This window comes from Citrobacter sp. Cpo142 (assembly GCF_030332425.1).
GTDB lineage: Bacteria > Pseudomonadota > Gammaproteobacteria > Enterobacterales > Enterobacteriaceae > Citrobacter > Citrobacter portucalensis.
Genome location: NZ_JAOWHW010000018.1, coordinates 1 through 54,120, shown reverse-complemented (window position 1 = coordinate 54,120; position 54,120 = coordinate 1). Strand labels below are relative to the sequence as shown.

Genomic DNA, 54,120 nt, shown 5'->3' with positions numbered 1-54,120 from the left:
GATGGTGCCAACACTGCGTATAACTCGATAAGCAGCACGCTGTCCGGGTTGGTGTAGCGCTGCGCAGTATAGAGTATAGTCAAATCAGGAGGTGCATTTTACTGACCTCCTGACGCAGGAAACCGCTTATACAGAGTAGAAATACCCACATCAAATATCATAGCCACGCGCTGCCGTGGCTCTCCAGCAGCGAGCAATCGACCGGCCTGCGCCCATTCTTCTGGTGTCAGTTTTGGTCGGCGACCACCAATGCGCCCCTGTTCTCGTGCTGCCGCTAACCCGGCGCGCGTCCGTTCTACAATCAATTCTCTTTCCATTTCGGCCAGTGCGCCCATGACGTGAAAGAAAAAACGCCCCATAGGGGTAGAGGTATCAATACTGTCTGTCAGGCTACGAAAATTAACACCACGCTGGCGCAATTCCTCGATCAGAATGACAAGATGGCGCATGCTCCTTCCCTGCCTGTCCAGCTTCCAGACTACCAGCGTGTCACCTTCCTGAAGCGTCTTTAGCAACCTCTTTAATCCCGGCCTTTCCGCTTTAGTACCGCTTATTTTATCTTCAAAAATTTGCTCGCATCCTGCGCTTTCCAGCGCATTTATTTGCAGCATAGTGTTCTGGTCATTTGTTGATACCCGTACATATCCAATCAGCATAGAAAATCACTCCACCTGTAAACGCATTAGCGGCCCGCATTGTATCGAGCAACGTCATTTCTGGCTGTACTGCAGAAAATGGCCAGCATAGTCAGAAGTGGTGGTGTGTTCCTGAAAACGTTCAATTGGGAGAAGCGGCGAAACGGAACGTGGGCACTGGCGCAAACCAGATCCCGGATATGTCAGCGTTTGAGGCTCAGTTAGCTCTCAGTGGCTATGCCAAAGAGCCTTCCGGTCTAATCCGGCAATGGGTTGGAGGGAATACTGGTGGGATGGGCGCGGGTGAAGCAAAAGTGATTGAACTTCCTTTCCCGTTCCCTTCCGGCATTCTTGCCGTCGTACCTTATACCGGCGCACTGGCTACCGGTTTTGGTGCTGTAGTGGGGGTTAAATGGACCGGAAAAAACCAGATCACGCTTTATAACTCATCAATGACACAGGCAATTGCTGATTATGGATTTATCGCATATGGGAGATAAAGTTATGGATAAAACATTTAATTACGTTTATAGCCCGACCAGTAATCTATTTTATCCTGTTGCGTTGCGGGCTGATTATGAAAAGGCGTCGTCATGGCCTGCCGATCCTGTCGGGGTAAGTGACGAAATATATTTTGAATATTCAGGAATACCGCCAGAAGGGAAAATAAGAAGTTCCGATGCTAACGGAATGCCCTGCTGGATTGATGCGCCATCGAAGAGCAAAGAGGAATTTATCGCCGAAGCGGAAAAAGTTAGGCAGGTGCTTATCGCTCAGGCCAATGACTACATAAACAGTAAGCAGTGGCCCGGCAAAGCGGCGATCGGCAGGCTGAAGGGCAATGAACTGGCACACTATAACTTGTGGTTGGATTATCTGGATGCACTGGAAGCAGTTGATACATCCGGTGCACCAGATATCGAATGGCCTAAGCAGCCGGTTTCTCAGGCCAAATAACATCAGGAGCCGTTGACGTATCAACGGCTTTCACTGCCTTGATGTACTTCATCCATTCCGTAAGTTTCGCTTTATCATCGTCGCTGATGATGCCTAGTGTCAGCTCTGTTCTCCAGTCTGCAGTGATTTTGTTCGCTTCATCGAGCAACGATTGACGTTTTGCTTCTGCCTGTTCGACTAGTTCATCATGTGTCGGTGCTGGAATATCAACCCAGGCTGGCAGACCGTCGTCACCAGCGACTCGCTTTTTTCCTGGTGATGAGGATGTAAACTCTTTAAAAATTGATTCATCTACATCAACCCCCGTCTCCGGCCACATCCCGACTGCCTCATATTCTGATTTTAGACTGTATGGGTAAAATGAATTTGTTACTGCATCATAATTATATTTTCTCATATCAATAACCCACAGCAATATATGTTTGCGGCACCAGAGTTGGTTTGTTCGCAGAGAAGCTAAAACCATTATTCTGATAACCGTTAGCAGTGATAATAATGCTATTGTCGCCAGCTGAGCCCAAAGCAATCGAAAAAACGATGTTTGGAAAAGGAATGGGAAAATTCACAAATATCCCACCTGCGGGGATGGTCTCTCGTCCCCATTGTATGATTAGTCCTCCGGGTAGCTTCTGATATCCCGAATGATTTAATTCTGTTGGAAAAGAGTTCATGTCGGGGATCTGGTTTATGCCAATCCCAATATCACGCTGGGCTGCTGATTTAAGCTCCAGGTAAGCACGAAGCTCGGATTTACTCTTACCAGAAAGGTCATCCAGTACTGCATCATGAAGTTGTAACGGGGCGTCTTTCTTCTGGCCAGAGTGACGTATATAGGGTTTTGTGATATCCCCAACTAAGAATCCAGCGACACTGCACCAGTCGCCATGAATCACATCTCCCATACCAAGGTTTTGGAGAAACTTCGCCACATCTGGAATATCCGCGCCGTTTTGGCTTTTCTGCATCGCGCCGGTGATACGTGCATCATCACCCGCCGCAACGGTATCGGCAGTTGTACCGGTGTTTTTCGTCGAACTGTTACCCAGTTGCAGATTCTGGCGGGCCAGTGCCGGATTAGGTAAATCGGCGAGATTGCGTTCTTTAGCCAGCCGTGCATTCGCGTTATCCATCGCAATTTTTACGGCTTTCGGGGTTGCTGCTTGTGTCTCGCTGTCATCCGTCACGCTGCTGTTAAGCTGCGTAAAACCTTTAGCAGTAGTGGTTGCATCGGGATGGTTGCGCGACTGTTCGTGGGTGCGCATGAGTCCGTCAGCGTAACTCTTCACCTCAATAATTTTATTATCAACATACTGGCGCGTTGCCAGTACGACAGCCGGATCAATCTTCAGTGTTACCGCTTCGGTACTGCTGACGATCAGGATCACACGGATGGCCTGAACGCGTCCGCTGCCTTCCTGCAACTGCGGTTTGTAGGTCTCCGCACAGTTGGCAACCGCAATCATATCGCCGTCTTTATCAAACAGACCGATTTCACGGATCCACCACCCGCCCACGTCTTCCGGTATGACCTGCTCCGCAATTATCTGACTGGCATTTGCCGGGTCGACGGTCAGCATATTCAGCGGTGCGCGACGAATTTCATGTATCAGCGTGGTCTGGGCCGGTTCAGGAGTAGGCAGTACGCCATTGCCATCGCCTACGGCCATCTGGGTGATCTCAACCTTCGTACCCAAAGCCGTAGCTTTTGCCAGTTTTGCGGCCCCGATATTGGTTAACAGGGCAAGATATTTAGTCGTCAAATGCTACCTCCACGGTATCAATCAAATGGACTGCCGCGCCGGTGTAGTCGCCACCGCTCACGGATATGGTTTCTGGAAAATAGGGATAAACGGTTAGCGTATCTCCCGTGTAGCAGCCAGCACCTGCTGTGATGATGCCCGGTGTCTGCAATGACAGGGTGAGACCTGTCAGGTGGCGGCTTCTTGGTTTTGCGTCATCAATCAGGCGCTCAAGTTCGCGGTAGGTTTCCTCTGTGATCCCCTGTTCCTGAATGCCGATTTCAAGCCTGAAGGTGCCCGGCTCTTCGTTGCTCTGCCACCACTCGATCACCCGCAGTAAAAATCCAAAAGGCTCAACGACGCGTCTCAGCGCCGAAATCGTGCCTTTGTGGCGGTGAACGAGCCAGGCGGCTTTAATCACCTGCCGTTTTGTCTGCTCTGACCAGCCTTTGTCCCAGCGGTCAACTGACAGCGCCCAGGCAAGATAAGGAAGCAGATCAACGGGGCATTCGTCCGGGTTCCACAGTTTGCGAAGGTCAACCGGAATACGGTCAAGCCGTGTGGTGACTTTCTCAACATCCCGCATGAAGCGGCTGGCGGAAGGCGGGAGCAGGCTGTTACTCATCTGTTCCCCCTACCGTGATAGTGAATGACTCGCACCGCGCAGCCTGCGTATCATCAATAACGATATCGCTGACAGGCTCCGGTAACTCCACGCGCTGAACACCCTGCACATGCAGCGCCGCCATAATGGCGGAGCGGGCAACGTCACGACCTATCTTGCCCTGCTGACTTATCCACGCACGTAACGCATCCTCTGCGGCGGTGCGGATGGGTTCAGACTCCGGCCCCGGATAGAGATACAGGACGGCGTTGATGTGATAATTCACGATTTCCGCCGCCTGAACCGTCAGACGATCGGCGACCGGCCTTTTGTCGTCAGCAGACAGCGCTTTATTAACGGTTGCCAGTAACGCCTGATCTGGCGTTCCGTCCCCCTCCGTGGAAAGCACAGAGACCACGACCACTGCAGGTGACGGGCTGGTTGCTTTGGCATCAGCCACCTTACCGCTGGCACTTTTGGCAAAATACTCATATGCGCCGGTTGGTCCCGCGACGCTCAGCCCTTCGAACGCACTCTGAATGCGCAGCCGGAATGCAGCGTCGCTTTCATAGACGGCTTCAGTGGTATCCGTGGCTTCCTGCGTGACCAGGCGCTGGGTGTTATTGTTGGCCCCCAGATTATCCAGGTCGCTGAAGGTGGAATGACTCAGCATGCACGCCGCCGCCCCGTCATTTACGCGCTGCATCAGCATCATTTCCCGGTAGGCGAATACCTGGGCAATGGCGTTCAGGGGTTCAGATTCCAGCTCAAGCGCAGCGGCAACAGCGGCCTGTTGCTCCGAAGGAAATGCTGCAATCATGCCCGCTTTGACCTCAACAAGGATCTCTTCGAAGTCCAGCACTTTAATGATCTGCGGCTTTGGTAGTTGCGATAAGTCAACGGTCGCCATGGCTGCTCTCCCGTAGCGTCATCGTGACGGTGGCCGGTTGCATACTCCTGGTGATAATGCCGGTGAGTTCTGCCACTGCCCGCCTATCCTTTGACCAGCGGATATCAATGGTGTTGAGCGCAATTCGGGTTTCCCAGCGTGCCAGCGCGATAACGGCGGCGCTCATGCACTGAAGGCGGGTGGCATCATTCTGCGGCTCATCAATCAGGTCAGGCACCAGACTGCCGTAATCTCTTCGCATCACCCGGCTGGCAAGTGGCGTGGTCAGTATGTCTTTCACTGAATTCCACAACTGATCGGCATCATTAAGGGTGCCGATGCCGTTGGGGTTCATCCCCGTGTAAGTCGCCGTCATTTTGTGCCCTCCGTCCAGCTACCGCCTCTTTGCACGCCACCGTGACCGTGGTCGTCGACCTGCACACCGTTAGAGGTCATTTTCCCGTCGCTGTGCTTAACATCACCGCGCATCTTGCCGCCTTTCGTAACTTCAAACGTGGCGGTTTTCAGATGTTTAGTGCACTCCACAACAGGGGTATCCAGCGTGACGCTAACAGTTGCCTCAAGTTTCGCGGTTTTCATGCCGGTGGCTTCCAGCGCACTGGTGTCGGCGTCGTAGCGTATAACTGCACCGTCAGGTGCCTTTATCACGATTTCTTTCAGGCTGTTGCCCGGTGCCGGGTAGTCATTGCTGTACAGGCTTCCCAGAATAATGGCGGTCTCCGGGTTGCCGCCGATACAGGCAATGGAGACCTGCTCCCCAACGGAAGGCGGGATCCAGATGTTGAATTCTCCCGCCCGTGGGGTGTTCCAGCGCAGCCATCCTGTTTCCAGATTTCCGCTACGCACGCGGACACGCCATTTTTTTTCATCAACGGCAAAAATTACGCCGGTGCGAATGATGTTTTCCAGCAGGCGTATCAGTTCGGCGTTCATCGTGCGGCACTTCCCAGGCTGTTAATGGTGGCGTTGTAAATCAGACGTTCATCCACCGCAGACAGGCCCAGCAGTTCACGAACAGGGTATTTAGTCACAACACCCGGCCCGACCTGATCGCGCTGTCCGTACTGGTGCACGCGGGCAATACGCGCAGCCACACCGTCATAACCCACGGTCACGCCCTGCGCATCAGGGTGCATCTTCATAAACCGCAGTGTGCGCAGACGCTCAAACATCGGCGCTTTACGTGCCGTGTCGCGGCGCAGCGAGCGCGTGTTAATCTCCAGATAACGATCAATATCGCTGCGGTAAAACGTGCGAATGTCATTACGTTCGGTGTCAAAGCCGGTGATAGTGCGTCCGTATTTCCCCCGCCCGCCGTGCCAGTTTTTCAGCGTCCTGACTTCGTTATTCCAGACAAATTTAATGCCCTGCTGGGAACGAATGATCCGGCGCTTGCGTTGTGGGTAAGCAGCTCCATCCGGGCCTTTTTGCGCCCGAATACGCTGCTGCTGGCTGCGGCGAACTTGTTGCCCGATGAGGCGTGCCGAGCGAGTCCGCCCGGACGCAGAGATACCTGCGAGGATATCGCTGAATACTTTATCCAGTTCACGAAAGCGATCGTCACTCATACGGCAGTCTCCCAGGTCACGTCTTCAAACACGGCCTGCCAGTCTCCGCCAGCTGAGGGAATACGGGGTTTTGGTTCTGGCAGGTGTTCTGCGTGGACGGTTCCGTCTTCATCGCGGCTGACTTTCACGCGCTCCCTGACCGGGATTTCATAAAGAATATCGGCGCTGTCGTCGTCATTGATGGCGACTGAAAACTTAACATCTTTGTTATTCTCAGGGTTAAGCAGCAGGTCTGGCTGGTTGTGCCAGAGCCAGGCCATCAACGGTAAGGTGAAATCGTCGATATCGCCGGGAAAATCCATGGCGAAAAACACCAGGTTATAGCGGTAGGCAAAAGAAGGTGTTTCGCCGGTTGTCTCAATGCCGCCGCTTTCCACAAATACCGTGAACTTCTCCGGGTTGGCTTTACACCAGCGGCTGGCGTTGACCATCGCTTCACGCAGTGAGTTAATTTTCAGCATGGTGGCACCTTTTTAACGTGCGAAGCGCTCAATCACGCCCGCAATGATCAGCAGATAAATAAGCGTCCAGAATGGATGCTCAGCAATAAAATCGAATAACGTCACTGTCCGGCTCCCGTGTTCTCATTCAGTCGTTTAAGGCGGCGAATATCGAGTTCACTAATCGCAGCCTTATCGGCATTGCAGCTATCCAGCGCATCGCGCAGGCGATCACTCCAGTTGGCTATTCCGCCCCAGGTGACGGGGCTTGCCAGTTCCGGCTGCGGCGTCGCGGCTGTCAGGCTTTCCGGCACCGGCTCGTGCACTATCGTTACCCGTGGTACTGGCGGTGCGCTTTTGCAGGCTGTTACTGACAGCAACAGGTACAACAGTGTTAGCGCACGTATCGTTTTTCGTTGCTTCGCGCATCTGCTCACGTCTGATTTCCCCTTGTGCATTTCGTTGCTGTTCATCTGCCTGCCGTTGTGCCAGTAAAGCAGTGACGTCTGCTTTTATTGCCCGCAGTTCACCCATGATTTCGCCGGTACTTTTCAGCTCACGGGAAAGCGCATCATTACGAACCGAATCTTTCCCGCGCTGGTTTGTCTGCCAGAGCAGGCCGCCCGTAACCAGCGCCAGCAGCAGGCAAAGTGTGATTGTCTGATTCATCGCTGTGCCTCAACATCACGCAGGCACCAGGCCTTAAAATCGGTGCGGCGGTTGAGTAATCCCTGCACACGCTTCCCGCTGCTGTTAACAAAATCGGTCAGCCGGTCGCACACAGGAGCCCACTGGTGCTCCTGTGCCAGTTGCCAGATGGTGGTGCGCTGGCGTGTTCCATTTCTGTCTTTGAACAACATCAGGCCAGAACAGCCCAGGTTATAGGCCGCGTCCGTCATGGACTCAAACACAGACTGTGGCATGTCCGCACCGTTAAAATTTTGGTTAATGCAGTTTTCTGCATGACGCAGGTCATTAACCCAGCGCTTCGCCACTTCGCTTTCGCTGTACAGTCGGTTCTGCACATTGCCAGTGGATCCACAGCCGACCGTTGCCACTCCCGCAATGTCACGGTATGGGGTGGCGCGACAGTCTTCCCATGTGGCAATTTTTACCTGCGCTTCTTCGGATGTACGCAGGGCTTCCGGAGCCAGCGAGATCCCCAGCGCAACAATGACGGCGACGGCGTAGCGCTTAACGGGCAGATTCATCGTCATGCCCGTCATGCTGTAACAGATTAAGCGCCCGGCGTTCCGCTTCGTGCAGGCTCCTGGCTTCAGACTGACTGAGGATCTGTGCAATCAGATCGTTACGGCGCTTTTGCGCCCGTTCCATCCTGCCACGGTGCAGCCAGGCGCGGGCCAGCGAAAGCGCCCCTAACAGCAGCCCCGCCATCGCGATCTTTTCGCTGATGGTCATTACGCCGATACCGGTGACCACCACTGACATAAAAAAAGTGATGTGGTCATGTATCCGCTGGAATATATTCAGCCCCATAGCTGTACCATCTCCCGTTGTTTCTTTTGCCCCTGATCCGGGAGTTCCACCTCCTGACCAGGATTAAGGAATAACTGCCCACTCAGCCCAGGATTGGCTGCGATCACTTTCTCCGTCATCCCCTGCGTGGTGCCGTAATGACGCCAGCACAGTAAATCCACGGTATCGCCCTGTAGTGCCTTCACTTTCATCAGCAAAGCTCCGCCCAGATACGCTGAGCACCGCGAATATCGGCAATAGCCCAGCGTACGTCGCGCCAGAGGTCTTCCGCCTGCGTGTCCAGCGCATCGGCTTTCCGGTCGCTCTTGTTGGTCGTGTCCACGTCGCGGGCGCTCTCAAGGATAAGTGCGCGCGTGGCGGCATAGACCGCACGGCGGTAGCGGTGCATATTGATGCTCTCGTCGTTGATTTTTCGCGGCGGTATTTCAGGTTCCCCATTTGGTTTAATGGTCGGGGCATCCGCCAGCGTGCTGTAACCTTCAGCCAGTTGTTGCTGCTGCCATTCCTGAAGCTCATCAGTAACATGCGCGACGGCTTCGGTGGTGACATACATCAGCCGTGAAGTGGTTGTCCTGCCCGGAATGCGGCTGGCAAGGCGCAGCTCCCGAAGCACAATGTCAGGCCAGAATGTTCCGGCAGTGACTTTCTCTTCACCGTCATCAATATCGGTGGTGTCGTTTTCTGCCGGTTCTACTCTGGGTTTTGCCACCATGCTCATAGGGTGCTCTCCGGAAAAATCAGGCGGTGGGCGACCGGTAAAAAGAACACGGAGAGGGTTCAGATCGCCGGTCGCGCCGCCTGTCGACGGGGGTCGAAGTCGTTAATTATTTTTTCGTGCTCTTGCGGGTGGCGCTGGCCTTCCCGGTGGTCGTTTTGCGCGGCGTTCTGCTGGCTTTAGTCTTCGCAGGCTCTTTCTTTTCTGCAGCAACGTCATTTTCGGCGGTAGCCGACACATCACCACCGACACCCTGAACCTTTTTAAGTACGCGGGTTAATGCGGCGATCTCACGCTTAACACCGGCGTTCGGGTTGAGGTGCATCGCCTGACGAAGCAGCTTCAGCGAAGCGCCCTGCGTCTCCGGGTCAGTGGACGCGCGACGAGCGAAGGCGCAGGCTTTACAAAGTTTGGCAAGCACCTCATCAGGCATGTCACGGTTCGCGACCATCTCCCACAGCGTATCCAGCGGGGCGATGAAGCCGGATAAATCCGCGTCCGGGTCGGTGCCTGCCAGCGTCATGATCGGATTGCAGATCTCTTCTGTCAGCACCGTCGCGGCATCACGCCCGAAATTGTCCGGCAGACTGAGGTTATGGCGTATTACGTACTCGCCGATACGCAGGGCAAGCGCCAGATCGCCACAGTCAACCGCCCATACCATCAGGGTGGTGATCACTTCGTCCTGGCGACCGCTGTCGCCTTCAAGCGTGCCGTCAATCCATCCGGCAAAATCGGGCAGAAGTTCTTTTTTAACGTCCGCTTTTGCCGCCCTGGACTGGATCCCGCTTAACCGTGACTGCGCGAGGCGAAGGCGGTACAGGATCTGCTCGTGTGCAGTACGCTCGCCCAGGGTTTCTTCACCGCTGTTGAGCCCTGTACGCTGCGCCATGACGTTCTGAAAATGTTTCTGTGCCGGTGTCAGCATCAGTTATGTCCTCCGTTATGACGGGCGCATTGCGTGCGCCCGTGCCGTCAGTTACGCACCGCCACCCTCAGCAGGGGCATCGGCAAACTTAATGCCCTGAATCAGTGCACTTTTGCCGTAGTCTTCCACCACGTAGGCATCGTTCATCGACTGGTAGGTTGCAATACGGTTGTATTCCGGCTCTTCCCTCATCAGGCGGCGCAGAGACCCCTTCTGGAAGTAGATCGACAGGTTGCTGAAGGAGGTGATCAGCATGGCGTCTTTCGGGAAGAATGGCGCAAGGTACACTGGCAGACCGCCGATAAAGCGCGAGGAGATAATCAACTGCCCGGCCATCAGTTCTGTATTCGGGTTGGTGGTGCTCATCGCGTTAATCAGCGGCAGGCGCAGGGTGTTGAACAAATCACGCCCCATCAGCACCACCAGATCCGGCGCGTCTTTGTGCCATTCATCCAGCAGAGAAGAACGGACGTCCTGCACCAGTGCATCCGGATTACCATACTGTCCCTTTGCGGTGACTTTGTTATCCATGTCGCGTGTGGAAATGGTCACATCTGACATGACACGGGCCGCTGCATGCTTACGAATTTGTTCCATCCAGCCGGTGTTCACATCCTGAAGCAGCGGGTTAGTGGCGAAATCGGAGATCAACGCATGCGAGGTGCCGTTAAAACCGATCATGATGCGGTCAAGCGCAATCTGTCGGGCAATTTGCTGGCTGACGCGGGCCTGAAAATCAGCGTGAGCGCTCCAGGCATCAAGCTGTGAATAGCTGATGAAAGTATCGTAGTTGACCTGCTCACAGCGGTAGCGACGTGCAGCCAGCTCGTGAGGACTCACCGGGTTACGGCGCTTCACTCCGTCGCTGCTGGAGTTGGTGCGGGCAATCGGCCCGGTGGTATCAACCAGGACTTTATCGCCTTCCTGATCGTCAACGCCGATGACGTTAATCTTTTGCGTCAGTTCGGTGCTTTCTTTGGCGGCATTTTCCAGCCGCTGCTGCACTGACGGATCCACCGAATAGCGTTTAGTCAGGTTGCTGACGGTCACGCCGCTCAGTTGCGCCTGACGCTGCATGTACAGCTCAAGCTGCGTGCGGGTATTCCCGGAAAGTACGATTGTCATTAGTCTGTCTCTCTTCGTTAAATCAGTAATCAACCAGCTGCGCGCCATTACCACCGGTGGCAGCAAAGCGGGACGCCTGGTTACTGTCCTGGGTCTGCAACTGTTCCCGCAGGGTGGTTAATTCACTGGTGAGTTTTTCAACCTTCTGGCTGGCTTCGCTGTTCTTCTGCTCCAGTGAATTGAAGCGATCGAGGAGGTCAGAGTGAGACTGCGCCACATTTTCAACGGCCTCACGCACCTGGCTGAACTGCTCGCTGTCGGATTTTCGGCCTTTGCCGATGAGGTCCATCACGCGACTGAGCCACTGCTTGCCTTCTTCAGTGCGCTGCTGCGTCAGTTCGATAACCTCCGCCTCCATCGCTTCGGTAAACATCGGTGGCTCGGTTTGCTGGTTATTGAACGCCATGACCTGTTCGCGTTGCTGAGCGGCAAATTTCAGGCGGTCGGTGCCAAGGCTTGCCGGGGTGTCCGTCATGGCGAGTCCGACAACATAGGCGTTGCCATTCAGCGCAAACTGCGGGTGCAGTTCAATGCTGGAATACACCTTTTTGCCTTCATCGGTGAGCTGCTTCATACGTGCCGAAGGCTCGATCTCCGCATAAAGTGCTGTGCGGCCTTTCAACGGGCCATCGGTAATATCTTCGGCGCTGAGTCCGGTAACGTCCCCCATTGCGCTGAAGTCGCTGTTCGGAAGCATTGACAGGTAGTGCTCCACGTTCACACGCGCAGCGTAAACGCTCGGGTCATAACTTTCCGCTGCCGCTTTCAGGTGTTCGCCGCTGATTTCGCGACCGTCAACGGTGGCGCCAGAAACGGCGACGCGAAACTTTTTGCGGGCTGGTTTTGCGGTGCTCGCCATGCTGATTGTCCTGTTACTGGTTGGTTTATGGTCATGATGACAGAGCGTAAGTTGCTGTCTCAACGTGCTTTTGTTGTCGCTGAAGGCACAGAACTGAAAGAGGGCGAAAGCGGGATCGCGCGCGCGGTAATCTTCCCGGCATACAAGGGGAGAAGAGATGATTCAGGACGCTTTTGTACGGCTACGCGCAAAACAACTCTACTGGCAGGGCTACCCGCCAGCTGAGATCTCGCGCCTGATGGGTATCAGCCAGAACACAATTTATTCGTGGAAGAAACGCGACGAATGGGACGAAACGCCCGCTATCCAGCGTGTCACGCAATCCATGGATGCTCGTCTTATCCAGCTGACGGACAAGAACGAGAAGACCGGGGGCGACTTCAAGGAGATTGACCTGCTGACCCGGCAACTGAAAAAGCTGAATGACGGCCAGCCAGCAGAAGCGGCTGTCGGCAAAAAAACGCGCAAACGCAAGCTGAAAAACCATTTTACCGATGAGCAGATCACGGCACTGCGGGAAAAAATCCTCGACTCCCTCTCCTGGCATCAGCGCGGATGGTATGAGCAGCGCCACCACCGTAACCGTATGATCCTGAAGTCGCGCCAGATTGGTGCCACCTGGTATTTTGCCCGCGAAGCGCTGCTTGATGCGCTGCGTGATGATGTGAAATACCCGTATCAGCGCAACCAGATATTTTTGTCGGCGTCCCGGCGTCAGGCGCACCAGTTCAGGGGATTTATCCAGAAGGTGGCGGAAGAAGTGGACGTTGAGCTGAAAGGGGGCGACAAGATTGTGTTGTCCAACGGCGCAGAGCTGCACTTTCTCGGTACATCAGCAGCAACCGCGCAGTCATACACAGGCAACCTGAAATTCGATGAATTCTTTTGGGTCAGCAATTTCACCAACCTGCGCAAAGTGGCGGGGGCGATGGCGACACTGAAAGGACTGACGCGAACCTACTTTTCCACACCATCAGGCGAAACGCACGAGGCTTACCCGTTCTGGACGGGCGATCGCTGGAACGAAAAGCGCGCCAAATCGAAGCGGCAGGCGTTTGATGTGACCTGGAAGACGCTCAACAGCGGCCTGCTGTGTCCGGATAAAACCTGGCGTCAGATTGTTACCCTGAAAGACGTTATAGAACATGGCTGGGAGTATACCGACCTTGAAGAGATACAGGATGAGAACAGCGACGATGAATTCCAGAACCTGTACATGTGCGAGTTCGTCCGGGATGGTGAGTCGGCGTTCAACCTTAACGCGCTGATCGGCTGCGGGGCTGACGGTTACGACGAATGGCCCGACTGGAAACCTTTCGCCAGCAGACCAATGGGACAACGCGCAGTCTGGATTGGCTATGACGCCAACGGCAGCAGTGGTAAGGGGGACAGCGGCGGGGTATCCGTCACAGTGCCACCACTGGTGCCCGGTGGTAAGTTCCGCACGATAGAAACTATCCAGGTACAGGGGCTGGAGTTCGAAGAGCAGGCGAAAGTTATCGAAAACCTGACGTTTAAATATAGCGTTCAGCACATTGGCATCGACGTGACCGGTGGTAACGGTGAAGCCGTCTACCAGATAGTGAGAAAGTTCTTCCCCATGGCGGTGCCATACACCTTTAACCTGGCTTCGAAGCGCGCCCTGGTGTTGAAGATGCTCCATATCATTCGCGCCGGTCGCTGGGAATACGATCGCAGTGAACGGGCACTTGTGACGGCGTTCAATGCCGTGCGAAAGGTTAAGACACCAGGCGGGTTTATCACTTATGACACTGACCGATCCCGCGGCATCAGCCACGGCGATCTTGCATGGGCGACGATGCTCGCCATTATCAACGAACCGCTGGGACAGGAAAGAGACGGCAGCGGTGGATTCGCGATGGAGTTCTGATGAGAAAAAGTAAAAAGAGTTACAGCCGCCAGCCAGCCACATCGCGCGACCTGTCTGACGCACTGAGAAGTGCGCCGTCGCTGAGTGCCTTCAGCTTTGACGGCCCTTACCGGGCGGAGAGCTATGATCTGCTGGATAACATGTACTGCGCCGATAATGGCCGGTACTTTGAAACGCCGGTTGACTGGTACGGGCTTGCGCGCGCATCGCGCAAAACGTCATGGCATCAGTCCGCGCTGTACTTTAAGCGCAATGTGTTGCTCGGCTGTTTTATCCCCCACAAATTGTTATCACGTCAGGCGTTCTCCGGGTTTGCCCTTGACTGGTTTGTTTTCGGTAACACCTATCTTGAGCTGCGCACTAACCGACTCGGCGGACCGCTGGAGCTGCGTCATGCACTGGCAAAATACACGCGCAGGGGTACAGACCTTGATACTTACTGGTATGTGCAGGAAGGGAAGGAAGAGTACACCTTCCGGCGCGGTGATGTGTGTCACATCATGAATCCTGATATCAATCAGGAAATCTACGGCATGCCGGAGTATATCGGTGGGCTGTTGTCTGCCAGCCTGGCGCACTCTGCCGATACTTTCCGCAAGCTGTACTATGACAACGGCTCTCATGCGGGTTGTATCATCTACATCAGTTCGGCGCAGGCCAACGACAAGAGTGTTGAGGTGGTAAAGAAAACGCTGTCAGAGTCCAGAGGTAAGGGCGCTTTCAAGAATATCCTGCTGCATGCACCTGGCGGCGGCAAAGATGGTGTGCAGATCCTGCCGTTTCAGCAGATCACCGCGAAAGATGAATTCATGAACGTCAAGTCATCTTCCCGCGACGATATCCTTGCCGCTCATCGGGTGCCACCGCAGCTGATGGGAGCGATGCCGGGTGAGAAGGGATCGTTTGGCGATGTGGAGAAAGCTGCACGTGTCTATGCGATTAACGAGCTTATGCCGGTGATGGAAGCCATGAAGCACGTCAACGACTGGCTGGGTGAAGAGGTGATCCGGTTTAACCCTTACGCACTGCTGGATCAGAACTAACCCGCAATGCCCCACCATAAACCACCGCCAGCGCTGACTGTTCCGGCCAGCGCATGGCGAACTGCCTGAAACATCATCAAATACTTTCAATATCCCTGTGTTTCTTTCCTTCTGGTTCAGCGCACTGACACCGGAAACCCTCTAAAAACATCGATCACATCAGAGCGCCTCAGCGCCACGCTGGCAGGCGCTTTCCCTGACCATCAAAACACAACAACGCATGACGAAACGACACGCCAAGAAGCAATTACGACGCTGATCAGCGTATCTGGAGGGGATCCCCCTCCTGCCCCTGTTGCGGGGGCTGTTCCCCCGTCACCTGCGCGCGACAAACGCCCCTTTTTTTGTGCAGGCACGGATCCCGGCTCAGACCGCGCCAGTACAGGCCGGAAAGGGCATAAACAGGTTCAAAAAAATTGTGCAAATTTGTGCACTATTGTGCGGGTAAAAAAGTGACCGTTTATTTGACTACACATTACCTTTCGGGTAATTTTGTCACAGAAAACCACAGAAAGTGGTGAGTATTGAATTAAAGGAGGTTGGTATGAGAAAAATGTTTGATGAGTTTGACGGCTTCTAAGTCGCATTGACCTCTATGAGGCGGGGAATTTAGCCCCGCCTTTTTTATGGATGAAAGAATATGGATCAGACAAGGCTACAAATCATCAGTAATGCTATCGTTCTGCTTGGTGTACTGGTCGCTATTGGAACGATTATCTATAACGTCCGTACGGCAAAGAAAACGCAAACAGCTAACTTTCTCTTCGAGAGCCGTCAGGATACGCAGTATATAGAATCGCTGCATGTTCTGAAGCAGGTGCACCGTTCAGGAAAGTCTTTCCGCGCTTACGTCTTTCCCTGCGAGGGCAAAACGATCACCGAAGAGGAAATGACAGAGCGTCGCAAATTTCAGTACATCCTGAATTTTTACGAAAGGGTTGCCGTGAGTATCCGCGAAGGTATCTATAACGAGCAGATGATCAAACGAACATCGTATACCACCGTTATAGAAACCTACGATATTGCGGAACCTCTGATCAAAGCCATCAGGGAACACATCAATTCAGAGACGACCTATCAAGAGTTTGAATGGTTGGTTAAGCGGTGGAAAGCTAAACCGCTCAAGAAGAATAAGTGATTACCAATAAAAAACCGCCAGAATTCTGTCGGTTTCTTATTTTCTTATCAGATGGTTGATGAACATAAATCCAACAATGATAGATGCTTAATCACCCGGTTGAGTAGGTACAGGTTCTTCTGCAATTGCCCAAATAATCTGGGCTAGTGGGGTATTACTTTCTGGGTTTTGCAGCTCTAAAGTTAAGCCCCGCCTCCCCGAATGAACATTACATACAAAGTTAGAGTTAGGATCTCGGTAAACAGTCTTGTATTGTTCCGCTGAACCAAAAATCCCCATTTCTTGAAAGCAGACAAGAATCTTTGTGGCATGAAGAGGTGTTATCGCTGTGGTACTCATAATAAATCCCTTGAATGTTGAAGCACTACGCCGGTGAGTTGATATCATCATAAAAAGAACATTGGCTTAAATTTATCATCCCCGCTGACATAGAATCAAATTTTCCATTCTTATCAACACTCTAATTCCGCCTCGAAAATGTACTCTCATCCTGTTCATGGTGCCGCTTTTCTTCTTCGCGCTATCATTTATGATGACCAGCTCGATTGCATTTATTCTTTTGAAGGGCGAAGATCCACCCCCGCTAGCATCTTTTGATACTCCCCGACCGGATCAAACCGCAGACGCGTAGCATCAATGCTGTGGTTATCCCGCAGGCGTAGCCATAATTTATTTACCGTCCTTGACTCGTCGGGCAATTGACGTGTTATCAACTGTCCGTCAGCTCTGGCCTGATAAACCTTGCCGCTTATCTCCAGACGGCTCCCCATTATCAGCGAAACGGCCTGAATCTCTGAAATCTCAACCGAATACAACGCCGCATCAGCCAGAAGGCTGGCAACCGCAGGGGCAAGCGCCGCCCGCCTGGCTTTTTCATCCGCCGATCTGGTTTCGGTTTTTTCCACGGCGGAACGCCAGGCGACATCCAATTCGCTCCCTGGCTCATAAGGCGATCCGCTTTGCTGCTTTTTGAATGGTGTTTCACGTAGTCGCCGCATCAATTTGCGCCGCGTTGGCTGGTCCATATTTTCAAAATCGACGATTTCTTCTTCTGACTCTTCTGTCATACCCTCCACATCAGGCGAAAAATTGGTGGTTTTTTCGTCTTCCGTAGAGTTATTGACAGAACTCCAAGCGTCGCCGGTTGGCGACGGCAAAAGGTCAACCCCCAAACCGTGGCCGTTTTTGGCCCCGGTGGTGGCTTTGGATTTGGCGCGGATTTTCCACTTAACCAGACGGGTGCAAATACGGGAGGCATCACCCAGACGCGGCGACCAGACCCCGAAAACCTTTTCGGGGATCTCACAATAAGCATTCATTTCATCAGCTGGCTGATAGGCCAGACGGACGACATAGTTTTCACGCGGGATCAAAACACCACCCTGGCGGATGATGTAGGTAGCAAAGCACCCGACATCGGCAGCGGCGCAAACCGCATCCATTGCAGGATCCACAAGCAACGGCGCACCGCGCTTGAAGGTATTGTCAATTTTCTGGCGGGTCGTGATCTGATTGCTCAGTTTGCGCAGCTCGCGGTAAACCGATATGGGCGGCTGTCCGATGGGCTGAAACTGGCGGATGCGGTGAAGTGATGCCCAGGCCATTGCATATTTGGCTGTTTCATTCAGCGGCTTGCCGCTTTCGTCGTCCAGTTCACCGGCCAGCGCATGGCCGTCGATATTCTTCGAAATGTATTTCGCGATATACGCCGTTGCTGACCCTTTCCGTGGGTCCATTTTTTTGGACTTGAAGCGAGCACCGGTGTTGCGTCCCAGCTCGTCGCGGTCTTCCGCAATGAAGTAGGCGCGAAGGATCGCAACCGTGGCTTTGACTTGCTCTTGTGGCATAAATAGCAACGCGTGCCAGTGTGGTGTCCCATCGTGATGCGGCTCGGCGACGCGGAAGCCATAAGGGCGCAAATCTTCGCGTTTCAGTTTGGCGGTTGCCCGGTTCCATACGCGGCATAAATAGCGCTGCGCCTGTGCAACCGTGTCATAGTTCCATTTTGCGTTATTGTGGCCGGACGCAATATTGCCGTGATATTTCGACGGGCAGGTGATGGTCAGGAAGATGCCAACATCGCCACGACTCTGGGCGACGAGCTCCACGCCAGCCATACGGGCCATAAGCTCATGACGACGAATTGCAGGGTTAGACGTGGATTTGTTAATCATGTCCTCAAGCGACGAAACGTTGCCGTCTTCGTCTACCAGTTCATGACTTTTGAAGAAATTACGGTTTTTACGTCGCTGTTCCTGCCATTCCATCAGGCTTGATGCGCTGATATACGGATGCGCTTTTTTATTTACCGCACCAACAGCACGCAGCTGGTTTTCGCGCCAGTCACAACGCAGGCGCCAGATTTTGCGCCCCCACCAGTCTGGCGAAGCCATACGCAAAATGGCCGTGCATATGCGCTCGCGTTCCCACGGCGCATACCATGCAGGCGGTACAATGCGAAGCGCCAGCATTTCGCGGCCCAGGTGGCAATAAAGCCAGTCCAGTTCTTCGACGTTCATGTCTGAAACATTCCGTCCCAGGGCTTCGCATTCCGTCCCCAGCATTTCAGCCATGCGGCTGGCAATCTCATTAGCGGCGCTTAGTGCTTCCCGCTTGGTGAAATCTGCCAGCCGTTGCCAGCGCCCGAACCAGTACGCGGCCAGTTCGCCGGTGAGATCAGGCGAAACACCTTGCCTTGTGCGCACAACATCAAGACGCAGCAATGATTGTTTCACGGTCCCCATAAGAAAATCATTGGTGTGTCTGGTTTCACGGTTGACCCGTAACCACTCAATTTTTTTACGCCAGACTTCACGAATGAAGAACGGCTCTGATAATAAACGCGCTTCGACACCTTCCGGCGTATTGGCCCAGGCTGCCGCCGTAGCTTTGGCGGCTTCCATTTCCTGCCGAATGATATTTTGTTGGGCGGCCAGTGGCAGGCCGCACGGTTCGTACCTGTCCAGCGCCTGGATCAGCGCGTTACGGTCGCGAACGTCGTCAGGGTTGTAACCGGCGCGTTTGAAGATGTGATTGATGTGTTTTTTTACGGCAGGATGATGCGCCACAGCCCCGGCAAGCGGGGCGATTTTTTTGGGTTCGTAGGTATACAGGCCAACAGCTGGGCGCGGCGCGTTCCATGGCCATGCAAAAGCGGCGTCAGACATTTGACGCCCCCATCATGTAAGCCTTTATGAACGCTGTTGCCGCTTCAACGTTGATAGCGTTTCCGTAGGCGCGAAGACGTCCCACTCTGGAGGTAGCGCCATTAGCCAGCGGGAATGTGCCGGACTCAACTGGCCGCCACTTTCCATCCCGGCAGAACAACCAGTCAGCACCTTCCCAGAATCCGTTAAGCGGATTGGCTCCGCCAGTTGCGCGGCCACATCCAGACGATCCGTTGATAGCTTTCCGTTGCGCACTCTGCCGCCCTGATACCCCCCCTTGTGATCTGACGCTGTTGGCGTCGGCCAGCCAGCCATTTTCACAAGTTGCGCCAGGCTGCTGCCGGACATGCCCTCTGTTATCCCCGATCCTCCCCTTCTGGAATCGCTCGCCGATGGAGTCGTCCAATCGGCAAAGGCTGCCGTCGATTGCAGATTCAACCCACCAAGCCGCCCCTGATTCCCCGGATGTTTCCAGGCGTTCGCTGTAGGCGTCGGCCACCCAGTAAGCTCTGTCGCGGATGTGCGGCGCACCGACGCTCGCAGACGGAAACGCACACGCCCCGAAGGCATATCCCAGACTTTCCATGTCAGTTTGTACAAGGTCGATCCAGTTGTTAGCGTCAGCACTTGCAGATTGTTCGCCAAAGACAGCGACAGGTCGGCACTGCCCGACCAACCAATGCATGGCGGGCCATAAGTGCCGCTCGTCAGCAAACCCTTTTCCTTTGCCTGCCGTGCTGAAAGGCTGGCATGGGCAGGAACCTGTCCAGACAGGGCGGGAGTCCGGCCAGCCCACACGGCGCAGGGCATATGACCAAACACCAATCCCGGCAAAGAAGTGAACTTGAGTGAATCCGCGCAGATCGGCGGGTGTGACATCTTCAATACTCCTTTCATCAACAAAGCCAGGGGCAATCAACCCCGCAGCCATAAGGTTGCGCAGCCACTGGGCTGCATATGGATCGATTTCGTTGTAATAGGCAGTCATTGCGAGCGCCTTTTATTCCAGGCTTCGGCGGCATCCTGCTTTGAGGCATACCAACCGCGCCCATATTTGTTAATGATCGGGCCGTCCATCAATTCGCATGAGCACTCCGTACAAGACGGAGCATAAACACGCGTTTCTGACTGGTAATCAAAAATAGAGTCAAAGAAAGCCGCTTCACCGCAAAAGGGGCATGGCAACAGATCAGATTTTTCGGACACTGGAAGCGATGGATGTTCATCAAGCAGTCGGCGTGCCATTTGGTGAATCACGCTACAGGGAGGCTCGCAGGCGACAAGCGCCGAAAGAAAACCAGTATCTTCCGCAGTTACAGCAGCCTCCACTGTAGTTGGCTTATGGAAAGGCCAGTTAGCGCCGCGCGTAACGAAAGAAGTGAAACTAAGCAGGACGTACCCCGGCATAAACGCCGATACATCAGCGACATGAGATATTATTACTACGTTATAGCTGCCCGAATATTTGCCGCTAGCGGGTAAAAACTCCCGCAAAAACAAAACGTCGCCCGCGCTATAGTCGCGATCATTTAGGCGCAATTCAGCGTATTTCACGCGGTCCATAACAGGTTGAAAAAACTCCGGCCAAATCTTTAATTCGTGTGTTTTTCTCATTGCAGATCCCTCGCTATTACCACGTTTCTGGGTTATCGGACGGCTCGCAAATATCGCAGTTGCCTCGACAATCAAACGACCATCCCTCCTCACATGCGGCGATACCTGGGCAACATTTCGCACAGTGACCACCTTCATAGCGCCCGCAGCCATCACAGACAGGCAGCACGCCGATCACTTCACTGGCGGCCCCTCTGGTAATGGCGTTCGCGCTGACAGAACGGTTAACGCTGATTTCCTGGAAGTTGAAAGCGCGATAAATCTCGCGGGTAGATGGGGTGTCGCTATTGGACAGGATCACCGGCGAACCAGTAAGGCGGTTAATATCCAGCAGGGCGGCAGCTAACTGGCGATGCTCTTTAATGCCAAACGGGGCGGTGTGGTATTGGGTGAAATTAGCGGTGTCGCTTGCTGGCAGGTATGGCGGATCGCAGTAGATAACCGCGTCACTACCAATCATGATTTTTAACGTGCTCTGGAAATCGCAGCACACGAAAATAGCTTTCGTGTCGTTAGCTTTTTCAGAGAATAAACGGATCTGTTCTTCCGGGAAGTAAGGCGGGGTTTTGTGTCTACCAAAGGGAACGTTATATCCGCCCTGTTGGTTGTAGCGCACTACGCCGTTATATCCGTGACGGTTCAGGTAAAGAAACTGTGCTGCACGAAGAATCTTGCCCGCGTCCGGTCCGTCCTCAAACATATTGCGCGATGACAGAAGGTCATGGGCGCGGGCGTTGAAATCGTCGCGGATCCACTTATAGCCATCTTTATCACCGTACACTTTAAACAGCGGGCGAGCAGCGTCGATCACCGCATCAGGCCAGCGGGTTATCTGGCGATACAGGTTAATTAAATCTGGGTTGATATCACCCAGGATATAACGGCGATATTCAGTATTGAGGAAAACAGAAGCACCGCCGACAAACGGTTCCACCAGGCAATCGGCTTTCGGCAGAATCGGCAGCAAATCAGGCATAACGCGGCCTTTACCACCGGGCCATTTAACGAGAGATCGAATCATTTTTACTTTCTCCAGGGTGCAAGAAGCCCGACGCGTTAGCGCCTGTTTCTTTTTTTGTGAGTAGTTAGTTGTTAATTGACTGCGTTATCTGGCATGGGTGGTTTATCGCGTATCGCCTGAATTTCAGCGCGTGGCGCGGCGTAGTCCTCAAATTCCCACGGCATTGATGCTGCAAATTCTGAAAGGCGCTTAATGCCCATCAAAAGGCACGTTTGCTCCTTTTCGGTTAGATTTTCGTAGGTGCGCTCCAGGTGCTGGGCTGTAAGTTTCGGCATTCCGTATATGTATCTGGCCGCATCGTTTGCCAGAATGAAAATCACCTTTTTGCGCGCCTCATCCAGTTGATTAAAGCGTCTGGCGGTATCATTGGTGCGAGACGCTGAAAGATTTGATTGTAAGCGGGCGCGCTGTTCCAGAAATTTCTGTCGTCCGGTTACTGGTTTTTCTTGTCCGATACTCATAATTCTGTCTCCCATCACAACCACTTATCAGGCGCGCCACTCGGAAGTAACGCCCCGGATAAGCACCGGTTTCCCGGTGCCTCTCTTATTCGTCGCCCTGCTGCTCTTTGGCTGGCTTAATCGCAGGCCATACCAGAACAACGAGCGCCCCCACAAAAAACAGATCGCCAACCGCTGAGAGCAGATAACTGGTGAAGTCCACCGCGACCACCATGAAAGCCAGCAACAGAACCAGCGCAGGCCGCAACATGCTCAGCATCTGGTTCATCAGATGTAGTCCTCAACGCGCAGGCCCAGACGACGCCCAACTTCTTCCAGTACCTTCTGCTCTTCCGGTTCGATCTCGCCGTCAGCCTCGGCAATGGTCAGCATGTTGACGAAGACCTCTTCAGCCTCTTTCGGGTCGTTTTTGATATCTTCGATTTCACGCAGGATGTTCATGCGACCAACGCGGAAACCAGCCTCAAGCTGTTCAGTGAAGCGGGTGATCAGCGCGGTGATTTCGTTGCCGTAATGGCTCAGGCGGGGATTAGAACGCAGCAATTGATCGAGCTTTGCTGTTTCTTCTTTCTCAATTTCACCATCAGCAGCAGCAACCAGCAGACAGCCGCCAACAATTGCCTCCATCAGATCGCGATTTTCGACTTTCTTTAATTCAACTTTTACAGCAGCGCTTTTTTTCTTGAACATGCCAAACATAATTAACCCCTTCTTTGGGTGAGTGAATGCGCCATCACCTAATAAAGCGACGACAGTTAGAAAAAGTTTTATCTGTTACTTAACTATTTAATCAGGCTTTTAAATAATCTCGCCAAGGTACTAAATAAACCTTTGTTTATCTTTTTCGTATAAACAAAAGGCTTACTCATACCTTTAATAAAACGCACCTTATTCGGTTCCGGTTTAAAGAAACGCCCGTCAGGGCATTCGATCCAGCCGCGTGTATTGCTGTAGTGCGTGACCTGGCAACCCTGCCTTAACAGGCTGGCAAGTGATGGAGCGTTATCGTTCATATCTTGTTCCTGCTACAGTTGTCTGCGGGACTTGCGTTCTACTTCCTCGCGTCTGGCTTTAAATTCAGAAAGCCGCTTCTCTTTTTGTTGTTTTGTTTTATTGCAATGCCGCCTTATCAGGAACTGAATCAGATTTAAAATCAGCATCGCAAAAATAAATATTCCTACGCCGATCACCATTTCCATCATCATTGCAGTCCTCATTTATAAGAAACTTCCGTTTTTTAACATGCGGTCAATCGTGGCGCAGGCTTCAGCAAGTGCGAAATCACGACCATAGTAATTATCCGTTTCGGCTTTATCGTCACGCTTGTTTATCAAATAAGTCTGACGAGCGTTAAAAATATTACGCGGTGTTTTGCGTATGGTGAAACCACGATAAGCGAAGGTGTTTTTACTGACCTGTATAGCACCGTGAATACTTCCGGCATATGCTCCATGTTTATAATATTCTTTTCTCATTTCCCCATCCTTTATCTGATTATGAAAACCACTACCGCAGTCACTGTTATTCCTGCTACTAAAGGTTTAAGCGCTTTTTCTAGCGCGACTTCATATTCATAGCGGAAAGATTTAAAGCTCTTACCGTGTTTTTTGTGTCCCTCCCACATAAAAAGCAGAAACAAACCTGCGTAAAACTCAGCAACCATTAGTACCGCATTGACTGCGTATCCTGCTAATGACTCCCACCCTAAAGACCAGGTCATATTAATTATTCCTTACGCCCGGCTCTGTAGGGTGGAGCGGCTATTACGTTTCAACACATTATGTTTGTTGCCAGTGGTGCGCCGATAGGTTCCTTTATCGCGCATCAGGCGATCGATGTAGTGCTTTTCTTCTGGGGTAATTAGTGCGCGGCAATGTGCTACAGCGTCCCAGTATTCTTGCAGCATGATGAAACGTTTTGGTCGCTTTGAACCCGGCATACCTTCGCGGTGTACTGGTAATTGAGCACGATCCATTAAGTTGCGAACTGACTTGAGAGTCCGCCCTGTCAGATAGGCGAATTCAACAGGTGTAACGAAAATCTGTTTTTGCAGTTCTTCGGTATTCATGTCCCTGATTCCGTCAGCCTGCGAAGTAGTCATTTTGCAGATGCGTGCGATACGAGCACCGTCTAACGGGAATTGCCGTAAATGTTGAGATCCTGCATTTAAATCGATATCTCGTGATTGTGTCATTTGTTAGACTCCCAAATTAGCCATTAAAGAGGCTTGTTAAGTCTTTTTCTGGTTAGGTCGCCACATGTGTTTAATGTGGAGTTTTCAACGATTATGTGGAGATGTGCAAAATATGTCAATGCCACAACAAGAGAAATTGTCTCTCATCCGTTTTTCAGAAAGACTCACCAAACAACAACTTGTTGATTTGGTTGGTATTAATTACGCGACATATCATGGTTATGAGAGTGGTAAATCTCGAATGACTTTAGATTCGGCAATCAAGATTTTTGGTCACCCAAGATTTCATAAGTATCAGGATTGGTTTATGTACGACCGTACAGACCCGAGCCGAGGCCAAATAGCACCGGCTCTCGCACACAATGGGCCAGACGAAATTCAGTCAGACCCCTCCGGGAAACAGATTGGTTAACTTTATATAAACATTACATTTTCACTATTTGTTACCAGGATAGTGATCTGACTATTGGAGGGTTTTCTTATGTCCGTTAAGAAACTCGAAGATGGTCGCTATGAAGTGGATGTAAGGCCGCGCGGGCGCGACGGAAAGCGCATACGGCGGAAGTTTGATAGGAAAGCAGACGCACATGCTTTTGAGCGCAGCATCATTGCAAAGTATCAAAATCATGATTACCTGAACAGACCGGCTGATAAACGAAAACTAAGCGAGTTCATTGCTCTTTGGTGGCAGTTAATAGGGCGGAATAAGAACTATGCAAACCGCAGGCTTAGTGCTGTTAACTGCATTTGCCAGGATATGGGGGATCCCATGATTTACCAGATTGATGCGCGATGCCTTATCGACTACCGCGCATACAGACTGGAGCAGGGGATTAAGGCTTCAACGATAAATCATGACCTGTTTGCTCTTAGTGGCGTGTTTAAAGCTATGGCTGAAATTGATGAGTTTCACGGTGAGAATCCGGTAACAGCAATTTCAGCACTGAAAGAGCCTAAAACGGAAATGTCGTATTTCACTGAGTCGGAAGTAAACCGGTTGTTATCCCTGTGCTCTGGTGATTACTACCGTATTGCCGTTCTGCTACTTGCCACTGGTGCTCGGTGGGGTGAAGCCTACCAGCTTAAGGCTGAAAACATTGTCGGTAACAGGGTGATGTTTACGATCACTAAAAATGGAGATCGGAGAGTGGTTCCCATATCTGACGACATTGCAAAAATAGTGAAACATCGGGAGTCAGGAAGGTTGTTCCGCGTGAGCTATAAAACCTTTCGTCTGCGCATGAAGGAAGCAAAGCCCAATCTTCCAGATGGGCAAGCTGCGCACGCGCTACGTCATACGTTCGCTACGCACTTCATGATCAAGGGCGGAAATATTATCGCGTTACAACGTATTCTTGGTCATTCCGACATATCACAGACAATGACTTACGCTCACTTCGCGCCGGACTATTTATTGGACGCTGTGAGCTACAATCCCCTCAGTGGAATGTCCACATTATGTCCACACTCTGGAGGCAATGCAGGGGTTTTGAGGGTTAGTTGAGTCTGTAATATACTGAATTAGCGCAGTGCCTTGCGGTGCTGCGCAGTTTGAAAACCTCCCATCTAGGGGAAGGTCAAGGGAGTTTTTTGAAAAGGTGCAAAAAGGGCGAAAAGGAAGAAAAACGGGAACGTCAGAACAGGACGCTCCCGGTCAATTATTGATTGAGAACAATAAGCGGCGTTCGATGCTCCGGTTCATTCATCACTGTGAGATCGGCGCCGTACAAGGCATTTAGCGATGATTGCTGTAGAACATCCTGCGGACGACCGTTATCAACTATCCTGCCACGTTCCATCAATACAACGCGGTCAGCATAGCGCGCCGCAAGGTTGAGATCGTGCAGGACGCAGCAGACGCTGAACTGTCGTTCACCTACCAGACGACGCAGCAGACGAAAAAGATGCTGTTGGTGGTGAATATCCAGGGCGGAGGTGGGTTCATCGAGAAACAACCATTTTGGCCTGGGTTCGGGCTCCCAAAGTTGAACCAGCAGGCGCGCCAGCTGTACCCGCTGTTGTTCTCCTCCCGACAGGTGCCGGTAATCGCACGCGGCCAGCGCCTGGCAGTCACACAACGTCATGATGTGCTCCGTTTCATCGCCCGTATTGCGCGTACGATACGGATGCCTGCCCATGCGGATGACCTCCTGCACGCTAAACGGGAAGGCCATATGACTGTTCTGGCGCATCACGGCGCGGGTTTTTGCCAGCTCGGTGATTGACCACTCGTTCAGCGGCTTGCCAAACAAGCTACAACGCCCGCTGTGGGGCTGCAGATAGCCCGTAAGCTGGCGAAGCAGCGTCGATTTTCCGGCCCCATTCGGACCAAGAATCGCGATGATTTCTCCATCAGGTAGCGTCAGAGAAACGTCATCGGTCAGTCGTCTGCCCTGAATGTGGTAGACCAGATTTTCAGCGACGATCATGACATCCTCCGGCTACGCAGTATTAACCACAGGAAATACGGTCCACCGATCAGGCTGGTTAACAGGCCAACGGGCATTTCGGCAGGCTGAACAAGTGTGCGGGCCAGCGTGTCGGCAATCAGCAGTAAACAGGCGCCGGCCAGCGTAGAGCAGGGAATCAACCAGCGATGATCGGCGCCGGTAGTCATTCTGATCAGATGCGGGATCACCAGGCCAATAAAGCCAATCACGCCGCTGACAGAAACGGCAGCACCGACAAGGAGCGAGCTGAGCAACAGTAGCTGCTGGCGCTTACGTTTGACGTTTACGCCGAGGTAATGCGCCTCTTCATCACCCAATTGCAGCAAATTAAGCGTTCCCGCCAGACAGACGGTGACAGCAATGGCTGGAAGAACAAACGTGCTGGCAACCAGCAGCGTTGGCCACTGGGCCTGGCCGAGATTCCCCATCATCCACAACGTAAGTTGGCGTAGCTGCTGTTCGTCGCCCACATAGCTCAGCACGCCAATAGCCGAACCGCACAGAGCATTGATAGCGATACCTGCTAACAGCAGTTGCATCATTCCACCGTGGTTATGACGCTGGCTTATCAGGAAAATAATCGTGCAGACCACCATGCTGCCCGCGACGGCAAAAATCATCTGCTCATACAGCACCAGCACCACGGGGAATGAAAAGGGGATAACTATCGCGATGCCAACCATCAGCGCGGAGCCGCTGCTGACGCCAAGCAGGCCGGGATCGGCCATCGGATTGCGAAAAAGTCCCTGCATAATGACCCCTGCCGTAGCCAGCGCAGCACCGACCAAAACGGCCAGCAGCACGCGGGGCAGGCGAATGTTCAACCAGATATCTCGGTATTCGTCGTTGAACAGGGCGCTGAAGCTAATGTTCAACGCCCCCTGGCTGGCACCGAACAGCATCAGAGCGACCAGCAAGAGAGAAAGGCCCGTCAGAATGCTGACGGAAGAAAGCGAGTCCTTAAGCACGCAACGCTCCATAACGTCTTTGCGGCGCGAAGTTTCCGCGCCGCGAGGGGTTTACGCGGGTTTCAGTCCCGGCTCAACCAAACTGTAAATCTGGTTATTGAGTGCCGGCACCGTGGCCAGTTCGTGAATGTGCCAGGCAACATCTGCGCGCATCACAAAGCCATGACACTCCTCGGCCTGTATGCGTTGCGCCAGGCCTGTGGCTTCACCATTCAGCAAACCGCCGGGGCGGAGAATGGCGTAGTCCAGTTGACTGGTTTGTAGCCAGCTTTCAGCCAACGATTTTTCCCGTACGGCCTGGCCAAATGCGGCCCTGGCGCGTGGGGACAAAAAGGGCCAACTGTCGCCACAGCCCAGAGAGGTAACCAGAATCATGCGTTTGATCTCAGCTTTTTCTGCTTCATCAATGACGGTTCTGTGCGCCAGATAATCCTGGGCACCGCCCATGGAGGAGATCACCGTGGCATGCTGACCCGCTGCGCGACAGGCGCAGGCGGTGACCTGGCTGTCGCAGGCGTCGCCAATAAAGACCTGCACACCTTTTTCCTGCAGCCCGGCAGCAACCTGGGGATTGCGAACGACAGCAATCACCGGACGATGCTCCGCCAGTGTGAGCTCCAGCGTTTTCGCGCCGACGCCGCTTCCACCCGCACCAAAAATAAGCCATGGAGCCATCAGGCATGTTCCTTTAAAGATGAAGACAACGCGTGAAAGGCGCTGACCTGTTCGGCCAGTAGCTGTCGATGCTCATCGCGACCGAGGAAAATTTTGAACATAGCGCTACCCGCCTGGTTGAAGAAGAGAATTGACGCGGTGTCCATTCCCATAAATTTGCGTTCAATCAGAGCAATATGCGTGCAGTTTTCTGCCTTGATATGCCCGGTCATGCCTTTTTTGCCGCGCAGGTTGAAGTAACCGTGGCGGTGGAATCCGGAAGGTAATTCACCGGTGAATTCCAGAATGACATCAGCAGTATGGACCAGGGTGGTGACTTTGCCCCATTCGCAGACGGTTTCCCAGACGGTATCAAATTGACTGCCGGAAACCAGCGTTGGGGAAGGGAGGTTTTTCACCACCTCCAGCAATGTAGTGTTGTACTGGGCTGCGATAGCTTCCAGCGTACCGTCCGGCTCAGTTTTCAAAAAATCCTGTAAAGAGACATGGCTCATAATTCACTCCTTTTATGGTTGCTCTACCGCAATGCGCGGCGCGTTAAGTGCCTGAATCAGTTCATCAAGAGACTGCAAAATATTGCTCGCCCAAAAACGCCCTTCATTGGTCAGGCGTACACAGGTGCTGGCATCTCGCGTCAGTCCTGCGTGATGCCATTGGGTCAGTAGCGGGGCCAGTTTTTGAGCATGAGGCGTCAGCTCATCCAGCGGGACGCGGGCCGTCTCAATACCGGCCTGGAGGGTGTGTCGCCACTGGAAACCACGCTCGGCGGTGCGCATTATCATCATTAGCGGTTTTTTTCCGGCGGCGATAGATTCATGCCATGTATTCAGGTTGCGCTCGACCATCCAGGAATAGCCATTGACTGACCCTCCTGCGCCAGAGCCGAATGCCAGACAGTCTGCACCCTGTTTAATCAGCAGGTTATACAGATTGCGTTCCCGTGTGGTACGCGCCCAGTGGCTGTTGCTGATGCAGCGCCAGCCCGCGCTGTCCATGAAATCGCAGCCCTGAAGGTAGAGATCGCGGCGTTCGGCGGGAGAGGGAACGGTTGTGCGCCCGGTTTCAACTGCTTTGCCAAGCGGTGTATTAGGGATCAGATTCAGCGCATAAAGATCTACGCCGTCGAGGCCAATGTCGCGGGCAATCGCCAGATCCTCGCCCCACAGTTTTGCGTCTTGTCCTGGCAGACCAAATAGCAGATCGCACACCACGGCGGCACGATCCCGTTTTACCAGTCCCTGCATAAAGGCCGTTGCGGTCGGGCCGTCCGAAGTACGCGCCATTTTCTTGCGGATCCGGCTGTTAAAAGACTGAATACCGATCGAAAATCGATTGGCGCCAGCGTCAAGGCAGGCATCGATTCGCGCATCGTCAAAATTGAGCACTCGCCCCTCAATGGTGATTTCGCAGTCCGGCGCCAGCGGTAGCTTGTCACGCAGCGCGGTGATGATTCTGGCCAGGTCCTGTGCAGACAACGCAGAAGGCGTACCGCCGCCAAAATAGACGGCGTGAATGGGGGCTGACTGGTGTAATGCGCTATCAGCTTCCATCTCTATTTCGCGCAACAGCGCGTTGGTGTAGCGGGCGCAGTTGTCTTCTTCAAAGCGGTTTTGATAAAAACCGCAGAAAGTACAATGTGTTGCACAAAACGGGATATGCAAGTACACCAGCCGTTTACGTGGCGGGGTTGGCTGGCTGATGACCTCCTGCCAGGTTTGTGACAAAAGCTCTTTGGCAACCGGGATCGCCCCACGCCAGGGCATCGTGGCGCGGCGATCCTTAAATGGCTGACTTCCCTCGAGCGCAAAATGCGCGGTGAGATCCAGCGAGTGTTCAGTTTTCATTCTTCTTAATAAATCCAATTAGTGAGGCCAGAATTGCTGGTGTAGGGCTTCAACTGCATCGGCGACGCGAGGTCCCATCCCCAGAATCAGCGCCTGGTCTACCGCCACAATGCGCTGATTTTTCCAGGCCGCAGTGTGGGTAATACCGGCAATCGCGCTCAGGCGAGCCAGACCGCCATCGACCATTTGCGACGTCACCACGATCACCTCCGGGTTGGCGGCGATCAGTGACTCCGCGCTGTAGCTTTTATACTGCGCATGGGTGGCGACATTTTGTGCGCCTGCGAGGGTCATAATGGCATCGGCAACGCTGCCTTTTCCGGCGATCTGAGGTGCGCTGCCGCCAGCAGAGAGAATGAACATCGCTTTGACCGGCGCGTTTTTCGCCGCCACGCTGCGCTTAATACGCTCCAGACGTTGCTGTAGGCGATTGACTAACGCCTCACCTTGGTCAGGAATGTGCAGTGTTGTAGCCAGTTCTCGAATGTTGGCGTACATCTGTTCTACGGTGGCCGGTACGCGCGGCAACGTCACGACGTTAACCTTTTGCGCCCGCAACTGATCCAACACGATTTGGGGACCTGCATCCTGCCAGGTGATAAAGCTGTCCGGATGGAGCGACAAAATGCCCTCGCTGCTTAACTGCTTCCAGTAGCCGATATGCGGGAGTGCGGCAGTTTCGGGCGGATATGAGGTGGTTTCATCAACGCCGACCACCCGGTTGCCGACGCCCATGGCGTATACCAGTTCGCTAAGCGAGCCGCCCGCCACCACCAGGCGGTCGGCGGACTGGGCACTGAAAACGCAGGCGAGGCTCAGTAAGCCAATCATGAGTTTTTTCATCGTCAGAAATTCCACGCAAAGCCAACGGCGGCATTGAAACCAGCATCTGGAATAGATTCATGTGCGGTTCTGTAACGCTTATCGGTCAGGTTGTTGAGCGCGAGGTTGACCTGATACTGGTCCTGCGGACCGAACTCGGTGTTGAATGCGAGGTTAAGTGTGGCCCAGCCAGGGTAGTTGATTTCCGTGGTGCCGGTATTATCTTTAGCGCTGGACGCCGCGCGGATAAAGGCATCAGACGTCACGTTAGCGACATTCATCAACCAGGTATGTTTCAGGCCGACGCGCCCGGTCAGCGTGGGCTCGCCGGTATCCCAGGTTTTTAGGGTATTGCCTTCGTACTGACGGCGAATGAGATTACCGCTCAGGTAAGGTGAAACCGCCCAGCCGTTGTATTCTGCGGTGAGTTCCATGCCCCAGGTTTTGGCCCGATCGATGTTTTCGTAGTAGTAATAGCCACCCCGTGAAGAGGTGGTATTACCGCTGCAAACGGGTTGGCCTGAACAGGCCAGGCTGGCGATATAGTCTTTGGCTTCGGAGTAATAAATGGCGCCGTCAATCAGCCACATATTCCCTTTATACCGTGCGCCCAGCTCATAGTTATTCGAGTGTTCCGCCTTCAGGTTTGGGTTGCCGTAGGTCACGCTTCCGCCTGCGGACGTCTGCATAAACAACTGAGTCAGCGTGGGGAAAACATAGCCCTGGGCATACGCTGCCCGGAGTTCAAGATCTTTAAAACCGGAATAACGCAGGCTGGTTGAGGTCACTAGTTCATCATCGTGTACTGAATTTCCTCCGGTGGATTGCCAGGTACTGCCGCTGCTTTGCAGGGTTTGCGTATCGTTGCGATTGAGCTTCGAAGACAGCCAGTACTGGCGTGCGCCTACGGTCCAGGTCCAGTCATCGGCAAAGCGCCAGTCGTTTTGCGCGAATAATGAGGTGTTGCTTTGCTCCGCTTCGTTGTATGACAGGGTGCGGGTTTGCGTATCGAAGAAGCCGGTAGCCGCGGTCTGGCGTGTACTGCCGTCCGTGTCCTGTTTGATTTTGTCATGCTGATATTGAGTGCCAATCACCAGCTCGTTGTTCGCGGGAAGGGAGAAATTGCCCTGCAGCGTTACCCCCTGGGTATACTGTTTGTCGTTGGTATTGGTTTGATTGTTTATCGTCAGCGCTTTAATCGCCGGGCTGGGGATTACCTGGGTGGTTTTGACCCGGTTTTCAAATTTGCGCTCTATTGTCTGGCTGTATGCGTCAACATGGATTTTCTTCAGGTAATCCCCGTCAGCCGCATAGTCGTAGAAAAGACCGATTTTCTCGCGTTCCAGCTTAGGTATTTTGACGCTAAAGTCGTCGAACTGGCCCTCTGGATCGTCAAACCAGGTTTGAGTAGACAGTTTGTAACGATCGAGCGAGAGTCCGATTTTATGGCGATCGAAGTTGTAGCCCAGCCACACGCCCTGGCCGTTATTACGGAAGTTGGTGTCAGGCAATCTTCCGTCAGGCGTATCGCGGTCCCCCTGGTCGGAGTAGCTGCCATTGATGCGGTAGTCAAAGTTTCCGATGCTGCCCCAGGCTGCCGCTGATTCTTCCCATCCTGCCGTTGCGGAGTTATAAACGGCCTTAACGCTGCCGCCGAGAGGCTTATCGCCACCTTTTTTCGTAATAAAATTCACGACGCCGCCAATCGCCTGCGAACCGTAGAGGACAGAGTAGGGGCCTTTGACCACTTCAATACGCTCCAGCGCGGATTCGTCAATCAGCAAACCGGCCCCGTAGTTTTGCCCGGCACGTTGGTAGCTGACGACCTGGCCGTCGATCAAAATCAGCACCCGCGAAGAGGCTTCGCCACGGATACGAATTTGTTTCCGGCCAGCGAGGGCGTTATCGGTGACTTCGACGCCGGGGATATCTTGTAAATCATCAGCAATAGAAACGCTGGTGGAGTTTTGCAGCGTCTGGCGATCGATAACCTGAATGGTTGCCGGACTATCCCAGAGACTACTTTCAGAGCGGTTAGCCGTGACGATCACCGTATCATCATCGGGCGTTGAAGCGTGTGTTGTAGAGGTAGCTGCAGAAGCAGCGCCGGACATGCATAATGTCAGGGCTGAAAGAATAAATGGCCTTTGGTTAATCCGTGGCAACATAAGAGAACCTTTATTGAATGTAAACGATCATCATTATCATTCGCATTTGTATATAAAAATGTTTCCCTTTGTTCAAGACGAAAGGTGCAGAACCAATACACCTTTTGATTTGAGTCAATTTTGTACGGTCAATAAATACTGAAATGTGATCTGTATCGGATATAACAATGTGAATAGAAAGGATTTATTCATCTCTTTGTTGACTTAAAATGTGCAGATTTCTCGGGTAAATGATTACGGCAATCTGGGCTATAATGTGGCTCAGCACCAACAAGCACCGCGGGGGAAATGTGAATATTAGCGACGTTGCGAAAAAAACCGGTTTAACCAGCAAAGCCATTCGCTTTTATGAAGAGAAAGGACTGGTGACGCCGCCGCTGCGTAGTGACAATGGCTATCGCACTTACAACCAACAGCATCTGAATGAACTGACGCTGCTGCGCCAGGCGCGCCAGGTTGGGTTTAACCTGGAAGAGTGCGGTGAGTTGGTGAACCTGTTTAACGATCCGGCGCGTCATAGCGCGGATGTGAAAAAGCGTACGTTAGAAAAAGTGGCGGACATTGAGCGGCATATCAAAGAATTGCAGGCCATGCGTTTGCATTTGCTGGCGCTGGCGGACAGTTGCCCGGGTGATGACAGCGCTGAATGTCCGATTATGGATAATCTCTCCGGCTGCTGCCATCACAAAGCGAAGGCTTAACGGCGAGAAGGATTAAGCATAAACACCACCGTGCCGCGGTACCACGGAGATTTCTCAAGCTGCGCTTCAGCCAGTGGATCCCGGTTACCGTTTTGCACCAGCCCCAGCTTAAATGGAATGCGCAGGCGGCTGAGCGCGGGCAGATACGCCTGATAATTCGTCACCGTGTGACGCCCCTGATAGCTCTGGACCACCAGTTCATCGACCGCCAACGCGTTCAGCGTAGCGACGTCGCCCGTTTTTGCCCAATCCAGTAGTCCGGTTACGCCTAGCGCAAACTCGGCCGGGAGCTGTTGGCGCAGTTGCTGCAGAAAGCGGGCGTAGTCGGTCAGTTGATGGGTCGCTGCGTCAAAATCAACCTGCAGGCCGACGACGTGATTCCCGGCGGTCTGCCAGCGCTGCATCAACCGTATGATACGCGCCGGGATCTCTTCCGGTACGTCGAGGGTGGTAAAGCGTACGGTCAGCCAGATTGAGGGAAAAGACAGACGACTGACCGGCAGTCCGAGGCGCTGGAACACCACGTTACCGGAACGAACCAGTACCTCGCCCTGGTGCAGATAAACCGTTTGCGCGTCTTTCAGCTCGTCACTGGCCTTCACCCCAGACCACAGCCAGAAGGCCGAATGTTCACGGGCGGCGACGATATCCGCCGCCTGTGCCTGACCTATCAGCAGCGCGGTTACCAGTAATATTTGAGTTTTTGCGCCCACGGGCTTCCCGGATACTGCGTTTTCAGTTGGGTGAACCAGCCCTTACGCTGCAGTTTATCCACGTCTTCACCGCCGCATTCGTTAGCGCCTGATAGCGCATAGCACATGATGGCGCGATACAGCGCGAAGCTCTTATCTTCGACTTCCGCGGTGGGTGAGGTGATTACCTGCTGATAGTAGCTTTGCCTGTCGAACTGGCCGAAAGGTTTCTTGCGCGAGATAGCTGATTCAAGCACGTCGTTGCCAGCGCTGTTTTTCCACAGATCAACATGTGTTTGCGTGGTGCGGAAGAATTCGCCAAGGCAGTTCAGCGCGTGAGCATCATCCGCTTTTTTGCTCAATACCGTTACCGTTTCATTGAGGCTGCGGCACGTATAGCCCGCCTGCGCCGTGTCGCCATTCCAGTCAAATATGCTCAGGTTAACGTCAGCAAACGCTTCGCCAATGACCGGAGGCGTAATCGCGCTGGCCAGTTTTCTGTCAGTAAGCCAATCGCCAAAACGATTCTCTGTAAGATCTCGCACCAGCAGCGTATGCAACGCAATGGTACGCTCTTCGTTATTCGGGCCATGAACGGCCTGCTGGCGCAGCAGTTCTGGTGTGGCCTGTGTTTTCAGTACCTGCGAACGAAAGCGCAGGTTGGTCACCGCGCTATTCGGTGCGAAAACCGCAGCCACGTCGCCGCTATATACCAGCGTGGCGGCAAGCTTAGCCTGCACATATTGCTGCTGTTCGTTATCCTGGCTGAGTTTTAACAACTGCTGCCAGAAATCGCGCGCCTCGGCCCATTTCTTCTGGCCCATCAACGCTTCGCCGTACAGCACCTGTTCGCTGAAGGCGAGGGTATCGTGAGCGGCAAGTTTCTGCGCTGGCGTAACTGCCTGAATAATTGCCGCGTAGTTGCCCGTTGCCAGCCACAGATTCAGTTGTAGATCGCGCCATAGCGGCAGTTTTTGGCTCTGTTCAAACACCGGTTTGCTGGCGTCGAGCTGTGCCTGCGTCAGCGTGGGTTTGTTATTGTTATCCAGGCGCAGCGCGCGTAGCAGTTCGATATAGCTGACTCGCGGCGCGTTGGGGAAGGCTTCAACGACGGACTGGTCGTAGAACGCCATGCCATAGACATTATCGTATTCGATGACATTTTCGCGCAGTTGCTGTGCGTCAACCGACTGCTGAAGCGTCTGTTCATACAACCCGGCTAACTGCGGCCACGCCTGTAAATACCAGTTGATGCGACGCAACATACCGCGTGAAGAGTCAGCGTAGAGTCCTTGAGGAAAACGCTGCAAATAGGCCTGCGCCAGCGTCTGAGCCTGAGTAGCATCCTCGCGGTTAATTTTCGCAATATCAAAATCGCCGTACTCGCCCACGCTGTTCTGACTGCTCTTGTTCAACGCCGTGCGCATCAGCATGTATTGCGCGGTCTCTGCCAGCCACGGACGATCGCTTTTGGCAAGCTGAGCGAAATCCCGTTCGGCACTGGCATAATCACCGGCATAGAAACTGGCGGCTGCTGCCAGATAGCTTTTATAGGGCAGAGCAGGAGAATCTGCCGGGAAGGTAGCAAGAGAAGACTCAATTTGCTCGCGGGTTGCTCCGGAAAGCAGTCCTGTACGCGCCTGGGCTAAGGCCTGACGCTGTTCCGCCGTTAACGTGGAATCGGCCAACAGCGCGGCAAAAAACGCGCTGACGCTCTCGGTGTTATTCGAAACATGGCGGTTCTCAAGCTCAGCGTCGTTGATGTTTATTTCGTCGGCGCTAATGTTCAGCTCGGCCATCTGTTGGGAGAGAGGGCTGTCTGCGGCGGATGCCGGAGCAGCGGCTGGCTGCGGGGCAGCCTCATCCCACTGCGGGTGATAGGCAAAATAGAAATCACGGGAGCGGGTGATGTCTGCGGGCATTGATTGCACTGGCAGAGCAAATGATTTTTCCTGGCTCAGCAGCCGCAGCAGGTTGTCACGGCTGTCGTTTTCAGGGTTAAAGGTCGGCGTTCCCTTTAGTAGACAGCTGTCGTCGCTCCATTTGCAGTCTTCCATATCGAACGAAGCGAATGCCTGCGGGGCGGCGGTCAGCAATATGCAAAGGGCAAAGGCAAGGGGTGTCTTCCTGACCATAGTCTTATTTCCTGTCTCTTTAGTGTGATACCGCTTTTATAATCAGGGTGATTCCCTCAACGGCAATGACTTCAACCTGCGTTCCGGCGCTCAAATCGTCACGGGCGCTAACGGGCCAGGAACTGTCGCCGACGCGCATATGTCCGCGACCATTGACCAGGGTGGTTTCCAGAATAAATCGACGGCCAACCAGCTGTTGTCCGCGCTGGTTAAGATGGCTGTCGGCTGGCTTTTGCTCCTGAACGCGCCTTGCCAGCCACTTCCACCACAGCCAGGCCGCCAGCAGGGTGAGGGCGGCGAACATCGCCCCCTGCCACGCCCAGTCTAGCGGAACGAGCCAGACGACAAGACCGGTAATCACCGCAGCCACGCCGCTCCACAGCAGATAGCCGTTGCCGCCCAGCATCTCGGCGGCGAGTAGCAAACCGCCGAGGCTGAGCCAGAAGATGTGTGGGTGCACCAGAATCATCGCTATCATGATTTTTTCCGCTCGCTGGCGCTGTCCTTAACCAGTTCGGCGATCCCGGCAATGGAGCCCATCAGGCTGCTGGCATCCAGCGGCATCATCACCACTTTGCTGTTATTCGACGAACCTATATGCTGCAACGCTTCGGTGTATTTCTGCGCCACGAAGTAGTTCACGGCCTGAATATCTCCGGCGGCAATGGCCTCAGACACCATCTGCGTTGCGCGGGCCTCTGCTTCTGCGGAACGTTCACGCGCTTCAGCCTGTAAAAACGCGGACTGGCGTTCACCTTCTGCGATGAGGATTTTCGACTGCTTCTCACCTTCGGCTTTGACGATTTCTGCCTGGCGGATCCCTTCTGCTTCAAGAATGTAGGCGCGCTTGGTACGTTCGGCTTTCATTTGCGCGTTCATGGCGTCGATAAGTTCCGCCGGAGGACGCACGTCGCGGATTTCAATACGGGTGATTTTGATGCCCCAGGGATTCGTGGCCTCATCAACGATATGCAGCAGGCGCGTGTTGATGTTGTCGCGCTGGGAGAGCATTTCATCGAGCTCCATCGAGCCGAGAACCGTACGAATGTTGGTCATGGTCAGGTTGATGATCGCCAGTTCCAGGTTGCTGACTTCATACGCGGCTTTCGGCGCGTCGATCACCTGAATAAAGCACACAGCATCAATCGAGACGTTGGCGTTATCTTTGGAGATGACTTCCTGAGAGGGGATATCAAGCACCTGTTCCATCATATTGATCTTACGACCAATGCGGTCCATGAACGGTACAACAAGGCTTAAACCCGGTTGCAGGGTTTTGGTGTAACGGCCAAAACGCTCTACCGTCCACTGATATCCCTGCGGGACGATTTTGACGCCTGCGCCGACGATCACCAGCGCGACAAAAATAAGAATAGGAATAAAAATGAGCATTGATGAAACCTCCTGTTGTGCTGTCCTTTACTGCCTCATTAGTCAAATTATACCCGATTTATCAAGGTGAGCTCCCCTATAATAAATTACAGGGATATACCCGTCATACTTCAAGTTGCATGTGCGTTAGCTGCGTTACTCGGCCCATCCCTGGGCCTCGCCCCTGCGGGGCCGCTGTAAGCAGCGCTCAAATTTGCTCCCGGCAGATTTGTCGCTCACCCCAGTCACATAGTTAACTATGCTCCCGGAGGTTCACTCACTTGCCGCCGTCATGCAACTCGAATTATTTTGGGTATACACTGTCTGCACGAAAGATGTAAAAAGGGATTGGTAATGGAAGAAAGCAGCATTCTGCTTCAGTTAAAAAATGTCGCGTGGCAGGCAGGGGCGACGCAGGTTCTTAATAACATCTGTTTTGATCTCCGCGCCGGAGAATTTAAGCTGATTACCGGCCAGTCCGGCTGTGGTAAAAGTACGTTACTCAAGATTGTGGCGTCGTTAATAAGTCCGACTGGTGGTGAGATTCTCTTTGAGGGCAAAGAGATAAATACCCTCAAGCCGGAAACGTATCGCCAGCAGGTCTCTTATTGCGCGCAAACGCCCGCTTTGTTTGGTGACACCGTTTACGACAATCTCATTTTCCCCTGGCAAATCCGCAACAAAAGTCCGGATCCAGATGTGTTTCTGGCCGATCTGGCCCGCTTTGAGTTACCCGAGACGATCCTCAAAAAAAATATCAATGAGCTATCCGGCGGCGAAAAGCAGCGCGTCTCGTTAATTCGTAATTTGCAGTTTCTGCCGAAAATTCTGCTGCTTGATGAAATCACCAGCGCGCTGGATGAAGCCAACAAGCGTAATGTAAACGAATTAATTCACCACTATGTTCGCGATAAGAATATTGCTGTGCTGTGGGTGACGCATGACAAAGATGAAATTGAACATGCGGATAACGTCATAACCCTTCAACCGCACGCCGGTGAAATGCAGGAAGTAAGCAATGAACGAGCATAATATTACCAATGAATCCCTGGCGTTAGCGATGATGCTGGTGGTGGTCGCGATACTGATCAGCAACAAAGAAAAGCTGGCGCTGGAAAAAGATATTCTCTGGAGCGTTTGCCGGGCAGTGGTTCAGCTTATTATCGTGGGCTACGTGCTGAAATATATTTTCGGCGTCAACCATAGCATTCTGACCTTATTGATGGTGCTGTTTATCTGCTTTAACGCGGCCTATAACGCGCAAAAACGCAGTAAATATATTGATAAAGCTTTTCTCTCGTCGTTTATTGCTATTACGGTGGGAGCGGGGCTAACGCTTTCGGTGCTGGTTCTTTCAGGCTCTATCGAGTTCACGCCGATGCAGGTCATCCCGATCTCCGGCATGATTGCAGGTAATGCGATGGTGGCCGTGGGGCTGTGTTACAACAATTTGGGGCAGCGGTTTAACAGCGAGCAGCAGCAAATTCAGGAAAAACTCAGCCTCGGCGCAACGCCGAAGGTGGCTTCTGCACCGCTTATTCGCGACAGCATTCGCGCCTCGCTTATCCCGACGATTGATTCAGCGAAGACCGTGGGGCTGGTGAGTTTACCGGGGATGATGTCAGGATTGATCTTTGCAGGTATTGACCCGGTAAAAGCGATTAAGTATCAGATTATGGTGACGTTTATGCTGCTATCAACCGCCAGCCTGTCAACCATTATCGCCTGCTACTTAACCTATCGAAAATTCTATAATTCGCGCCACCAATTAGTGGTAACGCATTTGAAGAAGACGTGATGTGATGCCGGAGGGATCGGTATTTGTCGAATTTACAGGCCCGATAAGCGCGCAGGCGCCATCGGGCAAAATCAAATGGATTAGTACAGCAGCGCGTACAGCTGGCGGCGGTACTTCGAGGCCAGCGCATCGCCCGTACCCAGTGCGGCAAGGATCTCCTGGAAGGTCTTACGTGCCTGACCATCGGCAGCCGTAAGATCTTTCTTCAGGTGGCTGAACAGTAATTCCAGTGATTCTTCGTTACGTCCGACCTGGTGTAACTGAATAGCCAACTGCGTTGCCAGTGCCGCATCCTGCGGATTGCTGGCGACCTGCTGCTGCAACTGTTGGATTTCCGGCGTATCAGCTGCCTGCTTCAGCAGTTCAATCTGCGCGATCAGCCCCTGATAGCGGGTGTCCTGATCCTGCAACGGAATGGTTTTCAGTACCGCTTCGGCTTCATCAGAACGGTTCAGGGCGATTTGTGTTTCTGCCAGCAGCAGACCGATTTCGCTGCTCTGGTTGGAGATCTGCCAGGCTTCTTTCAGCAACGGCAGTGCATCCGCGTGATTACCGGCTTCGATGAATTCGATAGCCTGGCGTGCTTTCAGCTCTTCTTCGCTCGGCAGCACTTTCTCCAGCAGCGCGCGAATAACTTCTTCCGGTTGCGGGCCCTGGAATCCATCTACCGGCTGGCCGTTCTGGAACAGATAAACCGTAGGGATCGCGCGCAGACCAAACTGGGAGGCGATCATCTGCTCGGCATCGCAGTCCAGCTTAGCGAGAATAAACTGACCGTTATACTGGGCGGCAAGGCTCTCCAGTACCGGCGTTAATTGCAGACAATGCTGGCTGCGCTCAGACCAAAAATAGAACAGGACCGGCGTGGTCATCGACTGTTCGAGGGTCTGCTGTAGGTTCGATTCGTTAATGTTAACAATATTCTGTGTGGACATGGAGTTACTCTCTTTTGTCGATTTCTTGTTACATGGGGGCTGACGCGTGAGCTTCAACTCAACCCTGTAAAATTTTGTCCATTATGCGGCCTGGTAACAGGCGTTTAAGCAGCATCACTGCCCAGGTCACCAGCGTAACCGGATAACGTAGCTTTGGTTCATCGCTCTCAAACGCATGACGCACTTTGGCGACAACCGCTTCTGGTCCCAGCGTAAAACGCGCGGCAATGCCGGGGTTTTCCACGGGAGCATCGCTCTGGGTCTGGTTGACGTTTTCGGTAAAGCGGGTACGAATGGGGCCGGGTTCAATCAGGCTGACCTTAATCCCGCTGTGGCGCAGTTCCATTCGCAGCGCGTCGGACCAGGCTTCCAGCGCATATTTGCTGGCGGCATAGGCACCGCGTCCCGGCGTTGAGATCAATCCCATCACCGATGAGGTCATCACAATGCGCCCTTCGCCGTGGGGTAACATGGCAGGTAACAGGCGCATGGTAAGCTGATGTGCGCCAAAAAAGTTGGCGGAAAACTGCTGTTCCATCTGTTCACGGCTGATGGTGGGCAGTGGACCATAGACACCGTATCCGGCGTTGTTAAAGATCCCATATAAACGATTATCGGTCAGGGCGATCACTTCATCGGCGGCACGATCCACGCTTTCGGGTGAATCCAGATCCAGCAACACGCCAGTGAATCCCATGCTGTTCATACGCGCGACATCGTCAGGTTTGCGACAGCCTGCCAGAATTTGAAAACCCTGGCGCTTTAGCTCAAGCGCACTTTCCAGGCCGATTCCGCTGGAACATCCTGTTATTAAGACCGATTTTTGCATAACTTTACCTGTCAGGATCTCCGTTGTTTTATGAGTCGTGATTTACTATATCCGTCATACTTCAAGTTGTCTGTGCGTTGGCTACGCTCGCTCCCCCCAGTCACATAGTTATCTATGCTCCTGGGAACTCTCTCACTTGCCGCCTTCATACAACTCGAATTATTTAGGATAGAAAAGGTGTGAGATGTTGCGCCATCCAGTCGGCGATAAACGGCTGGGCATCACGGTTAGGATGAATACCATCATCCTGCATCCACTGGGGTTTCAGATAAACCTCTTCCATGAAAAATGGCAGCAGAGGAACATCAAACTCTTTGGCGAGCTTTGGATAAATCGCGCTAAAGGTTTCATTATAACGGCGACCGTAGTTTGCCGGCAGACGAATTTGCATTAGCAGTGGTTCGGCATTTGCCGCTTTCACGTCCTGCAAAATTGTTCGCAGGGTTTGTTCGGTTTGCGCAGGCGCAAAGCCGCGCAGGCCGTCGTTGCCGCCAAGTTCGACCAGCACCCAGCGCGGCTGGTGCTGCTTGAGCAATGCAGGTAGACGGGCCAGACCCTGCTGCGAGGTGTCGCCGCTAATGCTGGCATTTACCACCGGCGTTTTTGTTTGCCATTTATCATTAAGTAGCGCAGGCCACGCGGCGCTGGCGGACATACGGTATCCGGCGCTCAGGCTGTCACCCAGAATTAATAACGTGTCCGCAGCGGCGGCGCGGAAAGTTAACAGGACCAGGAACAGGAAAGGCCAATGCCAGCGGAAAACATTGTTGAAGTTCATCATCTTAAGAAATCCGTCGGTCAGGGTGATCATGAGCTATCCATCCTTACCGGAGTTGAACTGGTTGTCAAACGCGCTGAGACCATTGCGTTGATTGGCGAGTCGGGATCGGGGAAATCCACGCTGCTGGCGATCCTTGCCGGGCTGGACGATGGCACCAGCGGTGAAGTCAGCCTGGTGGGGCAGGCGCTGCACACCATGGACGAAGAAGCCCGGGCGCAGCTGCGGGCGCGGCACGTGGGTTTTGTCTTCCAGTCATTCATGTTAATTCCGACCCTCAACGCGCTGGAAAACGTCGAACTACCCGCGTTGTTGCGCGGCGAAAACAGCGGAAAAAGTCGTGACGGGGCAAAAACGCTGCTGGAGCAACTGGGGTTGGGAAAACGTCTTGATCATCTTCCGGCCCAGCTTTCCGGCGGGGAGCAGCAGCGCGTGGCGTTGGCGAGGGCCTTTAACGGTCGCCCTGACGTGCTGTTTGCCGATGAACCAACGGGCAATCTGGACCGTCAGACCGGAGACAAAATCGCCGACCTGCTGTTTTCTCTGAACCGGGAACACGGTACCACCTTGATTCTGGTGACCCATGACCCGCAGCTGGCGGCGCGTTGCGATCGGCGTTTACGCCTGGTGAACGGACAGTTGCAGGAGGTGGCATGATTGCACGCTGGTTCTGGCGCGAATGGCGCTCGCCTTCATTACTGATTGTCTGGCTGGCGCTGAGCCTGGCGGTAGCTTGTGTGCTGGCGCTGGGCAATATCAGCGATCGTATGGAAAAAGGGCTGAGCCAGCAAAGCCGTGAGTTTATGGCGGGCGATCGGTCGCTACAAAGTTCGCGTACCGTGCCGAAAGCGTGGATTGACGAGGCGCGACAGCGTGGTCTGAAGGTGGGAGAACAGCTGACCTTTGCTACCATGACTTTTGCCCGCGATACGCCGCAACTGGCGAACGTCAAAGCGGTGGATGATGTGTATCCGATGTACGGCACGTTGCAGACCAATCCGCCGGGACTGAAACCGCAGCCGGGCTCGGTGCTGCTGGCCCCACGTCTGATGGCGCTACTCAACTTAAAAGTCGGTGATTCCATCGACGTTGGCGATGCCACGCTGCGTATTGCCGGGGAGGTGGTGCAGGAGCCGGACTCTGGTTTTAATCCATTCCAGATAGCGCCGCGCCTGATGATGAATATGGCGGATGTCGAAAAAACGGCGGCGGTCCAGCCGGGAAGCCGCGTGACCTGGCGCTATAAATTTGGCGGCACGCCGTCGCAACTGGCAGCCTATGAAAAATGGTTACTGCCGCAGTTAAAGCCTGAACAACGCTGGTATGGGCTGGAGCAGGATGAAGGCGCGCTGGGGAAATCACTGGAGCGTTCGCAACAGTTCTTGCTGCTGTCGGCGCTGTTAACGCTGTTGCTGGCAGTCGCCGCGGTTGCCGTGGCGATGAGCCATTATTGCCGCAGCCGTTACGATCTGGTGGCTATTCTGAAAACCCTCGGCGCGGGCAGAGCGCAGTTGCGCAGGCTGATTGTTGGTCAATGGTTGATGGTGCTGGCGCTGTCTGGCGTGACCGGCGGACTATTCGGGCTGTTATTTGAGCGCGTGCTGGTGCTGCTGCTCAAGCCGGTTCTGCCCGGAGAACTACCGCCTGCCAGCCCCTGGCCGTGGCTATGGGCACTAGGCACCATGACGGTGATTTCGCTCTTGGTGGGGTTACGCCCTTACCGCCTACTGCTGGCGACGCAGCCGCTGCGGGTGCTACGCCGTGACGTGGTGGCAAACGTCTGGCCGCTGAAGTTTTATTTGCCGGTGGTCGTGATAGTCGTGATTGCACTGCTTGCCGGACTGATGGGTGGAAGTCCGCTGCTGTGGGCGGTACTGGCTGGCGCGGTGGTACTGGCGCTGTTGTGTGGGGTGCTCGGCTGGATGCTGCTCAACGTGCTGCGTGGCCTGACGCTCTCCTCACTGCCGCTGCGTTTGGCGGTCAGTCGACTGCTGCGCCAGCCGTGGTCAACGCTCAGCCAGCTGTCGGCATTTTCGCTTTCCTTTATGCTGCTGGCGTTGTTACTGGTGCTGCGCGGCGATCTGCTCGACCGCTGGCAGCAGCAAATGCCGCCGGAAAGTCCGAACTATTTTCTGATCAACATTGCCACCGAGCAGGTGGTTCCGCTGAAGGCTTTCCTGTCCGAGCATCAGGTGATCCCGGAATCGTTCTATCCGATTGTGCGGGCGCGTCTGACGGCGATCAATGAGAAGCCGACCGAAGGCAATCAGGATGAGGCGCTGAACCGCGAGCTTAATCTTACCTGGCAGGATACCCGACCGGATCATAACCCGATAACCGCCGGAAGCTGGCCGCCAAAAGCGGGCGAAGTGTCGATGGAAGAGGGGTTAGCGAAACGGCTGAACGTCAAACTCGGCGATCGAGTGACCTTTATGGGCGACACCCAGGATTTCAGCGCCACGGTCAGCAGTCTGCGCAAAGTGGACTGGGAAAGCCTGCGGCCCAACTTCTTCTTTATCTTCCCCTCCGGCGCGCTGGATGCTCAGCCGCAAAGCTGGTTAACCAGCTTTCGCTGGGAGAACAGCAACGGCATGCTAACGCAGCTTAACCGCGAATTCCCGACCATCAGCCTGCTGGATATTGGCGCCATCCTCAAACAGGTGAGCCAGGTGCTGGATCAGGTGAGCCGCGCACTGGAGGTGATGGTGGTACTGGTCACCGCCTGTGGCATGCTGCTGCTATTGGCGCAGGTCCAGGTCGGGATGCGTCAGCGTCATCAGGAGTTGGTGGTCTGGCGCACGCTGGGCGCGGGTAAGAAGCTGCTGCGTACCACGCTGTGGTGCGAGTTCGCCATGCTCGGGATGGTTGCCGGACTGGTGGCAGCCATCGGCGCAGAAACGGCGCTGGCGGTACTGCAAACCAGAGTGTTTGATTTCCCGTGGGAACCAGACTGGCGACTGTGGGTAGTATTACCATTTAGTGGAGCATTGCTGCTCTCTTTATGCGGCGGATGGCTCGGTTCACGTCTGCTAAAAGGTAAAGCGCTATTCCGTCAGTTCAGTAGTTAATTCATATTCGTGATGATTACGCACCGGTTTTTAAATCGGTGCGTCTTTTTTTCTATGTAGCACAAAATGATAACTCCTTGATATTTAACAGCACAGAACAATAAAAACCCAACAACACGAGAGTATTAATAAACGTTAATATTTGTGTGCTGAATAATTGGCAGGCTATCTATCAAGGTATAAATAATGACTATAAAAAAAACAGCGCTGGCGGTATCGATCGGCGCAGCAGTGGCATTAACGACTTTCGCTTCACAGGCGGAAATCACGGTCCTGAAACAAGATCCGCAGGCGGGCAACCCGCTGAGCCGTCTTAACTTCACCGTCGGCGGCAGTATTCGTCCGCAGTTCCAGAATATGGCCGGTGACGATGGTAAGAATGGCTACAAACGTAATGGCTTCGATGGCGGTACACGTTTCCGCTTCGCCGCTGACTACTATCTGTTTGATGATATCAGTTGGGTGAGCTACTACGAGCTGGGCGTTAACTTCCCGGCGATGTTCAACTGGGATAACCACTACGCTGACGGTGCCAACGATACCACGCGTCGTATGTTGTACACCGGTCTGAAGAGTGCAACCTGGGGTACGCTGACCTTCGGTCAACAGAACAGCATTTACTATGATGTAGTCGGTGCGAAAACGGATATCTGGGACTATGACATGATCGGTCAGGCGCCAGGTAACGGTATTAATGGCGACTATGATGGTTCCTATCGTACGCGTAAATCACTGAAGTATAAGAATACCGTTGGTGATGTGGATCTCTACGCCTCTTATCTGTTCAGTGATGATTACAACCCGAACAACGGTCTGCGCTACAAGCGTAAAGGCGGCGGCTCGCTGGGTGTGGATTATCACATTACCGATGACCTGACCTGGGGTACGGCGTGGAACTACACCCGCGCGGAAATGCGTGGTAACACCAGCAAAACCTACGATCAAAACATCGTCGGTACTGCGCTGAGCTGGAAACCGGACAACTGGACCTTCTCGCTGGGCGGCGGTTGGTATCAAAACTTCATGACCACCAAAAAAGTCTCTGTTAACGACTACTTTGCCGGTGATGCGTGGGGTCTGGAATACTTCGCGGGTTACACCTTCCCGGTGGGTCAGTATGCGCTGAAATCCGTTCAGCCTTACTTTATGGGCGACCGTATTGAGTACGTGAATGGCCGTAACTACCTGCGTACCGACAACGGCGTGGGTATCAGCTTCCAGCTGGATTACGGTTTCCGTGTTGATTACGAACACGTATTCACTTCCAGCACCGACAATCTGGGTGATATGAACCTGGTTCGTCTGCGTTACGATTTCTAATCGACGCCTGCCGCCCGATACGCTTGCGCTTATCGGGCCTAAGAGAGCTGTTGTAGGCCGGATTAGGCACTTGTGCCGACATCCGGCTTTTTCATGCCTTCTTTCATTTAAAAACATACTCTGCAACATCATGAAATAATTTCAAGGACAGCAGGTTGTGATCTGTGTCATGTTAACAATCAGCCTGTTAACGGGCCAACAAGAACAACGCCGCAAGAACGGCGTGAGATATGACACCACAACGTTAAAATGGAGAGAATATGGGATTGCGTCAGAGTTTACGCGTCGCGACCGGGGCGCTGTTACTGGCCTGTGGATTACAGTTTGCTCATGCGAACAGTGATCCGCACACCATCGTGTTTGGCGTCGCGCCTGGGCCATACGGAGATATGGTGAAACAGGCCATTGCCCCTACGCTGAAAGAGAAAGGCTATAAGGTCGTAGTGCGCGAATTCAGCGACTACGTGCAACCGAACATGGCGCTCTCCAACGGTAGCATTGATGCTAACCTGTTCCAGCACTCGCTCTATTTTGACAAATTCACCGCCGATAAAGGACTTAAGCTGAGTAAGCTGATTGTGGTCCCGACGGCCGGGATGGGTTTTTACTCACATAAAATCAAAAGCCTGGATGAGTTGAAAAAAGGGGATGTGATCACGCTTTCCAACGATCCCACCAACCTGGCTCGCGGTCTGCGTTTCCTGCAGTCTATTGGCCTTATCACCATCAAAGACAATATTGATCCAACTAAAGCCTCCGAGCGCGATATCGCCAGCAACCCGAAAGGGCTGGTGTTTAAACCGCTGGAAGCGGCACAGCTGCCACGTACGCTGGACGGTGTGACCGGTGCGCTGGTCAACGGTAACTTTGCCGTGGCGGCAAAAATGGATCTCGCCAGCGCCATTAAGCAGGAACACCTGGACGAAAATCTGAAAAATATCATCGCGGTACGCACTGAAGATGCAGATAAACCGTTCGCCAAAGATATTGTTGAGGCGGTGAAATCTCCGGCGTATCGCGCGGTGATCGACGATCCGCAAAATATCTACAGCGCCTTCCAGAAACCGGAATGGATGTCGGCAGCCCAATAATCGCTGCGCACAAGGGTTAACAGGGGCAGCGACGACTGCCCTTTTCGCATTTCTGAGGTGGCTATGATTGAGATAGAGAAAGTTTGCGTGGATTTTAGCGCAGGCCGTGGACCATCAACCCGGGCGGTTGATGACGTCAGCTTGCGCATCGGCGCAGGTGAGATATTTGGCATTGTCGGGACCAGCGGCGCGGGGAAAAGTACGCTGCTGCGTACCCTGAACGCCTTAACGCGTCCGAGCCAGGGAAGCGTGAAGGTGAACGGCGTAGAAATTTCTGCGCTTGAAGGGGGGCATCTACGTAAAGCCCGTCAGCGTATCGGGATGATTTTTCAACATTTTAACCTGATGCATACCCGTACCGTGGCGCAAAACGTCGCCTTTAGCCTGAAGGCTGCCGGATGGGAGCGCAGTAAAATTGGCCCGCGCGTGAGCGAAATCCTGGCGCTGGTGGGGCTGTCAGACAAGGCGAACCGCTTTCCGGTTCAGCTAAGCGGTGGGCAAAAGCAGCGTGTGGGTATTGCCCGCGCGATTGCCAATCACCCGGATGTGCTGTTGTGTGATGAACCTACCTCGGCGCTGGACCTCGAAACCTCAGCCACGATTCTGGCGTTGCTTAAGCAGATCAACCAACAGTTGGGGATCACGATCGTGCTGATCACTCACGAGATGAACGTGATCAAATCGATTTGCGATCGCGTGGCGGTGATGTCCGGCGGCAAGGTGGTGGAATCCGGTGAGGTGTTTGACGTTTTTGCTCACCCGCAGCATGCGTTCACACAGCAGCTGGTGTCACATACCCTCAATTTGACGCTGCCCGAGCGTCTGCGCCAGCATCTGCCTGGCCAGTTGCTAAAAATTCTGTTCATCGGCGATTCGGCGGAACAGCCGGTGTTGTCAGAAGTGGCGATTAAATTTGGCGTGGCGGTGAACATTCTGCACGGCAAAATTGAGTATATCGGCGAACGTGCGCTGGGGATTCTGGTGGTGCAACTGACCGCGCCGCATAACCCTTCTGCGGTGGATGTCGCCGTGGAACATATTCGTCAACGTACTGCACAGGTGGAGGTGATTCGTGGATGATTTATTGCCGGATTTGACGCTGGCGTTTAATGAAACTTTCCAGATGCTGAGCATCTCTACGGTGCTGGCAATTATTGGCGGACTGCCGCTCGGTTTTCTTATTTTCGTCACCGATCGGCATTTATTCTGGCAAAACCGTTTTGTGTATCTGCTCAGCTCCGTGCTGGTGAATATCATTCGTTCGGTGCCGTTTGTGATCCTGCTGGTTCTGCTGTTGCCGCTAACCCAGTTTTTGCTCGGGAATACCATTGGCCCGATTGCGGCGTCGGTACCGCTCTCAGTGGCGGCAATCGCTTTCTATGCCCGTCTGGTTGATAGCGCGTTACGTGAAGTCGATAAAGGGATTATTGAAGCGGCGGAAGCGTTTGGCGCCAGCCCGATGCGCATCATCTGCACCGTTCTGTTACCGGAGGCGAGCGCGGGTCTGCTGCGAGGGTTGACGATAACACTGGTGAGTCTGATCGGTTACTCCGCGATGGCCGGTATCGTTGGCGGCGGTGGCGTCGGCGACCTGGCGATTCGCTTTGGTTATTACCGCTACGAAACCCAGGTCATGATCGTCACCGTAGTGGCGCTGATTATTCTGGTGCAGGTCGTTCAGGTGTTGGGCGACTGGCTGGCAAAACGCGCAGATAAGCGCGACAGACACTGATCACTGTGCGTTAAGCCAGTCAGACACATCCTGCCATGTGCCGCGAAAGACGATTTTCGCGGCTTTCTTTTCCAACTGATAGCAATACATCGGGTCGTAATACTCGTTGAGCAACGGCACCAGCCAGCCCATATGGGCGTCGGTGCTGCCCGTCGCCTGCTGTTCGCGCAGAGCGACGTCGAGCAGGGTGGTCAGCTCGGCAAAACGTTGTAAACCCAGACGACGGCGGATAGCAAACAGACCGTGGTGCAGATATTCGCTGTACTCCTGCCAGCCCTGGCTCTCACCATAAGCGTGGGTAAAATCGTGGTGCATCTTCACGAAATACTCTTCACGCAGTCGCTCCAGACGACGCTCAAAAGGATCGTTCACCACCGCAATTGATGCCTGGGTCATGCGCTCGCGCAGGCATTCGGGCAGATGATTAGCCCCGATCATGCGGCCTTCATCTTCCAGTACCCACAGACGTAAATCCTGACGGCTATCGGTTTTGAGCATTTCAACCGCCAGCAGGTTTTCAAAACTCGCCTGACTCAATTGAGGTTCAACGGTGCGACCAAACGAGGAGCCGCGATGGTGCGCCAGACCTTCGAGATCCACACCGTTTGGCTGCTGTTGCACCAGTTGGGTTTTGCCGTTCCCGGTACAGCCGCCAATTAAGACGATCGGCTTTTGCACTAATTCTTCAGTCAGCTGTATCACTGCCTGGCGCAGGGCTTTGTAACCGCCTTTAATCAGCGGATAGTCAATGCCGGACTCGTGCAGCCACTGCTGCACAATATGCGAACGCTGACCGCCACGCGCGCAGCATAAATAGCCCGCAGGATTTTGACGACAGGCATCCAGCCAGGCATGCATACGCTGTTGGCGGGTTTCACCCGAGACCAGTTGATGGCCGAGCGCGAGGGCGGCTTCGGGTCCCTGACGTTTATAACAGGTCCCAACGGCGGCACGTTCGTCATCGTTCATTAAGGGAAGGTTGATTGCGCCCGGCATTGCGCCTTGCTGAAATTCGACGGGGGCGCGTACATCGATTAAAGGCGTACCGGCGAGCAAAATTGCGCGGTAGTCTTGTGTTGTTTGTGTGTCTTGCATAGTAAAAAACGAAACCTCAAATCATCCTGCGTACTATTTTACGCGCCAAATGAGAGGATGACTTGATTTTCAATCGCGTGCATTGTTGAAAATTGCTAAAAATCCGGCAATTTCCGGTTTTCGCTGGGTAAACAGCGCCACTATATCGTCAACGGCTTTACCCGCGCCAAACTTATGCCATGCGAGGCTTAAGGGAGAGGGGGGACGCATGGTCGGGATGATGCTACTAACCAGTTGCCCGCTATCCAGCAGCGGCTGGCAGAGCGGCTGCGGAACGAAGCCGATACCCACCCCTGCAAGATGCGCCGCAAGCTTGGTTTCCATGTCGGGGACGATTATCTCTTTTTGACCTGGAAGACGCCATGCGACCCGTTTGGTCAGGGTCCGCGCGCTATCCTCAATGTTAATTGCCGGAAAACGGCGCAGTTGCGCTTCCGTTAATGGACCGCTGATGTTTGCCAGCGGATGATCTGCCGACATGACAAATCGCCACTGAACAGAACCCAAAGGATCGAGGGTAAAGGTGTTTGCCATTGGTTCAGTGCCGGTGACGCCGATAGCCAGTGAAAATCCTTCGTACAACAGAGAATCCCACACGCCCATATAAATCTGCCGGGAAAAGTGAAACTGAGTAAAGGGGTAGCGTGCGTTAAGCCAGGATAACAGGCGAGCGACGGCTTCAGGGCTGTACAGCAGGTTGTTGACCACAATATTCACCTGGCGCTCTACGCCGTCGTTCACTTGTTGCAACTCGCTGGGCATGCTGTCCAGCCATGCGAGCCAGTCTTTTGCCTGAGAAAGGAGATGAGAACCGGCGGCGGTTAACGTCACGCTTCGGGTGGTGCGAAAGAACAGCGCGACGCCGGTATTTTCTTCCAGAAGCTTAATACGGTAGCTGATGGTGGCCGTGGTTTTACACAAGCGATCCGCCGCCCTGGAGAAACTTCCCGTTTCGGCGACGCCGATAAAGGTACGCAGTGTTTCCGGGTCAAACATCGTCAGCTACTCCCTTAATGATCTTCTCTAAGCCTGATTTCTTGTTCTCTGATTTATAAGTATTTTTGCATAATGGCCTTGTTTAAATTGTGGTCTAAATCTAGTTTTGGAAAAATTTTCCAATTTTTGTGTTGATGTTAAATCACGAAGGTTTTAGATTGCATGGTATTGAAACCGCCACGTGTTCTGACTGCGGTTCAGCGGAATTCAGTTACGAGGAAATGATGATGAAACTTGAGGTATTACCGTTAAATCAGCACACGTTCAGTGCCTATGGCGATGTCATAGAAACTGATAAACGTGATTTTTTTCATATCAATGATGGGCTCGTTGAGCGTTATCACGACCTGGCTAATGTGGAAGTCCTGGAACAGGATCGTACGCTCATCAGTATTAACCGCGCGCAACCGGCGGCTATGCCGATTGTTGTGCATGAACTGGAGCGCCACCCGCTAGGCACCCAGGCATTTATGCCTATGAATGGCGAAGCGTTTGTGGTGATTGTCGCGCTCGGCGAGGACAAACCCGATCTTTCCACCTTAAAAGCTTTTATCACCAATGGCCAACAGGGTGTGAATTACCACCGAAACGTCTGGCATCATCCGCTGTTTGCCTGGCAAACCGTGACTAATTTTCTGACCGTCGATCGCGGTGGTAGCGATAATTGCGATGTTGAAAGTATCCCGGCACATGAACTCTGTTTTGCGTGACGCTATCGGCCTTCTTGCTTAATATGAGCATATTGTTCATTGTTTATGCTCATATTTTGGGCCGGAGTAAATGTAGTGGAGACGGAAGTAAGACGGCGTGGCAGGCCTGGACAGGCGGAGCCGGTCGCGCAAAAGGGCGCTCAGGCGCTTGAGAGAGGCATTGCAATTTTGCAGTATCTCGAAAGAAGTGGAGGCAGTTCTTCAGTAAGCGATATTTCCGGCAGTCTGGATTTGCCGCTCTCCACGACTTTTCGCCTGTTAAAGGTTTTACAGGCTGCTGATTTTGTTTATCAGGACAGCCAGTTAGGCTGGTGGCATATTGGGTTAGGCGTATTCAACGTAGGATCCGCGTATATTCATAATCGCGATGTTCTGTCGGTAGCCGGACCGTTTATGCACCGATTAATGCTGCTGTCAGGCGAAACGGTTAATGTCGCGATTCGCAATGGCACCGAAGCGGTGTTGATTGGTCAGAAGGAGTGCAAATCAATGGTCAGAATGTGCGCACCTTTGGGCAGTCGTATGCCGCTACATGCTTCTGGTGCGGGAAAAGCACTGCTTTATCCGTTGATGGAAGAAGAGCTAATGGACATCGTCGTGAAAACGGGTTTGCAGCAATTTACGCCGACCACGTTGGTAGACTTTCCGACTCTGCTGCGCAATTTGGAATTGGCGCGTGAGAACGGCTATATCGTCGATCACGAAGAGCATGTTATTGGATTGAATTGCATCGCTTCTGCTATCTATGACGATGCAGGCAGTGTCGTCGCTGCCATCTCTATTTCGGGGCCCGCATCCAGACTGACGGAAGATCGTTTTATCAGTCAGGGGGAGCTGGTACGGGATACTGCACGAGATATCAGTACGGCGCTTGGTTTAAAAGCACCCGTAGCGTAAGTCGCAGCCCGCTCAGAGGAGCGGGACTTTTTTGGATCTTTTCAAAGTTGGAAAATTTTTCCAATAAATAGAGGTAGAAAGAAAATGGCAAAAATGAGAGCCGTTGACGCGGCAATGTATGTGCTGGAAAAAGAAGGCATCACCACCGCATTTGGGGTTCCAGGAGCGGCAATTAACCCGTTCTACTCCGCGATGCGTAAGCACGGAGGTATCCGTCACATTCTGGCTCGTCATGTTGAAGGTGCTTCCCATATGGCGGAAGGCTATACGCGTGCAACGGCAGGAAATATTGGTGTCTGCCTTGGCACTTCCGGCCCGGCAGGTACTGACATGATCACCGCGCTGTATTCCGCTTCTGCCGATTCTATTCCTATTTTATGCATCACAGGCCAGGCGCCTCGTGCCCGCCTGCATAAGGAAGATTTTCAGGCTGTTGATATTGAGTCTATTGCCAAACCGGTTAGGGAAGGTGCGAATAAGCAGGTCATTTCTTCCCAAGCTGACTCGCTGATTAAAATTTCGCGGATCTGGGCCGATTT

General features: G+C 53.3%; 68 protein-coding genes (1 of these 68 only partly in view). 21 read left to right on the top strand and 47 right to left on the bottom strand.

All coding sequences use genetic code 11. The features are described 5' to 3' along the window. Positions 1-57, top strand: the final stretch of a protein-coding gene (locus OGY18_RS00725) for a phage tail protein (RefSeq protein ID WP_286551287.1). Its footprint begins 432 nt before the window's first position; only the last 57 of its 489 coding nucleotides appear in the window; its start codon lies beyond the left edge, outside the window; its stop codon occupies positions 55-57. A gap of 41 nt (positions 58-98) precedes the next feature. On the opposite strand, the gene OGY18_RS00720 is transcribed toward OGY18_RS00725, so the two are convergent. Continuing rightward, entirely contained in the window at positions 99-656 is a 558-nt protein-coding gene (locus OGY18_RS00720; protein ID WP_286551285.1) for a recombinase family protein, read from the bottom strand. A gap of 149 nt (positions 657-805) precedes the next feature. Between OGY18_RS00720 and OGY18_RS00715 the strand changes: the two genes are divergently transcribed. Next, positions 806-1,135 (top strand): gp53-like domain-containing protein, encoded by a 330-nt coding sequence (locus tag OGY18_RS00715; protein ID WP_286551283.1) that lies wholly within the window; start codon positions 806-808, stop codon positions 1,133-1,135. Continuing rightward, positions 1,110-1,592 carry a tail fiber assembly protein gene (locus OGY18_RS00710; protein ID WP_502873471.1) on the top strand — a complete coding sequence of 161 codons (483 nt, stop codon included), beginning with the start codon at positions 1,110-1,112 and terminating at the stop codon, positions 1,590-1,592. The genes OGY18_RS00715 and OGY18_RS00710 overlap by 26 nt, the downstream gene beginning before the upstream one ends. On the opposite strand, the gene OGY18_RS00705 is transcribed toward OGY18_RS00710, so the two are convergent. From OGY18_RS00705 to OGY18_RS00630, 17 genes are all read right to left on the bottom strand, one after another. Next, positions 1,564-1,989, bottom strand: a complete 426-nt coding sequence (locus OGY18_RS00705) for a tail fiber assembly protein (RefSeq protein WP_286551281.1) — start codon at positions 1,987-1,989, stop codon at positions 1,564-1,566. The two genes, OGY18_RS00710 and OGY18_RS00705, sit on opposite strands and share 29 nt — an antisense overlap. 1 nt (position 1,990) lies before the next feature. Beyond that, the gene (locus tag OGY18_RS00700; protein ID WP_286551280.1) at positions 1,991-3,352 is read right to left on the bottom strand and encodes a phage tail protein; all 1,362 of its coding nucleotides are present in this window, start codon (positions 3,350-3,352) and stop codon (positions 1,991-1,993) included. Further along, positions 3,342-3,956 (bottom strand): phage tail protein I, encoded by a 615-nt coding sequence (locus tag OGY18_RS00695; protein WP_286551278.1) that lies wholly within the window; start codon positions 3,954-3,956, stop codon positions 3,342-3,344. The genes OGY18_RS00700 and OGY18_RS00695 overlap by 11 nt, the downstream gene beginning before the upstream one ends. Then, positions 3,949-4,845, bottom strand: coding sequence for a baseplate assembly protein (locus OGY18_RS00690; RefSeq protein ID WP_286551276.1), 897 nt, complete (start codon positions 4,843-4,845; stop codon positions 3,949-3,951). Before OGY18_RS00690 ends, OGY18_RS00695 begins: the two co-directional genes overlap by 8 nt. Beyond that, entirely contained in the window at positions 4,832-5,200 is a 369-nt protein-coding gene (locus OGY18_RS00685; RefSeq protein WP_286551274.1) for a GPW/gp25 family protein, read from the bottom strand. The genes OGY18_RS00690 and OGY18_RS00685 overlap by 14 nt, the downstream gene beginning before the upstream one ends. Next, a complete protein-coding gene (locus tag OGY18_RS00680) occupies positions 5,197-5,778 on the bottom strand; it encodes a phage baseplate assembly protein V (protein ID WP_286551272.1) in 582 nt (193 codons plus the stop codon). The genes OGY18_RS00685 and OGY18_RS00680 overlap by 4 nt, the downstream gene beginning before the upstream one ends. Continuing rightward, positions 5,775-6,413 carry a phage virion morphogenesis protein gene (locus OGY18_RS00675; RefSeq protein ID WP_286551270.1) on the bottom strand — a complete coding sequence of 213 codons (639 nt, stop codon included), beginning with the start codon at positions 6,411-6,413 and terminating at the stop codon, positions 5,775-5,777. Before OGY18_RS00675 ends, OGY18_RS00680 begins: the two co-directional genes overlap by 4 nt. Next, a complete protein-coding gene (locus OGY18_RS00670; protein ID WP_286551268.1) occupies positions 6,410-6,874 on the bottom strand; it encodes a phage tail protein in 465 nt (154 codons plus the stop codon). The genes OGY18_RS00675 and OGY18_RS00670 overlap by 4 nt, the downstream gene beginning before the upstream one ends. A 101-nt stretch (positions 6,875-6,975) precedes the next feature. Next, entirely contained in the window at positions 6,976-7,167 is a 192-nt protein-coding gene (gene lysC / locus OGY18_RS27440) for an Rz1-like lysis system protein LysC (protein WP_003835860.1), read from the bottom strand. Next, on the bottom strand, positions 7,085-7,522 hold the full coding sequence (locus OGY18_RS00665) for a DUF2570 domain-containing protein (RefSeq protein ID WP_286551257.1): 438 nt from the start codon (positions 7,520-7,522) through the stop codon (positions 7,085-7,087). Before OGY18_RS00665 ends, lysC begins: the two co-directional genes overlap by 83 nt. Continuing rightward, positions 7,519-8,064, bottom strand: a complete 546-nt coding sequence (locus tag OGY18_RS00660) for a lysozyme (protein WP_286551309.1) — start codon at positions 8,062-8,064, stop codon at positions 7,519-7,521. The genes OGY18_RS00665 and OGY18_RS00660 overlap by 4 nt, the downstream gene beginning before the upstream one ends. Beyond that, positions 8,048-8,350, bottom strand: coding sequence for a phage tail protein (locus tag OGY18_RS00655; RefSeq protein ID WP_239043449.1), 303 nt, complete (start codon positions 8,348-8,350; stop codon positions 8,048-8,050). The genes OGY18_RS00660 and OGY18_RS00655 overlap by 17 nt, the downstream gene beginning before the upstream one ends. Beyond that, entirely contained in the window at positions 8,341-8,541 is a 201-nt protein-coding gene (locus OGY18_RS00650; protein ID WP_003835851.1) for a tail protein X, read from the bottom strand. Before OGY18_RS00650 ends, OGY18_RS00655 begins: the two co-directional genes overlap by 10 nt. After that, positions 8,541-9,068, bottom strand: coding sequence for a head completion/stabilization protein (locus tag OGY18_RS00645; RefSeq protein ID WP_286551254.1), 528 nt, complete (start codon positions 9,066-9,068; stop codon positions 8,541-8,543). The genes OGY18_RS00650 and OGY18_RS00645 overlap by 1 nt, the downstream gene beginning before the upstream one ends. 106 nt (positions 9,069-9,174) lie before the next feature. Further along, positions 9,175-9,993, bottom strand: coding sequence for a phage terminase small subunit (gene gpM, locus OGY18_RS00640; protein ID WP_286551252.1), 819 nt, complete (start codon positions 9,991-9,993; stop codon positions 9,175-9,177). Between the two features lie 51 nt (positions 9,994-10,044). Beyond that, positions 10,045-11,118 (bottom strand): phage major capsid protein, P2 family, encoded by a 1,074-nt coding sequence (locus OGY18_RS00635; protein WP_286551248.1) that lies wholly within the window; start codon positions 11,116-11,118, stop codon positions 10,045-10,047. A gap of 22 nt (positions 11,119-11,140) precedes the next feature. Beyond that, positions 11,141-11,977, bottom strand: a complete 837-nt coding sequence (locus tag OGY18_RS00630) for a GPO family capsid scaffolding protein (RefSeq protein ID WP_286551245.1) — start codon at positions 11,975-11,977, stop codon at positions 11,141-11,143. Between the two features lie 27 nt (positions 11,978-12,004). Here OGY18_RS00630 and OGY18_RS00625 point away from each other — a divergent pair, with 27 nt between their 5' ends. The 4 genes from OGY18_RS00625 (at position 12,005) to OGY18_RS00610 (ending at position 16,049) form a co-directional block, all read left to right on the top strand. Continuing rightward, entirely contained in the window at positions 12,005-12,202 is a 198-nt protein-coding gene (locus OGY18_RS00625; RefSeq protein ID WP_199984897.1) for a hypothetical protein, read from the top strand. Continuing rightward, entirely contained in the window at positions 12,135-13,868 is a 1,734-nt protein-coding gene (locus OGY18_RS00620) for a terminase large subunit domain-containing protein (protein ID WP_137376700.1), read from the top strand. Before OGY18_RS00625 ends, OGY18_RS00620 begins: the two co-directional genes overlap by 68 nt. Further along, positions 13,868-14,911: a phage portal protein gene (locus OGY18_RS00615; RefSeq protein WP_502873470.1), complete on the top strand. Its 1,044-nt coding sequence runs from the start codon at positions 13,868-13,870 to the stop codon at positions 14,909-14,911. Before OGY18_RS00620 ends, OGY18_RS00615 begins: the two co-directional genes overlap by 1 nt. A gap of 640 nt (positions 14,912-15,551) precedes the next feature. Further along, positions 15,552-16,049 carry a DUF4760 domain-containing protein gene (locus OGY18_RS00610; RefSeq protein WP_137376698.1) on the top strand — a complete coding sequence of 166 codons (498 nt, stop codon included), beginning with the start codon at positions 15,552-15,554 and terminating at the stop codon, positions 16,047-16,049. An 87-nt stretch (positions 16,050-16,136) separates the two neighbouring features. On the opposite strand, the gene OGY18_RS00605 is transcribed toward OGY18_RS00610, so the two are convergent. The 13 genes from OGY18_RS00605 to OGY18_RS00545 all read right to left on the bottom strand — a co-directional run bounded on the left by OGY18_RS00605 (position 16,137) and on the right by OGY18_RS00545 (position 24,380). Further along, a complete protein-coding gene (locus OGY18_RS00605; protein WP_137376697.1) occupies positions 16,137-16,388 on the bottom strand; it encodes a hypothetical protein in 252 nt (83 codons plus the stop codon). A gap of 212 nt (positions 16,389-16,600) precedes the next feature. Further along, positions 16,601-19,216, bottom strand: a complete 2,616-nt coding sequence (locus tag OGY18_RS00600; protein ID WP_286551240.1) for a replication endonuclease — start codon at positions 19,214-19,216, stop codon at positions 16,601-16,603. Continuing rightward, positions 19,209-20,204, bottom strand: a complete 996-nt coding sequence (locus OGY18_RS00595) for a DNA cytosine methyltransferase (RefSeq protein WP_286551237.1) — start codon at positions 20,202-20,204, stop codon at positions 19,209-19,211. The genes OGY18_RS00600 and OGY18_RS00595 overlap by 8 nt, the downstream gene beginning before the upstream one ends. Next, on the bottom strand, positions 20,201-20,830 hold the full coding sequence (locus tag OGY18_RS00590; protein ID WP_286551234.1) for a Lar family restriction alleviation protein: 630 nt from the start codon (positions 20,828-20,830) through the stop codon (positions 20,201-20,203). Before OGY18_RS00590 ends, OGY18_RS00595 begins: the two co-directional genes overlap by 4 nt. Positions 20,831-20,846: 16 nt before the next feature. Next, positions 20,847-21,851, bottom strand: a complete 1,005-nt coding sequence (locus tag OGY18_RS00585; protein ID WP_286551232.1) for a DNA adenine methylase — start codon at positions 21,849-21,851, stop codon at positions 20,847-20,849. Between the two features lie 71 nt (positions 21,852-21,922). Beyond that, a complete protein-coding gene (locus tag OGY18_RS00580) occupies positions 21,923-22,312 on the bottom strand; it encodes a hypothetical protein (protein WP_286551230.1) in 390 nt (129 codons plus the stop codon). Positions 22,313-22,397: 85 nt separating this feature from the next. Continuing rightward, positions 22,398-22,580, bottom strand: a complete 183-nt coding sequence (locus tag OGY18_RS00575; RefSeq protein ID WP_063922349.1) for a DUF3927 family protein — start codon at positions 22,578-22,580, stop codon at positions 22,398-22,400. Further along, positions 22,580-23,011, bottom strand: a complete 432-nt coding sequence (locus OGY18_RS00570; RefSeq protein ID WP_239042642.1) for a tellurite resistance TerB family protein — start codon at positions 23,009-23,011, stop codon at positions 22,580-22,582. Before OGY18_RS00570 ends, OGY18_RS00575 begins: the two co-directional genes overlap by 1 nt. Before the next feature lie 83 nt (positions 23,012-23,094). Next, positions 23,095-23,325: a phage filamentation protein Fil family protein gene (locus tag OGY18_RS00565; protein WP_286551227.1), complete on the bottom strand. Its 231-nt coding sequence runs from the start codon at positions 23,323-23,325 to the stop codon at positions 23,095-23,097. Positions 23,326-23,337: 12 nt separating this feature from the next. After that, positions 23,338-23,517 (bottom strand): hypothetical protein, encoded by a 180-nt coding sequence (locus OGY18_RS00560; RefSeq protein ID WP_286551225.1) that lies wholly within the window; start codon positions 23,515-23,517, stop codon positions 23,338-23,340. A gap of 12 nt (positions 23,518-23,529) precedes the next feature. Continuing rightward, on the bottom strand, positions 23,530-23,787 hold the full coding sequence (locus OGY18_RS00555; RefSeq protein WP_286551224.1) for a DUF4761 family protein: 258 nt from the start codon (positions 23,785-23,787) through the stop codon (positions 23,530-23,532). Between the two features lie 11 nt (positions 23,788-23,798). Beyond that, positions 23,799-24,032, bottom strand: a complete 234-nt coding sequence (locus OGY18_RS00550) for a hypothetical protein (protein WP_286551223.1) — start codon at positions 24,030-24,032, stop codon at positions 23,799-23,801. 12 nt (positions 24,033-24,044) lie between these two features. Then, complete coding sequence (locus OGY18_RS00545) at positions 24,045-24,380, bottom strand: hypothetical protein (RefSeq protein WP_286551220.1); 336 nt, start codon at positions 24,378-24,380, stop codon at positions 24,045-24,047. A gap of 238 nt (positions 24,381-24,618) precedes the next feature. On the opposite strand from OGY18_RS00545, the gene OGY18_RS00540 reads away from it, so the two are divergent. Together OGY18_RS00540 and OGY18_RS00535 are read left to right on the top strand one after the other, a co-directional pair. Further along, entirely contained in the window at positions 24,619-24,918 is a 300-nt protein-coding gene (locus OGY18_RS00540; RefSeq protein ID WP_199953249.1) for a helix-turn-helix transcriptional regulator, read from the top strand. A 69-nt stretch (positions 24,919-24,987) separates the two neighbouring features. Continuing rightward, positions 24,988-26,010, top strand: coding sequence for a phage integrase (locus OGY18_RS00535; RefSeq protein WP_003835817.1), 1,023 nt, complete (start codon positions 24,988-24,990; stop codon positions 26,008-26,010). A gap of 154 nt (positions 26,011-26,164) precedes the next feature. Here OGY18_RS00535 and OGY18_RS00530 read toward each other — a convergent pair whose 3' ends face one another. From OGY18_RS00530 to OGY18_RS00500, 7 genes are read right to left on the bottom strand one after another with little or no spacing between them, the layout of a single operon-like run. Then, complete coding sequence (locus OGY18_RS00530; RefSeq protein WP_286546497.1) at positions 26,165-26,935, bottom strand: heme ABC transporter ATP-binding protein; 771 nt, start codon at positions 26,933-26,935, stop codon at positions 26,165-26,167. Next, positions 26,932-27,924, bottom strand: coding sequence for a FecCD family ABC transporter permease (locus tag OGY18_RS00525; protein WP_223145749.1), 993 nt, complete (start codon positions 27,922-27,924; stop codon positions 26,932-26,934). The genes OGY18_RS00530 and OGY18_RS00525 overlap by 4 nt, the downstream gene beginning before the upstream one ends. A gap of 51 nt (positions 27,925-27,975) precedes the next feature. Continuing rightward, complete coding sequence (chuY, locus tag OGY18_RS00520) at positions 27,976-28,599, bottom strand: anaerobilin reductase (RefSeq protein WP_286551214.1); 624 nt, start codon at positions 28,597-28,599, stop codon at positions 27,976-27,978. Continuing rightward, positions 28,599-29,093 (bottom strand): heme utilization cystosolic carrier protein HutX, encoded by a 495-nt coding sequence (gene hutX, locus OGY18_RS00515; protein WP_079938344.1) that lies wholly within the window; start codon positions 29,091-29,093, stop codon positions 28,599-28,601. Before hutX ends, chuY begins: the two co-directional genes overlap by 1 nt. Positions 29,094-29,105: 12 nt before the next feature. Beyond that, positions 29,106-30,443, bottom strand: coding sequence for a heme anaerobic degradation radical SAM methyltransferase ChuW/HutW (hutW, locus tag OGY18_RS00510; RefSeq protein ID WP_003831065.1), 1,338 nt, complete (start codon positions 30,441-30,443; stop codon positions 29,106-29,108). A gap of 18 nt (positions 30,444-30,461) precedes the next feature. Then, the gene (locus OGY18_RS00505; protein ID WP_126318976.1) at positions 30,462-31,286 is read right to left on the bottom strand and encodes a heme/hemin ABC transporter substrate-binding protein; all 825 of its coding nucleotides are present in this window, start codon (positions 31,284-31,286) and stop codon (positions 30,462-30,464) included. 2 nt (positions 31,287-31,288) lie between these two features. Further along, on the bottom strand, positions 31,289-33,433 hold the full coding sequence (locus OGY18_RS00500) for a TonB-dependent receptor plug domain-containing protein (protein ID WP_286551212.1): 2,145 nt from the start codon (positions 33,431-33,433) through the stop codon (positions 31,289-31,291). Positions 33,434-33,723: 290 nt separating this feature from the next. On the opposite strand from OGY18_RS00500, the gene cueR reads away from it, so the two are divergent. Next, positions 33,724-34,134: a Cu(I)-responsive transcriptional regulator gene (cueR, locus tag OGY18_RS00495; RefSeq protein ID WP_286551210.1), complete on the top strand. Its 411-nt coding sequence runs from the start codon at positions 33,724-33,726 to the stop codon at positions 34,132-34,134. Here cueR and OGY18_RS00490 read toward each other — a convergent pair. The 4 genes from OGY18_RS00490 to OGY18_RS00475 are packed head-to-tail and all read right to left on the bottom strand — an operon-like array spanning position 34,131 to position 38,353. Beyond that, positions 34,131-34,847, bottom strand: a complete 717-nt coding sequence (locus tag OGY18_RS00490) for a DUF3142 domain-containing protein (protein ID WP_126318970.1) — start codon at positions 34,845-34,847, stop codon at positions 34,131-34,133. The two genes, cueR and OGY18_RS00490, sit on opposite strands and share 4 nt — an antisense overlap. Further along, positions 34,817-36,961: a PA5441 family protein gene (locus tag OGY18_RS00485; protein WP_286551208.1), complete on the bottom strand. Its 2,145-nt coding sequence runs from the start codon at positions 36,959-36,961 to the stop codon at positions 34,817-34,819. Before OGY18_RS00485 ends, OGY18_RS00490 begins: the two co-directional genes overlap by 31 nt. Positions 36,962-36,980: 19 nt before the next feature. Beyond that, on the bottom strand, positions 36,981-37,439 hold the full coding sequence (locus OGY18_RS00480) for an NfeD family protein (protein ID WP_126318966.1): 459 nt from the start codon (positions 37,437-37,439) through the stop codon (positions 36,981-36,983). After that, positions 37,436-38,353 carry an SPFH domain-containing protein gene (locus OGY18_RS00475; RefSeq protein WP_003831073.1) on the bottom strand — a complete coding sequence of 306 codons (918 nt, stop codon included), beginning with the start codon at positions 38,351-38,353 and terminating at the stop codon, positions 37,436-37,438. The genes OGY18_RS00480 and OGY18_RS00475 overlap by 4 nt, the downstream gene beginning before the upstream one ends. 333 nt (positions 38,354-38,686) lie before the next feature. Between OGY18_RS00475 and fetA the strand changes: the two genes are divergently transcribed. Then, entirely contained in the window at positions 38,687-39,364 is a 678-nt protein-coding gene (fetA, locus tag OGY18_RS00470; protein ID WP_003831074.1) for an iron efflux ABC transporter ATP-binding subunit FetA, read from the top strand. Next, entirely contained in the window at positions 39,351-40,130 is a 780-nt protein-coding gene (fetB, locus tag OGY18_RS00465; RefSeq protein ID WP_003831075.1) for an iron efflux ABC transporter permease subunit FetB, read from the top strand. Before fetA ends, fetB begins: the two co-directional genes overlap by 14 nt. Before the next feature lie 80 nt (positions 40,131-40,210). Here fetB and OGY18_RS00460 read toward each other — a convergent pair whose 3' ends face one another. The 3 genes from OGY18_RS00460 to tesA all read right to left on the bottom strand — a co-directional run bounded on the left by OGY18_RS00460 (position 40,211) and on the right by tesA (position 42,672). Then, positions 40,211-41,065: a co-chaperone YbbN gene (locus OGY18_RS00460; protein ID WP_048226259.1), complete on the bottom strand. Its 855-nt coding sequence runs from the start codon at positions 41,063-41,065 to the stop codon at positions 40,211-40,213. Positions 41,066-41,123: 58 nt separating this feature from the next. Next, positions 41,124-41,894: an SDR family oxidoreductase gene (locus OGY18_RS00455; protein WP_286551204.1), complete on the bottom strand. Its 771-nt coding sequence runs from the start codon at positions 41,892-41,894 to the stop codon at positions 41,124-41,126. 163 nt (positions 41,895-42,057) lie between these two features. Continuing rightward, entirely contained in the window at positions 42,058-42,672 is a 615-nt protein-coding gene (tesA, locus tag OGY18_RS00450) for a multifunctional acyl-CoA thioesterase I/protease I/lysophospholipase L1 (RefSeq protein WP_032934351.1), read from the bottom strand. Between tesA and ybbA the strand changes: the two genes are divergently transcribed. The 6 genes from ybbA to OGY18_RS00420 all read left to right on the top strand — a co-directional run bounded on the left by ybbA (position 42,643) and on the right by OGY18_RS00420 (position 49,883). Next, positions 42,643-43,329, top strand: coding sequence for a putative ABC transporter ATP-binding protein YbbA (ybbA, locus tag OGY18_RS00445; RefSeq protein ID WP_003831080.1), 687 nt, complete (start codon positions 42,643-42,645; stop codon positions 43,327-43,329). The genes tesA and ybbA overlap by 30 nt on opposite strands. Then, a complete protein-coding gene (ybbP, locus tag OGY18_RS00440; protein ID WP_286551199.1) occupies positions 43,326-45,740 on the top strand; it encodes a putative ABC transporter permease subunit YbbP in 2,415 nt (804 codons plus the stop codon). Before ybbA ends, ybbP begins: the two co-directional genes overlap by 4 nt. Positions 45,741-45,926: 186 nt before the next feature. After that, complete coding sequence (locus OGY18_RS00435; protein ID WP_123268429.1) at positions 45,927-47,060, top strand: porin; 1,134 nt, start codon at positions 45,927-45,929, stop codon at positions 47,058-47,060. Between the two features lie 260 nt (positions 47,061-47,320). Further along, the gene (locus OGY18_RS00430; RefSeq protein ID WP_063941337.1) at positions 47,321-48,151 is read left to right on the top strand and encodes a MetQ/NlpA family ABC transporter substrate-binding protein; all 831 of its coding nucleotides are present in this window, start codon (positions 47,321-47,323) and stop codon (positions 48,149-48,151) included. A 63-nt stretch (positions 48,152-48,214) separates the two neighbouring features. Then, the gene (gene sfbB / locus OGY18_RS00425) at positions 48,215-49,231 is read left to right on the top strand and encodes a virulence-associated ABC transporter ATP-binding protein SfbB (RefSeq protein ID WP_286551195.1); all 1,017 of its coding nucleotides are present in this window, start codon (positions 48,215-48,217) and stop codon (positions 49,229-49,231) included. Next, positions 49,224-49,883 carry a methionine ABC transporter permease gene (locus tag OGY18_RS00420; RefSeq protein WP_003831085.1) on the top strand — a complete coding sequence of 220 codons (660 nt, stop codon included), beginning with the start codon at positions 49,224-49,226 and terminating at the stop codon, positions 49,881-49,883. The genes sfbB and OGY18_RS00420 overlap by 8 nt, the downstream gene beginning before the upstream one ends. Here OGY18_RS00420 and mnmH read toward each other — a convergent pair whose 3' ends face one another. Together mnmH and allS are read right to left on the bottom strand one after the other, a co-directional pair. Continuing rightward, positions 49,884-50,978, bottom strand: a complete 1,095-nt coding sequence (gene mnmH / locus OGY18_RS00415) for a tRNA 2-selenouridine(34) synthase MnmH (RefSeq protein WP_286551193.1) — start codon at positions 50,976-50,978, stop codon at positions 49,884-49,886. Positions 50,979-51,047: 69 nt separating this feature from the next. Then, positions 51,048-51,974, bottom strand: a complete 927-nt coding sequence (allS, locus tag OGY18_RS00410) for an HTH-type transcriptional activator AllS (RefSeq protein ID WP_181509277.1) — start codon at positions 51,972-51,974, stop codon at positions 51,048-51,050. A gap of 227 nt (positions 51,975-52,201) precedes the next feature. On the opposite strand from allS, the gene allA reads away from it, so the two are divergent. The 3 genes from allA to OGY18_RS00395 form a co-directional block, all read left to right on the top strand. Beyond that, complete coding sequence (gene allA, locus OGY18_RS00405; protein ID WP_048226465.1) at positions 52,202-52,684, top strand: ureidoglycolate lyase; 483 nt, start codon at positions 52,202-52,204, stop codon at positions 52,682-52,684. Positions 52,685-52,759: 75 nt separating this feature from the next. Next, complete coding sequence (allR, locus tag OGY18_RS00400) at positions 52,760-53,581, top strand: HTH-type transcriptional repressor AllR (protein WP_249415552.1); 822 nt, start codon at positions 52,760-52,762, stop codon at positions 53,579-53,581. Positions 53,582-53,665: 84 nt separating this feature from the next. Beyond that, the coding region (locus OGY18_RS00395) for a thiamine pyrophosphate-binding protein (protein ID WP_286551189.1) at positions 53,666-54,120 on the top strand (455 nt) is incomplete at its 3' end.

Excerpts from the sequence above, each read along its gene's own strand:
- OGY18_RS00720 (WP_286551285.1), bottom strand. The coding sequence starts at position 656 with ATGCTGATTGGATATGTACGGGTATCAACAAATGACCAGAACACTATG.
- OGY18_RS00710 (WP_502873471.1), top strand. The coding sequence starts at position 1,110 with ATGGATTTATCGCATATGGGAGATAAAGTTATGGATAAAACATTTAAT.
- OGY18_RS00705 (WP_286551281.1), bottom strand. The coding sequence starts at position 1,989 with ATGAGAAAATATAATTATGATGCAGTAACAAATTCATTTTACCCATAC.
- OGY18_RS00695 (WP_286551278.1), bottom strand. The coding sequence starts at position 3,956 with ATGAGTAACAGCCTGCTCCCGCCTTCCGCCAGCCGCTTCATGCGGGAT.
- OGY18_RS00690 (WP_286551276.1), bottom strand. The coding sequence starts at position 4,845 with ATGGCGACCGTTGACTTATCGCAACTACCAAAGCCGCAGATCATTAAA.
- OGY18_RS00685 (WP_286551274.1), bottom strand. The coding sequence starts at position 5,200 with ATGACGGCGACTTACACGGGGATGAACCCCAACGGCATCGGCACCCTT.
- OGY18_RS00680 (WP_286551272.1), bottom strand. The coding sequence starts at position 5,778 with ATGAACGCCGAACTGATACGCCTGCTGGAAAACATCATTCGCACCGGC.
- OGY18_RS00675 (WP_286551270.1), bottom strand. The coding sequence starts at position 6,413 with ATGAGTGACGATCGCTTTCGTGAACTGGATAAAGTATTCAGCGATATC.
- OGY18_RS00670 (WP_286551268.1), bottom strand. The coding sequence starts at position 6,874 with ATGCTGAAAATTAACTCACTGCGTGAAGCGATGGTCAACGCCAGCCGC.
- OGY18_RS00665 (WP_286551257.1), bottom strand. The coding sequence starts at position 7,522 with ATGAATCAGACAATCACACTTTGCCTGCTGCTGGCGCTGGTTACGGGC.
- OGY18_RS00660 (WP_286551309.1), bottom strand. The coding sequence starts at position 8,064 with ATGAATCTGCCCGTTAAGCGCTACGCCGTCGCCGTCATTGTTGCGCTG.
- OGY18_RS00655 (WP_239043449.1), bottom strand. The coding sequence starts at position 8,350 with ATGGGGCTGAATATATTCCAGCGGATACATGACCACATCACTTTTTTT.
- OGY18_RS00650 (WP_003835851.1), bottom strand. The coding sequence starts at position 8,541 with ATGAAAGTGAAGGCACTACAGGGCGATACCGTGGATTTACTGTGCTGG.
- OGY18_RS00645 (WP_286551254.1), bottom strand. The coding sequence starts at position 9,068 with ATGAGCATGGTGGCAAAACCCAGAGTAGAACCGGCAGAAAACGACACC.
- gpM (WP_286551252.1), bottom strand. The coding sequence starts at position 9,993 with ATGCTGACACCGGCACAGAAACATTTTCAGAACGTCATGGCGCAGCGT.
- OGY18_RS00635 (WP_286551248.1), bottom strand. The coding sequence starts at position 11,118 with ATGACAATCGTACTTTCCGGGAATACCCGCACGCAGCTTGAGCTGTAC.
- OGY18_RS00630 (WP_286551245.1), bottom strand. The coding sequence starts at position 11,977 with ATGGCGAGCACCGCAAAACCAGCCCGCAAAAAGTTTCGCGTCGCCGTT.
- OGY18_RS00625 (WP_199984897.1), top strand. The coding sequence starts at position 12,005 with ATGGTCATGATGACAGAGCGTAAGTTGCTGTCTCAACGTGCTTTTGTT.
- OGY18_RS00620 (WP_137376700.1), top strand. The coding sequence starts at position 12,135 with ATGATTCAGGACGCTTTTGTACGGCTACGCGCAAAACAACTCTACTGG.
- OGY18_RS00615 (WP_502873470.1), top strand. The coding sequence starts at position 13,868 with ATGAGAAAAAGTAAAAAGAGTTACAGCCGCCAGCCAGCCACATCGCGC.
- OGY18_RS00610 (WP_137376698.1), top strand. The coding sequence starts at position 15,552 with ATGGATCAGACAAGGCTACAAATCATCAGTAATGCTATCGTTCTGCTT.
- OGY18_RS00605 (WP_137376697.1), bottom strand. The coding sequence starts at position 16,388 with ATGAGTACCACAGCGATAACACCTCTTCATGCCACAAAGATTCTTGTC.
- OGY18_RS00600 (WP_286551240.1), bottom strand. The coding sequence starts at position 19,216 with ATGTCTGACGCCGCTTTTGCATGGCCATGGAACGCGCCGCGCCCAGCT.
- OGY18_RS00595 (WP_286551237.1), bottom strand. The coding sequence starts at position 20,204 with ATGACTGCCTATTACAACGAAATCGATCCATATGCAGCCCAGTGGCTG.
- OGY18_RS00590 (WP_286551234.1), bottom strand. The coding sequence starts at position 20,830 with ATGAGAAAAACACACGAATTAAAGATTTGGCCGGAGTTTTTTCAACCT.
- OGY18_RS00585 (WP_286551232.1), bottom strand. The coding sequence starts at position 21,851 with ATGATTCGATCTCTCGTTAAATGGCCCGGTGGTAAAGGCCGCGTTATG.
- OGY18_RS00580 (WP_286551230.1), bottom strand. The coding sequence starts at position 22,312 with ATGAGTATCGGACAAGAAAAACCAGTAACCGGACGACAGAAATTTCTG.
- OGY18_RS00575 (WP_063922349.1), bottom strand. The coding sequence starts at position 22,580 with ATGAACCAGATGCTGAGCATGTTGCGGCCTGCGCTGGTTCTGTTGCTG.
- OGY18_RS00570 (WP_239042642.1), bottom strand. The coding sequence starts at position 23,011 with ATGTTTGGCATGTTCAAGAAAAAAAGCGCTGCTGTAAAAGTTGAATTA.
- OGY18_RS00565 (WP_286551227.1), bottom strand. The coding sequence starts at position 23,325 with ATGAACGATAACGCTCCATCACTTGCCAGCCTGTTAAGGCAGGGTTGC.
- OGY18_RS00560 (WP_286551225.1), bottom strand. The coding sequence starts at position 23,517 with ATGATGATGGAAATGGTGATCGGCGTAGGAATATTTATTTTTGCGATG.
- OGY18_RS00555 (WP_286551224.1), bottom strand. The coding sequence starts at position 23,787 with ATGAGAAAAGAATATTATAAACATGGAGCATATGCCGGAAGTATTCAC.
- OGY18_RS00550 (WP_286551223.1), bottom strand. The coding sequence starts at position 24,032 with ATGACCTGGTCTTTAGGGTGGGAGTCATTAGCAGGATACGCAGTCAAT.
- OGY18_RS00545 (WP_286551220.1), bottom strand. The coding sequence starts at position 24,380 with ATGAATACCGAAGAACTGCAAAAACAGATTTTCGTTACACCTGTTGAA.
- OGY18_RS00540 (WP_199953249.1), top strand. The coding sequence starts at position 24,619 with ATGTCAATGCCACAACAAGAGAAATTGTCTCTCATCCGTTTTTCAGAA.
- OGY18_RS00535 (WP_003835817.1), top strand. The coding sequence starts at position 24,988 with ATGTCCGTTAAGAAACTCGAAGATGGTCGCTATGAAGTGGATGTAAGG.
- OGY18_RS00530 (WP_286546497.1), bottom strand. The coding sequence starts at position 26,935 with ATGATCGTCGCTGAAAATCTGGTCTACCACATTCAGGGCAGACGACTG.
- chuY (WP_286551214.1), bottom strand. The coding sequence starts at position 28,599 with ATGGCTCCATGGCTTATTTTTGGTGCGGGTGGAAGCGGCGTCGGCGCG.
- hutX (WP_079938344.1), bottom strand. The coding sequence starts at position 29,093 with ATGAGCCATGTCTCTTTACAGGATTTTTTGAAAACTGAGCCGGACGGT.
- hutW (WP_003831065.1), bottom strand. The coding sequence starts at position 30,443 with ATGAAAACTGAACACTCGCTGGATCTCACCGCGCATTTTGCGCTCGAG.
- OGY18_RS00505 (WP_126318976.1), bottom strand. The coding sequence starts at position 31,286 with ATGAAAAAACTCATGATTGGCTTACTGAGCCTCGCCTGCGTTTTCAGT.
- OGY18_RS00500 (WP_286551212.1), bottom strand. The coding sequence starts at position 33,433 with ATGTTGCCACGGATTAACCAAAGGCCATTTATTCTTTCAGCCCTGACA.
- OGY18_RS00485 (WP_286551208.1), bottom strand. The coding sequence starts at position 36,961 with ATGGTCAGGAAGACACCCCTTGCCTTTGCCCTTTGCATATTGCTGACC.
- OGY18_RS00480 (WP_126318966.1), bottom strand. The coding sequence starts at position 37,439 with ATGATAGCGATGATTCTGGTGCACCCACACATCTTCTGGCTCAGCCTC.
- OGY18_RS00475 (WP_003831073.1), bottom strand. The coding sequence starts at position 38,353 with ATGCTCATTTTTATTCCTATTCTTATTTTTGTCGCGCTGGTGATCGTC.
- fetA (WP_003831074.1), top strand. The coding sequence starts at position 38,687 with ATGGAAGAAAGCAGCATTCTGCTTCAGTTAAAAAATGTCGCGTGGCAG.
- fetB (WP_003831075.1), top strand. The coding sequence starts at position 39,351 with ATGAACGAGCATAATATTACCAATGAATCCCTGGCGTTAGCGATGATG.
- OGY18_RS00460 (WP_048226259.1), bottom strand. The coding sequence starts at position 41,065 with ATGTCCACACAGAATATTGTTAACATTAACGAATCGAACCTACAGCAG.
- OGY18_RS00455 (WP_286551204.1), bottom strand. The coding sequence starts at position 41,894 with ATGCAAAAATCGGTCTTAATAACAGGATGTTCCAGCGGAATCGGCCTG.
- ybbA (WP_003831080.1), top strand. The coding sequence starts at position 42,643 with ATGCCAGCGGAAAACATTGTTGAAGTTCATCATCTTAAGAAATCCGTC.
- tesA (WP_032934351.1), bottom strand. The coding sequence starts at position 42,672 with ATGAACTTCAACAATGTTTTCCGCTGGCATTGGCCTTTCCTGTTCCTG.
- ybbP (WP_286551199.1), top strand. The coding sequence starts at position 43,326 with ATGATTGCACGCTGGTTCTGGCGCGAATGGCGCTCGCCTTCATTACTG.
- OGY18_RS00435 (WP_123268429.1), top strand. The coding sequence starts at position 45,927 with ATGACTATAAAAAAAACAGCGCTGGCGGTATCGATCGGCGCAGCAGTG.
- OGY18_RS00430 (WP_063941337.1), top strand. The coding sequence starts at position 47,321 with ATGGGATTGCGTCAGAGTTTACGCGTCGCGACCGGGGCGCTGTTACTG.
- sfbB (WP_286551195.1), top strand. The coding sequence starts at position 48,215 with ATGATTGAGATAGAGAAAGTTTGCGTGGATTTTAGCGCAGGCCGTGGA.
- mnmH (WP_286551193.1), bottom strand. The coding sequence starts at position 50,978 with ATGCAAGACACACAAACAACACAAGACTACCGCGCAATTTTGCTCGCC.
- allS (WP_181509277.1), bottom strand. The coding sequence starts at position 51,974 with ATGTTTGACCCGGAAACACTGCGTACCTTTATCGGCGTCGCCGAAACG.
- allA (WP_048226465.1), top strand. The coding sequence starts at position 52,202 with ATGAAACTTGAGGTATTACCGTTAAATCAGCACACGTTCAGTGCCTAT.